The sequence below is a fragment of the Billgrantia endophytica genome (assembly GCF_002879615.1).
GTDB lineage: Bacteria > Pseudomonadota > Gammaproteobacteria > Pseudomonadales > Halomonadaceae > Halomonas > Halomonas endophytica.
The window spans coordinates 57,672-113,455 of sequence record NZ_PNRF01000043.1 but is presented as its reverse complement, the minus strand read 5'-3'; the positions used below and the strand labels follow the sequence as shown (position 1 = coordinate 113,455).

General features: G+C 63.2%; 54 protein-coding genes, 2 tRNA genes and 1 pseudogene (2 of these 57 cut by a window edge). 17 read left to right on the top strand and 40 right to left on the bottom strand.

Features of this window, described 5'->3' with window-relative positions; all coding sequences use genetic code 11:
- Together C1H69_RS20770 and C1H69_RS20765 are read right to left on the bottom strand one after the other, a co-directional pair.
- On the bottom strand, positions 1-529 hold the 5' end (the start) of the coding sequence (locus C1H69_RS20770) for an NCS2 family permease (protein WP_102655293.1). It extends 776 nt beyond the left edge of the window; the window shows 529 of its 1,305 coding nt (coding positions 1-529); the start codon lies at positions 527-529; its stop codon lies beyond the left edge, outside the window.
- Positions 530-732: 203 nt separating this feature from the next.
- Entirely contained in the window at positions 733-1,362 is a 630-nt protein-coding gene (locus C1H69_RS20765; RefSeq protein ID WP_102655292.1) for a riboflavin synthase subunit alpha, read from the bottom strand.
- 568 nt (positions 1,363-1,930) lie between these two features.
- Here C1H69_RS20765 and C1H69_RS20760 point away from each other — a divergent pair.
- Genes C1H69_RS20760 through C1H69_RS20750 form a run of 3 tightly spaced genes read left to right on the top strand, consistent with a single transcriptional unit; the run spans position 1,931 to position 4,431 of the window.
- Positions 1,931-2,953 carry a methionine ABC transporter ATP-binding protein gene (locus tag C1H69_RS20760; RefSeq protein ID WP_102655304.1) on the top strand — a complete coding sequence of 341 codons (1,023 nt, stop codon included), beginning with the start codon at positions 1,931-1,933 and terminating at the stop codon, positions 2,951-2,953.
- Positions 2,934-3,587, top strand: a complete 654-nt coding sequence (locus tag C1H69_RS20755; protein ID WP_102655291.1) for a methionine ABC transporter permease — start codon at positions 2,934-2,936, stop codon at positions 3,585-3,587. Before C1H69_RS20760 ends, C1H69_RS20755 begins: the two co-directional genes overlap by 20 nt.
- 28 nt (positions 3,588-3,615) lie before the next feature.
- Positions 3,616-4,431 (top strand): MetQ/NlpA family ABC transporter substrate-binding protein, encoded by an 816-nt coding sequence (locus C1H69_RS20750; protein ID WP_102655290.1) that lies wholly within the window; start codon positions 3,616-3,618, stop codon positions 4,429-4,431.
- A 68-nt stretch (positions 4,432-4,499) separates the two neighbouring features.
- Here C1H69_RS20750 and C1H69_RS20745 read toward each other — a convergent pair whose 3' ends face one another.
- The 4 genes from C1H69_RS20745 to glpK all read right to left on the bottom strand — a co-directional run bounded on the left by C1H69_RS20745 (position 4,500) and on the right by glpK (position 7,430).
- Entirely contained in the window at positions 4,500-4,799 is a 300-nt protein-coding gene (locus C1H69_RS20745; protein WP_102655289.1) for an MTH1187 family thiamine-binding protein, read from the bottom strand.
- An 895-nt stretch (positions 4,800-5,694) separates the two neighbouring features.
- A tRNA-Val gene (locus C1H69_RS20735) sits at positions 5,695-5,771 on the bottom strand.
- A 22-nt stretch (positions 5,772-5,793) separates the two neighbouring features.
- Positions 5,794-5,870, bottom strand: a tRNA-Val gene (locus C1H69_RS20730).
- A gap of 72 nt (positions 5,871-5,942) precedes the next feature.
- Complete coding sequence (glpK, locus tag C1H69_RS20725) at positions 5,943-7,430, bottom strand: glycerol kinase GlpK (RefSeq protein WP_102655303.1); 1,488 nt, start codon at positions 7,428-7,430, stop codon at positions 5,943-5,945.
- A 152-nt stretch (positions 7,431-7,582) separates the two neighbouring features.
- Here glpK and C1H69_RS20720 point away from each other — a divergent pair, with 152 nt between their 5' ends.
- Together C1H69_RS20720 and glpD are read left to right on the top strand one after the other, a co-directional pair.
- Positions 7,583-8,341, top strand: a complete 759-nt coding sequence (locus tag C1H69_RS20720) for a DeoR/GlpR family transcriptional regulator (protein ID WP_102655288.1) — start codon at positions 7,583-7,585, stop codon at positions 8,339-8,341.
- Between the two features lie 185 nt (positions 8,342-8,526).
- Positions 8,527-10,029: a glycerol-3-phosphate dehydrogenase gene (gene glpD / locus C1H69_RS20715; protein WP_102655287.1), complete on the top strand. Its 1,503-nt coding sequence runs from the start codon at positions 8,527-8,529 to the stop codon at positions 10,027-10,029.
- A 43-nt stretch (positions 10,030-10,072) separates the two neighbouring features.
- Here the strand turns inward: glpD and C1H69_RS20710 are convergent, their stop codons facing one another.
- On the bottom strand, positions 10,073-11,452 hold the full coding sequence (locus C1H69_RS20710; protein ID WP_102655286.1) for a class II fumarate hydratase: 1,380 nt from the start codon (positions 11,450-11,452) through the stop codon (positions 10,073-10,075).
- A gap of 256 nt (positions 11,453-11,708) precedes the next feature.
- On the opposite strand from C1H69_RS20710, the gene C1H69_RS20705 reads away from it, so the two are divergent.
- Positions 11,709-12,263: a hypothetical protein gene (locus C1H69_RS20705; RefSeq protein WP_102655285.1), complete on the top strand. Its 555-nt coding sequence runs from the start codon at positions 11,709-11,711 to the stop codon at positions 12,261-12,263.
- Positions 12,264-12,343: 80 nt separating this feature from the next.
- On the opposite strand, the gene C1H69_RS20700 is transcribed toward C1H69_RS20705, so the two are convergent.
- The gene (locus C1H69_RS20700; protein WP_102655284.1) at positions 12,344-13,099 is read right to left on the bottom strand and encodes a helix-turn-helix domain-containing protein; all 756 of its coding nucleotides are present in this window, start codon (positions 13,097-13,099) and stop codon (positions 12,344-12,346) included.
- 288 nt (positions 13,100-13,387) lie between these two features.
- On the opposite strand from C1H69_RS20700, the gene C1H69_RS20695 reads away from it, so the two are divergent.
- The 3 genes from C1H69_RS20695 (at position 13,388) to C1H69_RS20685 (ending at position 15,720) form a co-directional block, all read left to right on the top strand.
- Positions 13,388-14,437 carry a sensor domain-containing diguanylate cyclase gene (locus C1H69_RS20695; RefSeq protein WP_102655283.1) on the top strand — a complete coding sequence of 350 codons (1,050 nt, stop codon included), beginning with the start codon at positions 13,388-13,390 and terminating at the stop codon, positions 14,435-14,437.
- Between the two features lie 193 nt (positions 14,438-14,630).
- Complete coding sequence (locus C1H69_RS20690; protein ID WP_102655282.1) at positions 14,631-15,011, top strand: phasin family protein; 381 nt, start codon at positions 14,631-14,633, stop codon at positions 15,009-15,011.
- Between the two features lie 172 nt (positions 15,012-15,183).
- On the top strand, positions 15,184-15,720 hold the full coding sequence (locus tag C1H69_RS20685; protein ID WP_102655281.1) for a carboxypeptidase-like regulatory domain-containing protein: 537 nt from the start codon (positions 15,184-15,186) through the stop codon (positions 15,718-15,720).
- Positions 15,721-15,745: 25 nt separating this feature from the next.
- Here the strand turns inward: C1H69_RS20685 and hda are convergent, their stop codons facing one another.
- Both hda and C1H69_RS20675 read right to left on the bottom strand, forming a co-directional pair.
- Positions 15,746-16,447, bottom strand: coding sequence for a DnaA regulatory inactivator Hda (hda, locus tag C1H69_RS20680; RefSeq protein WP_102655280.1), 702 nt, complete (start codon positions 16,445-16,447; stop codon positions 15,746-15,748).
- Entirely contained in the window at positions 16,444-17,520 is a 1,077-nt protein-coding gene (locus tag C1H69_RS20675; RefSeq protein ID WP_102655279.1) for an AI-2E family transporter, read from the bottom strand. The genes hda and C1H69_RS20675 overlap by 4 nt, the downstream gene beginning before the upstream one ends.
- A gap of 173 nt (positions 17,521-17,693) precedes the next feature.
- On the opposite strand from C1H69_RS20675, the gene purM reads away from it, so the two are divergent.
- Together purM and purN are read left to right on the top strand one after the other, a co-directional pair.
- Positions 17,694-18,770 (top strand): phosphoribosylformylglycinamidine cyclo-ligase, encoded by a 1,077-nt coding sequence (purM, locus tag C1H69_RS20670; protein WP_102655278.1) that lies wholly within the window; start codon positions 17,694-17,696, stop codon positions 18,768-18,770.
- Positions 18,767-19,528: a phosphoribosylglycinamide formyltransferase gene (purN, locus tag C1H69_RS20665; RefSeq protein WP_102655277.1), complete on the top strand. Its 762-nt coding sequence runs from the start codon at positions 18,767-18,769 to the stop codon at positions 19,526-19,528. Before purM ends, purN begins: the two co-directional genes overlap by 4 nt.
- A 231-nt stretch (positions 19,529-19,759) precedes the next feature.
- Here purN and dcd read toward each other — a convergent pair whose 3' ends face one another.
- From dcd to C1H69_RS20630, 7 genes are all read right to left on the bottom strand, one after another.
- Positions 19,760-20,326 carry a dCTP deaminase gene (gene dcd, locus C1H69_RS20660; protein WP_102655276.1) on the bottom strand — a complete coding sequence of 189 codons (567 nt, stop codon included), beginning with the start codon at positions 20,324-20,326 and terminating at the stop codon, positions 19,760-19,762.
- A gap of 86 nt (positions 20,327-20,412) precedes the next feature.
- Entirely contained in the window at positions 20,413-21,213 is an 801-nt protein-coding gene (gene apbC / locus C1H69_RS20655; protein WP_240610034.1) for an iron-sulfur cluster carrier protein ApbC, read from the bottom strand.
- Positions 21,214-21,396: 183 nt separating this feature from the next.
- Positions 21,397-22,467 (bottom strand): coiled-coil domain-containing protein, encoded by a 1,071-nt coding sequence (locus tag C1H69_RS20650; RefSeq protein WP_102655274.1) that lies wholly within the window; start codon positions 22,465-22,467, stop codon positions 21,397-21,399.
- Between the two features lie 117 nt (positions 22,468-22,584).
- A complete protein-coding gene (locus C1H69_RS20645) occupies positions 22,585-23,349 on the bottom strand; it encodes an RNA pseudouridine synthase (protein WP_102655273.1) in 765 nt (254 codons plus the stop codon).
- Positions 23,346-23,765 (bottom strand): alternative ribosome rescue aminoacyl-tRNA hydrolase ArfB, encoded by a 420-nt coding sequence (gene arfB / locus C1H69_RS20640; RefSeq protein ID WP_102655272.1) that lies wholly within the window; start codon positions 23,763-23,765, stop codon positions 23,346-23,348. The genes C1H69_RS20645 and arfB overlap by 4 nt, the downstream gene beginning before the upstream one ends.
- Positions 23,766-23,857: 92 nt before the next feature.
- Entirely contained in the window at positions 23,858-24,454 is a 597-nt protein-coding gene (locus C1H69_RS20635; protein WP_102655271.1) for a hypothetical protein, read from the bottom strand.
- A 1-nt stretch (position 24,455) separates the two neighbouring features.
- Positions 24,456-25,130, bottom strand: coding sequence for a spermidine synthase (locus tag C1H69_RS20630; RefSeq protein ID WP_102655270.1), 675 nt, complete (start codon positions 25,128-25,130; stop codon positions 24,456-24,458).
- A gap of 84 nt (positions 25,131-25,214) precedes the next feature.
- Between C1H69_RS20630 and C1H69_RS20625 the strand changes: the two genes are divergently transcribed.
- Positions 25,215-26,273 carry a serine hydrolase domain-containing protein gene (locus C1H69_RS20625; protein WP_240610032.1) on the top strand — a complete coding sequence of 353 codons (1,059 nt, stop codon included), beginning with the start codon at positions 25,215-25,217 and terminating at the stop codon, positions 26,271-26,273.
- A 522-nt stretch (positions 26,274-26,795) separates the two neighbouring features.
- The gene (locus tag C1H69_RS20620; protein ID WP_102655269.1) at positions 26,796-27,719 is read left to right on the top strand and encodes a YihY/virulence factor BrkB family protein; all 924 of its coding nucleotides are present in this window, start codon (positions 26,796-26,798) and stop codon (positions 27,717-27,719) included.
- A gap of 8 nt (positions 27,720-27,727) precedes the next feature.
- Here the strand turns inward: C1H69_RS20620 and C1H69_RS20615 are convergent, their stop codons facing one another.
- The 22 genes and pseudogenes from C1H69_RS20615 to hppD all read right to left on the bottom strand — a co-directional run bounded on the left by C1H69_RS20615 (position 27,728) and on the right by hppD (position 49,682).
- Positions 27,728-27,955, bottom strand: coding sequence for a DUF1049 domain-containing protein (locus tag C1H69_RS20615; RefSeq protein ID WP_102655268.1), 228 nt, complete (start codon positions 27,953-27,955; stop codon positions 27,728-27,730).
- Positions 27,956-28,032: 77 nt separating this feature from the next.
- Positions 28,033-28,632, bottom strand: a complete 600-nt coding sequence (locus tag C1H69_RS20610; RefSeq protein WP_102655267.1) for a HupE/UreJ family protein — start codon at positions 28,630-28,632, stop codon at positions 28,033-28,035.
- A 41-nt stretch (positions 28,633-28,673) separates the two neighbouring features.
- Positions 28,674-29,312: an urease accessory protein UreG gene (gene ureG, locus C1H69_RS20605; RefSeq protein WP_102655266.1), complete on the bottom strand. Its 639-nt coding sequence runs from the start codon at positions 29,310-29,312 to the stop codon at positions 28,674-28,676.
- Positions 29,313-29,565: 253 nt separating this feature from the next.
- Complete coding sequence (locus C1H69_RS20600) at positions 29,566-30,261, bottom strand: urease accessory protein UreF (protein WP_102655301.1); 696 nt, start codon at positions 30,259-30,261, stop codon at positions 29,566-29,568.
- Entirely contained in the window at positions 30,251-30,721 is a 471-nt protein-coding gene (ureE, locus tag C1H69_RS20595; RefSeq protein ID WP_102655265.1) for an urease accessory protein UreE, read from the bottom strand. Before ureE ends, C1H69_RS20600 begins: the two co-directional genes overlap by 11 nt.
- Positions 30,722-30,737: 16 nt before the next feature.
- Positions 30,738-32,453, bottom strand: a complete 1,716-nt coding sequence (gene ureC, locus C1H69_RS20590; protein WP_102655264.1) for an urease subunit alpha — start codon at positions 32,451-32,453, stop codon at positions 30,738-30,740.
- An 83-nt stretch (positions 32,454-32,536) separates the two neighbouring features.
- Positions 32,537-32,842, bottom strand: a pseudogene (locus C1H69_RS20585) (urease subunit beta); the annotation flags it as partial.
- Between the two features lie 10 nt (positions 32,843-32,852).
- Positions 32,853-33,155 (bottom strand): urease subunit gamma, encoded by a 303-nt coding sequence (locus C1H69_RS20580; RefSeq protein WP_102655262.1) that lies wholly within the window; start codon positions 33,153-33,155, stop codon positions 32,853-32,855.
- A gap of 114 nt (positions 33,156-33,269) precedes the next feature.
- Positions 33,270-34,163 (bottom strand): urease accessory protein UreD, encoded by an 894-nt coding sequence (locus C1H69_RS20575; RefSeq protein ID WP_102655261.1) that lies wholly within the window; start codon positions 34,161-34,163, stop codon positions 33,270-33,272.
- 249 nt (positions 34,164-34,412) lie between these two features.
- Positions 34,413-35,111, bottom strand: a complete 699-nt coding sequence (gene urtE, locus C1H69_RS20570; RefSeq protein ID WP_102655260.1) for an urea ABC transporter ATP-binding subunit UrtE — start codon at positions 35,109-35,111, stop codon at positions 34,413-34,415.
- Entirely contained in the window at positions 35,105-35,950 is an 846-nt protein-coding gene (gene urtD / locus C1H69_RS20565; protein WP_102655259.1) for an urea ABC transporter ATP-binding protein UrtD, read from the bottom strand. The genes urtE and urtD overlap by 7 nt, the downstream gene beginning before the upstream one ends.
- Positions 35,947-37,077: an urea ABC transporter permease subunit UrtC gene (gene urtC / locus C1H69_RS20560; RefSeq protein WP_102655258.1), complete on the bottom strand. Its 1,131-nt coding sequence runs from the start codon at positions 37,075-37,077 to the stop codon at positions 35,947-35,949. Before urtC ends, urtD begins: the two co-directional genes overlap by 4 nt.
- A 3-nt stretch (positions 37,078-37,080) precedes the next feature.
- Entirely contained in the window at positions 37,081-38,622 is a 1,542-nt protein-coding gene (urtB, locus tag C1H69_RS20555) for an urea ABC transporter permease subunit UrtB (protein ID WP_102655300.1), read from the bottom strand.
- Between the two features lie 206 nt (positions 38,623-38,828).
- On the bottom strand, positions 38,829-40,127 hold the full coding sequence (urtA, locus tag C1H69_RS20550) for an urea ABC transporter substrate-binding protein (RefSeq protein ID WP_102655257.1): 1,299 nt from the start codon (positions 40,125-40,127) through the stop codon (positions 38,829-38,831).
- Positions 40,128-40,534: 407 nt separating this feature from the next.
- Positions 40,535-42,034: a tripartite tricarboxylate transporter permease gene (locus C1H69_RS20545; RefSeq protein ID WP_102655256.1), complete on the bottom strand. Its 1,500-nt coding sequence runs from the start codon at positions 42,032-42,034 to the stop codon at positions 40,535-40,537.
- A 55-nt stretch (positions 42,035-42,089) separates the two neighbouring features.
- Positions 42,090-42,572 (bottom strand): tripartite tricarboxylate transporter TctB family protein, encoded by a 483-nt coding sequence (locus C1H69_RS20540; RefSeq protein WP_102655255.1) that lies wholly within the window; start codon positions 42,570-42,572, stop codon positions 42,090-42,092.
- Positions 42,573-42,688: 116 nt separating this feature from the next.
- Positions 42,689-43,684, bottom strand: coding sequence for a tripartite tricarboxylate transporter substrate binding protein (locus C1H69_RS20535; protein WP_102655254.1), 996 nt, complete (start codon positions 43,682-43,684; stop codon positions 42,689-42,691).
- A 165-nt stretch (positions 43,685-43,849) separates the two neighbouring features.
- Complete coding sequence (locus C1H69_RS20530; protein WP_102655253.1) at positions 43,850-44,596, bottom strand: response regulator; 747 nt, start codon at positions 44,594-44,596, stop codon at positions 43,850-43,852.
- Positions 44,597-44,635: 39 nt separating this feature from the next.
- Entirely contained in the window at positions 44,636-46,327 is a 1,692-nt protein-coding gene (locus C1H69_RS20525) for an ATP-binding protein (RefSeq protein WP_102655252.1), read from the bottom strand.
- A 79-nt stretch (positions 46,328-46,406) separates the two neighbouring features.
- A complete protein-coding gene (locus C1H69_RS20520) occupies positions 46,407-46,769 on the bottom strand; it encodes a septal ring lytic transglycosylase RlpA family protein (protein WP_422666918.1) in 363 nt (120 codons plus the stop codon).
- Between the two features lie 190 nt (positions 46,770-46,959).
- The gene (locus tag C1H69_RS20515; RefSeq protein WP_102655250.1) at positions 46,960-48,420 is read right to left on the bottom strand and encodes a sodium-dependent transporter; all 1,461 of its coding nucleotides are present in this window, start codon (positions 48,418-48,420) and stop codon (positions 46,960-46,962) included.
- Between the two features lie 161 nt (positions 48,421-48,581).
- On the bottom strand, positions 48,582-49,682 hold the full coding sequence (hppD, locus tag C1H69_RS20510; protein WP_102655249.1) for a 4-hydroxyphenylpyruvate dioxygenase: 1,101 nt from the start codon (positions 49,680-49,682) through the stop codon (positions 48,582-48,584).
- 303 nt (positions 49,683-49,985) lie between these two features.
- On the opposite strand from hppD, the gene kduD reads away from it, so the two are divergent.
- The gene (gene kduD / locus C1H69_RS20505) at positions 49,986-50,738 is read left to right on the top strand and encodes a 2-dehydro-3-deoxy-D-gluconate 5-dehydrogenase KduD (protein WP_102655248.1); all 753 of its coding nucleotides are present in this window, start codon (positions 49,986-49,988) and stop codon (positions 50,736-50,738) included.
- Positions 50,739-50,777: 39 nt separating this feature from the next.
- On the opposite strand, the gene C1H69_RS20500 is transcribed toward kduD, so the two are convergent.
- Positions 50,778-52,580, bottom strand: coding sequence for an IlvD/Edd family dehydratase (locus tag C1H69_RS20500; RefSeq protein WP_102655247.1), 1,803 nt, complete (start codon positions 52,578-52,580; stop codon positions 50,778-50,780).
- 157 nt (positions 52,581-52,737) lie between these two features.
- On the opposite strand from C1H69_RS20500, the gene C1H69_RS20495 reads away from it, so the two are divergent.
- The 3 genes from C1H69_RS20495 to C1H69_RS20485 all read left to right on the top strand — a co-directional run.
- On the top strand, positions 52,738-54,315 hold the full coding sequence (locus C1H69_RS20495; protein ID WP_102655246.1) for an aldehyde dehydrogenase (NADP(+)): 1,578 nt from the start codon (positions 52,738-52,740) through the stop codon (positions 54,313-54,315).
- A 180-nt stretch (positions 54,316-54,495) separates the two neighbouring features.
- A complete protein-coding gene (locus C1H69_RS20490; RefSeq protein ID WP_102655245.1) occupies positions 54,496-55,242 on the top strand; it encodes an SDR family oxidoreductase in 747 nt (248 codons plus the stop codon).
- A 69-nt stretch (positions 55,243-55,311) separates the two neighbouring features.
- On the top strand, positions 55,312-55,784 hold the 5' portion of the coding sequence (locus C1H69_RS20485) for a fumarylacetoacetate hydrolase family protein (RefSeq protein WP_102655244.1). 379 nt of this gene lie beyond the right edge of the window; only the first 473 of its 852 coding nucleotides appear in the window; the start codon lies at positions 55,312-55,314; its stop codon lies off the right edge, out of view.

The window sequence follows — 55,784 nt, the reverse complement described above, 5'->3', positions numbered from 1 at the left end:
TGGCGGCGGGCTGGGAGAGGTCGCCCAGCGCCACGTAGGTGGCCGGGTTGGCAACCACGATACCGGCGTTCTTGAGGGCAATCATCGCCAGGAACAGGCCGATGCCGGCGGCAATCCCCAGCCGCAGCGACAGCGGGATGGAGTGGATGATCCACTCGCGTATCTTGAAGATGCTGAGCAGGAAGAAGCAGAAACCGGAGAGGAAGACCGCGCCCAGCGCCGCCTCCCAGGTGTATCCCATCCCCAGCACCACGCCATAGGTGAAGAAGGCGTTGAGGCCCATGCCGGGCGCCTGGGCAATGGGGTAGTTGGCCCAGATCCCCATGATCAGACAGCCGAAGGCGGCTGCCAGACAGGTGGCGACGAACACCGCGCCGGAGTCCATGCCCGCTTCGGAGAGGATGCTGGGATTGACGAAGATAATGTAGGCCATGGTCAGGAAGGTGGTGATCCCGGCAATGACCTCGGTCTTGACGTTGGTATTGTGTTCAGCCAGCTTGAAATGATCGTCTATCAGGCGTTTCAGCATGATGGCATCCTGCGAACTTGGGCCGTTGTTGTTGACCAGGGGGCGAGAAAAGCCGCACATGGTACCCAAAGGTTGTCCGCGATGCGAGACGCGCCCCGGGAATCGTGATGCAGCACGGTTCGCTCTGTATAAGCAAACTACAGGCCATGTGCCAGCGTTCCAGCCAACGCAAACTTGACGAAACGGTCAGTTGAACGCCCGATTCAGGGCTCGCGGGATGCCAGCACGCGCTCCACGGTTTCAACGATGGCCTGTGTCTGGGGGTCGATTTCGATGTTGACCCTGTCACCTGGCACCCGATCCACCAGGATGGTGCGTTTCAGGGTCTCGGGGATCAGATCGACGCAAAAGCGTGGGCCATGGGCACTATCGGCACGGCGCGCTTCACCGATGGTCAGGCTGATACCATCAACACCAATATAGCCCTTGTCGAACAGGAAACGGCCCAGCCCATGGGGGACTTCGAACCACAGCCGGCGATTGTTGGGCGCCTCATCCAGTTCCACCAGCTCCGCCATGGCCATGACGTGGCCGGACATGGCGTGGCCGCCGATTTCATCGCCAAACCGTGCGGCCCGCTCCACATTGACCCGATCGCCTACGCCAAGCACACCCAGGTTGCTCACCTTCAGGGTTTCACGCATCAGATCGAAGCTGACCCGATCGCCTTCGATGGCCGTCACGGTCAGGCAGACACCGTTATGGGCGACCGACGCTCCCGTCTCGAGCCCTGCCCGCAGCGCATCGGGCAATATCACCACATGGGTGCGAAAGGCTTCGGCTTCCCTGATGGCGACGACTTCCGCCGTGCCTTGAACGATGCCTGTAAACATGGTAACTCCTCATGCAGCTCCCACCGCAGCGGGATGGACAAAGTAAGGTTGGCAGTGTAGGAACTCGAGGAGCGCACGTCTATCCACAATGATTTCAAACCGACCGCCATGAATCAGAACGATCCAATGTCGATATAGGTATTTACAGGAATATTTCCCATCCCACGAGCCATCTCCCCCAAACATGTACCACTGGCATTGACAGAATTCGCCTTTGGTCTTAGCATTGGCGGCCACATTCAAGGCGCCGATTTGTACCCGGATTGCGGGCGCCCACGACGATGACTCCCATAAGGAGCCCCTCGGCGTGAAGTGCAGCTAAAAGGGTGTGTCCAGCGTTGATGGCCACCCGTCAGGGTGGCCTTTTTTATCTCCGGCGCCCGCTGCCTGTCCGCAATGGAACGGCCCGATGAGCGGAAGCCCGATGATCACTTTACGCAACGTCTCAAAGACCTACCATCTCAGGAACCGGCGCAAAGACCAGCGCAAGAGCCGTCTCGCCGAGGAGGCCACGCCCAGCCTGAAAGCCGGCTCGACGGCCAGCAGTGGCCTACCGGACGATGGCGGCATGGACCGGCCCAAGGCTGACGCCAACGTCATCGTAGCGCTGAAGAATGTCGATCTCCACGTGCCCCAGGGCAGCATCCACGGTGTGATAGGCCTATCGGGAGCTGGAAAATCCACGCTGATTCGTTGCGTGAACCTGCTCGAGCGGCCCAGCAGCGGCAGCGTGGTCGTCGATGGCCAGGAAATGACACGCCTTTCGTCTTCCGACCTGAACCAGGCCCGTCATCGCATCGGCATGATCTTCCAGCACTTCAACCTGCTGACCTCTCGCAACGTGTTCGATAACGTCGCCCTGCCCCTGGAACTGATGGGCATGAAGCGTGCCGAGATCCGTGAGCGGGTGATGCCGCTACTCGACCTCACCGGGCTGGCGGACAAGACCCGCCAGTATCCGGCGCAGCTATCGGGGGGCCAGAAACAGCGTGTGGCCATTGCCCGCGCCCTGGCGAGCAAGCCCCGGGTGCTGCTCTGCGACGAAGCGACATCGGCTCTGGACCCCCAGACGACCGGTTCGATCCTGGAACTGCTGCGCGACATCAACCAGCAGCTCGGCCTGACCATCCTGCTGATCACCCATGAAATGGAAGTGGTGAAGTCGATCTGCCATCGCGTCAGCCTGATCTCGGGGGGAGAGCTGGTAGAGGAAGCCGATGTTGGCGACTTCTTTACCGCGCCGCGCACCCGGCTGGGACGGGAGTTCCTCAACGACTTTCTTCAATTGGAGCCGCCCAAGGCACTGGTGGAACGCCTGGAAGCCAAGGCCGGCGCGAACACCCACCCGGTCGTTCGCCTGGCCTTTTCCGGCGACGCCGTTTCCACCCCGTTGATTTCCCGACTGGCCCGGGAGTGCGAAGTGGATGTCAGCATCCTGCAGGCCAAGGTGGAATCGATTCAGGAGCGAACCCTGGGGCTGATGATCGCCGAACTACTGGGGCCGGCGGAAAAGACCCGCCAGGCCATCGACTATCTCGAAGCCCATGATCTTCACGTGGAGGTGCTCGGCCATGTCCAGCGCGATGATTGACCTGATCCTTCAGGCCACCCTCGATACGCTCTACATGGTAGGTGTGTCCGGAATCCTTTCGGCACTGCTCGGCGTACCGCTCGGCGTCATGCTGTATGTCACTCGGCCACGGCAGATACTCGCCCGCCCCGCCCTCAACCAGGTATTGGGTATCGTCACCAATATCGGCCGCTCGGTTCCCTTCATCATCCTGATGGTTGCCATCATCCCGTTCACACGCATGATCGTGGGCACGTCAATCGGCACCAACGCGGCCATCGTGCCGTTGACCATTGCGGCGATCCCCTTCGTGGCACGCCTGGTGGAAGGAGCGCTCAACGAGATTCCACCAGGCCTGGTCGAAGCGGCCCAGTCCATGGGGGCCACTCCCGGGCAGATCATCGCCAAGGTACTGTTGCCGGAAGCCCGAGGCGGCATCATCACCGGATTGACCATCACTGTCGTCACCCTGGTCAGCTACTCGGCCATGGCGGGAGCCGTGGGCGGTGGCGGGTTGGGCGACCTGGGCATTCGCTATGGCTACAACCGCTTCAACCCCACCATCATGCTGATCACCGTGGCGATCCTGGTCGTCATGGTCCAGGGCTTCCAGAGCCTGGGGGACTATCTGGTACGCAAATCCGACCGCAAGTAAAAAGAAGCACACAAAGGAGAAAGACCTCATGCAAGTGACCTTGACCCGTCTACTGGGCGCCGCCGCCCTCGCCGGCACCGCCCTGCTTGCCGGCTGCGGCAATGACGATGGCACTGCCGAGACCCGCTCGATCAAGGTCGGCACCATGTCCGGCCCCGAGTCCGAGGTAATGGAAGTGGCCGTGCAGCTTGCCAAGGAGCGCTACGATCTCACCGTGGAGATCATCGAATTTACCGACTACGTTTCTCCCAATGCCGCGCTGGCCGATGGCAGTCTCGATGCCAATGCCTTCCAGCACGAACCCTACCTGCGCAGCATGGTGGAAGATCGGGGTTACGACCTGACGGTTGCCGGCTACACCTTCGTCTACCCGATCGGCGCCTACTCGGAGAAGCACACCGATATCGACGATCTGCCGGAGCGTGCCATCATCGCACTGCCCAACGATCCCACCAACGGCGGCCGCGCCATGATCCTGATGCACAACGCCGGACTGATCGAGCTGGACGACCCCGAGAACCTCGAGGCCACCCCGGTCAACGTGGTCGAGAATCCGCATGGCTTCCGCTTCCGCGAGATCGAGGCGGCGCAGCTGCCACGGGTTCTGCCTGACGTGGACCTGGCGTTCATCAACAATACCTTTGCCCAGCCCGCCGGCCTGAGCCTGGACGATGCCCTGGTGCAGGAAGGCCCGGAATCCCCCTACGTCAACCTGATCGCCGTGCGCAGCGGCGACGAGGAACGCGAAGAGATCCAGCAGCTGGTTTCCGCCTACCAGAGCGAAGAGGTCGCCGCCATGGCACAGGAGCTGTTCGAGGGCGGTGCCGTTCCCGGCTGGGAGTGACCCGCAAGAGAAAGGGCCGGCGCTTGCGTCGGCCCTTGCGTATCGGGCAGGCGGACCATCGCAATGCCTCAGCGCATCCGCTTCTCGACCTTGTTCACACGCTCTTCCAGGCTCTGGTCCTTGTCCGTCGCCGTGGCAACCCGAATCGAGCTGTCGACGCGGGGTGCGCCTCTCTCGTGCAGGACGTCATGACAGCGCTGAATCACCCTCATCACCTCCTCCCACGAGCCTTCGAGGTTGGTACCATGCGCATGCAAATGGTACTTGAGCCCCGCCTCCTCGATGATCTCCTCGCAGGCCGCGACATGGGATGACAGCGAAGCACCCGCTCCCAGCGGGGTAATGTTCACATCGGCAATCACGCGCATCGTTCAATCCTCCTGATCGACTTACCGGGTTGTCCCTACTCCGAAACCTAGTTATGCCTTCACCATTATTCAACCGCCCGAGCCAGGGGAAGCCGGCCTGCAACCCGATGCCCTTCGGCCAGGGCGTCTGTCGCGCGGCAGCCCGCACCCGCGAGACACAACGCAGGACGACGTCCACGCTGCCCTGACGCCCTCCATCGACCATCGCCGGGAGTGGGCTGCCCCAAGCCGATTCGCGAACAATACAAGAAGGAAGAAGGAGGGCGGCTGGTTCCGGTACACCCGTGGTTTCCGCGCTTACGTGGCTACCCAGGAGGAATCTGCAAAGGGTCGTGGATGAGGCACAAGCCGTGACATGGACAGCGTCCAGCTGACGGCTCCCAGCCACCACCCGGCCCCGCATTATTTCGAGACGTAATAATAAATGCGTACAAATCTCAGTTCGACACAAAGAGGGACGCAGGGCATGGTAGAGGTGGCACCACGGATGGTGCCGAGTAACGGGACAAGGGCCCAGCCGCTCGGCCGGGCCCTTTCGTGCGCGACGCATGCCATTCCTGGCAGTCCTCTCCTGTAGCGACTATAGTCCGTACCCCCGCGCTTCGATGCAATCACTTGCATAATTTCATAACCCAGGTTATGTACAATCTGTACTATAGCTGTCATTATGTATGAGTATGATAAGGAAGCCTGCCGAGCCTGAGTGGCTCGATGAGCCAAGGATGCACGAACAGGACGTTCGTGGAGAGCAAGACAGGGAAGCAATGATCAGCCCGGCCCGCAAGGGTCGGGCTTTTTGCCTTTTTGGGCTAGCCCGTGCGGCAAGCGGCAGAAATGTCGGTGGTGTCGTCTGTCTGATCGACGCCCCCGAAGGGCTGCGGGGGCATTGGAAACTTGGTAGGACCAAGCGGATTTGAACCGCTGACCTCCACGATGTCAACGTGGCGCTCTAACCAACTGAGCTATGGTCCTGAATAGATGCTTGCCGGGAAACTGGTAGGACCAGGCGGATTTGAACCGCCGACCTCCACGATGTCAACGTGGCGCTCTAACCAACTGAGCTATGGTCCTTCGTCCAGCAGGCACATAAGTGCCTCGGCAACGGATGCACATCTTACCGATATCGCTGGATTTTGCAAGCGTTCAGGGTTCGCTTTTCACCCGCTCGACCGCTTCCAGCCAGCCCTGATAGAGCCGCTCGCGCTCCGCTTCCGGCATTTCGGGTAGAAAGCTCTTCTCGCAGCGCCACAGCTCTGCGATTTCGTCGAGGTCGCGATACCAGCCAAGGTGGAGCCCTGCCATATAGGCGGCGCCCAGTGCCGTCGTCTCGAGAATGGTAGGACGGTCGACCTGGACCCCCAGCATGTCGGCAAGGAACTGCACCAGCCAGCTGTTCTTCACCATGCCTCCGTCCACTCTCAGCTTGCCCGGTGTGGCGTCCATATCGTCCCGCATGCAGGTCTGCAGGTCGCGAGTCTGGTAGCAGACCGCCTGGAGCCCGGCCGCCACGATTTCTCCTATGCCGGTATCCCGGGTCAGACCGAAGATGGCGCCCCGCGCCTTCGGGTCCCAGTGCGGGGCGCCGAGACCGGTAAAGGCCGGCACGAGATAGACGTGATGGCCATCCCGGGTCTGCCTGGCCAGCGCCTCGGTCTCGGCCGCATCGTCAAACAGCCTGAGGCCATCGCGCAGCCACTGCACGGCGGCACCGGCCACGAAGATGCTGCCCTCCATGGCATAGGTGGTCTTGCCGTGGAGCCGATAGGCCACGGTGGTCAGCAGCCGATTGCGTGAGGTGGCGGCCTTGTCGCCGGTATTGACGATCATGAAGCAGCCGGTGCCGTAGGTGCTCTTGCCCATGCCGGGCTCGAAGCAGGCCTGGCCAACCAGAGCCGCCTGCTGGTCCCCCACTACGCCGGCTATGGGGAGCTCGCCTCCCAGCCAGTGCGCCTCGGCATAGCCGAAATCGGCGCTGCAATCGCGCACCTCGGGTAACAGGCCCTCGGGAATGTCGAAGAGTTCGAGCAGGTCTGGATCCCACTGCTGGCCGTGAATATTGAACAGCATGGTACGGGAGGCATTGGTGGCGTCCGTGGCATGCACCTTCCCCCCCGTGAGACGCCAAAGCAGGAAGGTGTCGACGGTACCGAAGGCCAGCTCGCCACGCCCGGCACGCTCGCGGGCGCCCTCGACGTTATTCAGCAGCCAGGTCAGCTTGGTGGCCGAAAAATAGGGGTCGATGAGCAGCCCCGTGCGGGACTGGACCATGTCGCCACACCCTTGCTCCCGCAGCGCCTGGCAACTGTCGGCCGTGCGACGATCCTGCCAGACGATGGCGTTGTAGAGCGGCTCCCCGGTGGCCCGATCCCATAGCAGCGTGGTCTCGCGTTGATTGGTGATGCCGATGCCGCCAATGGTTTCCAGCGTCACGCCGGCCTGCGCTATCACCTCTCGGCTGGTTGCCAGAACGGTTTCCCAGATGGCCTCCGGATCGTGCTCGATCCAGCCGTCATGGGGAAATTGCTGCGGAAACTCCTGCTGCGCCACCTGGACCACACGGCCGCCGCGGTCGAAAAGAATGGCACGGGAACTGGTTGTGCCCTGGTCAATGGCAAGCAGGTAGTCGGCCATGATACGTCCTGTCATTGTATGTTCGTTTATGATCATCAAGAGTACTGCAGTGTGTTCGCAATGCTCTACGACTTTTGGCGCATGTGCAGAACCGCCACCTGCCGATGCCATGCCGGATGGCTTACAATCGTGCGATCGAAAAGGGAGCCGACATGAACCAGCAGCAACGTCAGGATGCCATCGTCGACCTGGTGCGCCGCCAGGGGTATGCCAGCATCGAGCAGCTCACGGAGCACTTCGCCGTTACCCCCCAGACAGTCCGGCGCGACCTCAATGCCCTGGCTGGCGAGGGGTTGATTCGCCGGGTTCATGGCGGTGCCGGCCTCGAATCGAGCACGGTCAATACGGCCTACAGTACCCGCAAGAACCTGAATCTCGAAGCCAAGCGCCGAATCGCGATCCTGGTAGCCAGCCACATTCCCGATCATGCCTCGCTGTTCATCAACATCGGCACCAGCAACGAGGTCGTGGCGGAAGCGCTGCTCGAGCACCAAGGGCTGGAAGTCATCACCAACAACCTGAATGTGGCGGCCATTCTCCAGCACAGGGAGAACTTCAACGTCATCATTGCCGGGGGCCAGGTACGTTCCCGCGATGGCGGCATCATTGGCGAAGCCACTATCGATTTCATCAACCAGTTCAAGGTCGATTACGGCATCATCGGCATCAGTGGTATCGACGAGGACGGTTCCCTGCTCGAGTTCGACTACCAGGAAGTGCGGGTCGCCCAGGCTATCATACGGAATTCGCGGCAGGTGTACCTGACGGCCGATCATTCGAAATTCCATCGCAACCCGGTCGTACGCCAGGGCAATATCGCCCAGTTGGATGCCCTCTTTACCGACAGGCAGCCTCCGGAAGCGATCGTGCACCTGATGCAGGCCCATGACGTGGCGCTGCACATTGCCTGACCCGGCCCTCGCCTCCCCGTTCGATCCAGCAGTCAACAACACCTGCCCGGTCATGCCGGCGCCATATTGGCCCGACGCCTGCGTTTTCAACACTTGATGTTCGGTTTCGATTCATCTATGTTCGCTTTCAAACATGATGAGATTGACTGGCGTACGACTGCGCCGGCTGACCGGAGCCCATCCCCATGACGGACACTTCTCGCGATCTCCTCGATATCTTCATCATCGGCGGAGGCATCAATGGCACCGGCATCGCCAACGATGCCGCCGGCCGCGGGCTTTCCGTCGCGCTATGCGAGCAGGCGGACCTCGCCGGTGCCACCTCTTCCGCCAGCAGCAAGCTGATTCATGGCGGCCTGCGCTACCTGGAGCACCGCGAATTTCGGCTGGTGGGGGAAGCGTTGCGGGAACGGGAAATCCTGCTGAAGAAAGCGCCTCACATCATCTGGCCGCTGCGCTTCATCCTGCCGCACCGTTCACATCTGCGCCCCGCCTGGGTGATTCGCGCCGGCCTGTTCCTTTACGATCATCTGGGGAAGCGCAAGCAGCTACCCGGTTCCAAGGGAGTGCGCTTCGATGTCGACATCCCCTTGAAATCGGAAATCGTGCGCGGTTTCGAGTATTCCGACTGCTGGGTCGATGACGCCCGGCTGGTGGTGCTCAATGCCCTCCAGGCACGAGAAGGTGGCGCCGAAGTGCTGGTACGGACGCGCTGCACGGGCGTACGCCAGGAGCAGGGGCGCTGGTGCATCGAGCTGGAGAATGTCCGTACGGGTGATCGCTTCCAGCGCTATTCCCGTACCCTGGTCAACGCGACCGGCCCATGGGTGGAAAAGGTGATTCGTGAGCAGGCCAACCGCCCCTCGCGCTATTCGATTCGCATGATCCAGGGGAGCCACCTGATCGTTCCCAGGCTCAACACCGATGACAGGGCGTATATCCTGCAGAACGGCGACCGCCGGATCGTCTTCGTGCTTCCCTACGAGGACGACTTCAGCCTGGTGGGCACCACCGACCGCCGCTATGAAGGCGACCCTGGCCAGGTCACGACCACGGGAGAGGAAATCGATTACCTGCTCGGGGTGGTCAATGACCATTTCCGCCAGCAGTTGAGCCGAGACGACGTGATTACCACCTTCTCGGGCGTGCGCCCTCTGTGCGACGACGAGTCCCCCGACCCTTCAGCGATGACGCGCGACTATACGCTGGAGATGGATGACCAGGGTGCCCCCCTGCTCTCGGTATTCGGCGGCAAGATCACCACGTATCGCAAGCTGGCCGAAGCGGCGCTGAAACTGCTGGGACCCTCGCTGCCCACCATGGGGAGCCCCTGGACGGCAGGGGCGTCCTTGCCCGGTGGGGATATCGGGGACCAGGCGGCCTTCACCCAGCGACTGCTGAATGACTATCCCTGGTTAGGCGCCGACCGTGCACGGCGCTTTACCCGTAGTTACGGCACGCTATGCCTGCGCTTCCTGAGAGATACCACCTGTGAAGCAGACCTTGGGGAAGCGTTCGGTGCCGGCCTGACCGCTGCCGAGGTCGACTATCTCATCGCTCATGAGTGGGCCGTCAACGTCGAGGACATCCTGTGGCGGCGCACCAAGCTCGGCCTGCGCCTGACGCCCCGGCAAATGGAACACCTGACGGCCCATGTCGATAGCCATCGACAGGTACTGGCCGCCTGACAGACGGCCGCGTTTGCCAGCCTTCCGACAGCCGGGCCCACCCTTAGCCAGGGATGCCGCCCTGGGTCAGGCTCATTGGATCGAGTAGACGTTCCAGCTCTTCGCGGCTCAGGTCGGTCTGCTCTTCGGCCACGTCGATGACAGGACGCCCCGCCTTGTAGGCTTGCTTCGCAATGGCTGCCGCCGCGTCGTAGCCGATCACCGCGTTGAGTGCGGTGACCAGAATGGGATTGCGCGCCAATGGCTCGGCCAGGTTGTCCCCGCGCACCGTGAACGTGGCGATGGCGCGATCAGCCAGCAAGCGTGATGTCTGGCTCATCAGCGTGATCGAGGAAAGCAGGTTGTAGGCGACCAGCGGGAGCATCACGTTCAGTTGGAAGTTGCCGCTCTGCCCCGCCACGGTCACGGCGGCATCCATTCCGATGACCTGGGCCGCCGCCTGCGCCGCCGACTCGGGAATGACGGGGTTGACCTTACCCGGCATGATCGAACTGCCAGGCTGCAGGGCTTCCAATTCGATTTCACCGAGCCCGGCCAAGGGGCCGGAATTCATCCAGCGCAGGTCATTGGCGATCTTCATCACGACGCAGGCCAGCCCCTTGAGCTGACCGGAGAGTTCCACCGCCGCATCCTGGGAAGCCAGGCTGGCGAAGAAGCTGTCATTGGGCGACAGAGCAAGCCCGGTCTGGTGGCTCAATTCCTGCGCCATTCGCCGGGCAAACTCGGGGTGGGCATTGATGCCGGTGCCGACCGCGGTACCGCCCTGGGCCAATCGGCACAAGCGCAGCATGGCGCTGTCCAGGCGCTCGATGGCCTGGCCTACCTGGCTCGACCACCCTCCCAGCTCCTGACCGAGCCGCAGCGGCATGGCATCCATCAGGTGGGTACGCCCTGTCTTCACCACCCCATCGAGCTCTTGCGCCCGCCTGTCGATGGTGTTCCGTAGATGGACCAGCGCCGGGCGCAGCGACGTCGTTGTTCCGATGGCGGCCGAGAGGTGAATGGCTGTCGGTATCACGTCATTGCTGGACTGCCCCATGTTGACATGATCATTGGGTCCCACCGCCGTCCCCTCGCGGCTCGCCAGATGGGCAATGACTTCATTGACGTTCATGTTGCTCGAGGTGCCCGACCCGGTTTGAAAGACATCGATCGGAAACTGGTCGTCATGATGACCGTCGATGATCGACTGGGCCGCCTCGACAATGGCTTCCGCGCGGTCGCCCTCCAGCAACCCGAGATCTCGGTTGACCCTCGCCGCCGCCAGTTTTATGCGCGCAATGGCGTGAATGAAGGCTGTCGGCATCGACTGGCCCGAAACGGGAAAATTATTGACCGCCCTCTGGGTCTGGGCGCCATAGAGGGCGTTGCCGGGTACCTTCAGCTCACCCATGCTGTCACGCTCGATGCGATGCTCGCTCATTGCCGTCTCCTTTGCTTGTCGAGAGCCTGTGGTCACCTTGGTTCCCTGTCGGGTTTCATGCAAGGTTCCTTTTCGGCGGACGCTGAAGGGCGAGATCCTGACAGGTATCAAGTTGAACAATGTTTTCTTTGCTTCGTTGCGCCAGAAACTGATAACTATCGTGGCAGCACGCCCTCGCACTACCTAGGATGCAGGGGCAATTGTCACCGGCCCGTCAACCGGCCTTACAAGTATCACGACAGGGGGAAGTACCATCATGGAAGATTCGTCAGCTCTCGTGCTCTTGCCGCAAGAACAACTCACCCTGGCCCATGCTCACGAGACCGGAGAGCTTCACCGCTACCGGCAGCTTGCCCTCAGCTTTCTACCAACCGCCTCTCATGTCAGCAGTCTCATGACGACGCTTGGGGAAGAGTGCGAACGTCGCCTGCAGACACTATCGGCTGCTGCCGAGCGGCTGGAGTTGGTTGACTGCCTGCCGAAACAGAGCCCCAACATGCCCCCCCGCTTCGCGAAGACACGGCAGCACTTCTTCGTGATTGACCATGCCATGGGAGAGCAGATGTTCGAGCAGGCCCTGGAGGGCGCCAGAGAATCGCGGTTGTTCCTGGAATGGCTACTGGAGACCACTCCCACCCCCGAACTGTATGAGCCCTTGCGGGCGTTCGCCATGGAAAAAGGGACGGAATACCACATTCTCCTGGAAAGCCAGGAGCAATGGCGACTCGACGCGGATTCTGGCGCGACACGACCGGAGCTCTGGACATCGAGCCCGCTGGTTTCGGGCCTGTCGCGTTGCAGTGAGAAGTGAGGAACCGAGTCATGACCCAGGCCCCGCCAGGCCCGGGTCGCTTCGCCAGGCCATTGCTTTGGCAGGCGACGTCATGACCGTCAGACTTTCCGATAGCGGCGGCCATTGGCCTCGGCCAAGCGGTTCATGCGCCCCAGATCGAGTAGCTGGAATTCCCGTCCCTGTATGGCAAGTAGGGCCTGGCGTTGATAGGCCAGCAAGGTACGGCCCACGGTTTCCGGCGTGAGGCCCAGGTAGCTACCGATGTCGGCACGGGACATTGCCAGGTGAAACGTGTGGGGGGAATAGCCGCGCAGGCGAAACCGATCGGAAATCGCCAGGAGAAAACAGGCAAGCCGTACCTCGGCGGTACGGTGCAGAAGCCTGTGTAGCTTGAACCGCTCACCGTGGATCTCCTGGCTCAGGGTCTGCTGCAGTTGACGACGCAGGCTGGGGACCCGGCCACACAGGTCATCCAGCGGGCTATAGGGCAATTCACACACGGAGGTGGATTCCAGCGCAACGATGGTGCCCTGGTATGCGCCAGCGGCAATGGCATCGAGGCCTACCAGTTCGCCCGGCAGGAAGAAGGCCGTTACCAGGCGCTCATTGCTCTCCGTCGTGGTGACCTGCTTGAGGCTCCCGGAACGGACTGCGAACAGGCTTGCGAATGGCGTGCCCTGGACAGCCAACCGCTCCTGCTTGCCGAGCGTCGGCCTGGGACACATGAGCCCGTTGAACTCGGCGACCTCATCCCGGGAGAGTTCCTTGGGCAGGCACAGCGAACCCAGGTGACATGTCCGGCAGTCGACTCCGTCCTGGCTGGCCTTGCGTAGCATCCTGCTCTTGAACGCCATGGCAACTACCTACCGCTGTCAGGAATGGCCCCTTGCAGTATAGGAGAGGGCCAGGGCGGCATGGAGCAGGTTGGCAGGCAAATGAGGACAACCATGCTTTGATGCGCGCCTGCTTCAGAAGCAAAGGCTCAATGGAATGAAGAAAACCATACTGCATGAACGGTCGTCCCGGCCTAAGGTGAGTGCTGCGACGCGCAATGGATTACGGAAAGCCGATGACAAGGCTTCGCCTCACGACATAGAAAAACGAGTGGTATCGGGCAAGTCATCGCTACAGGGGGGGGACCCATGCAAACATCACCCTGGCTTGGCTCGGACATTCTGAGCCGGTTGGTCAACAACGTTGGAAAGCTGTTCATCAGTCACTTGTGGGAGCATTTTCCCGAGCACATGTTCATCCTGCGGGCCGATGGCCCCAGGGAATTCGTCATCGAGGCGCTCAACCCCGCCCAACCGTCCATGCTGGGCGATGGCCTGTCGTGTGTCGGTCGACGAATCGATCAGTTGCTTCCGGCACAACTGGCCAAAGACGTCATCGCCCACTGTGTCCGGTGCGTCGAGGAAGGTATTCCGGTCCGCTATGAGGAAACCGGCGTGTTTCTGGACAGGGACGGTCTGTACCGACACGGGCGCTGGCAGATATTGATGGTGCCGATACCCAATTCGGACGGCGTGATGACCCACCTGTTTGGCATGGCCAAGGAGCTCGGTGAACAACATCCCGGCCACCTTGGCCAAGAAGCACCCAGCCAGGAACTCGAGCGCCGCGTGGTCGAGCGTACCGCGGAACTGTTGGCAGCCAACCGGCAACTGACCCACCTGGCGACTCATGATGATCTCACCGGCGCCTATAACCGCCGACACATGATGACGCTGGCCGATACCGAACTCAAACGGGCACAGCGCTACGGGCAACCGCTTAGCCTGATGATGCTCGATGTCGATAACTTCAAGACCATCAATGATGGGGTTGGACACATCGCGGGCGACCAGGCCTTGCGAGACGTGGCGGGCACCATCATGGCCACGGTGCGTGACTGCGACCTGGTTGGGCGCTATGGCGGAGATGAGTTCATTCTCCTGATGCCGGAGACCACCGCCACAGGGGCATGGGAGATGGCCGAACGGCTCCGCGCCACGCTCAAGCATGCCACTCCGACGACGGTGAGCATCGGCATCGCCACCCTGGCTTCAGGCAGCCAGACTCTGGAAGAGCTGATAGCATGTGCCGATAGCCTGCTTCTGCAGGCCAAGCGCAACGGCCGTAACCGAATAGAGCTTCCAGGCAACGTACCGCCTGGTTCTCTGGACTTCGCTCCTGCCGGATTGGCAAGGTAGGTCCTACTCGACATGCGCCCCGCTGGCCAGTTGGGTCCGTGCAGTACCAGCAGTATTAGTACGACTGAACCGGGGCTTACAAAAATGAGCCAAAACCATATTGCACCGCACAAATCGCTTTGCTATTGTGCGGTGCAGCAGGGCGGGATCTCCCCGTTCGTCTATCAGTTCAAGAACCCCGGAGGTTCCTATCATGACCAACACTTTCAGCTTTGACCCCAAGCAATTCGATACCAAGCAGTTCGAAGCCATGTTCTTTGGCCCGGCCCGTGCCTATGCGGCGCTGAGCGTGGATTACACCGAAAAGCTGGTCAATGCTCAACTGGACGCTACCAAGGCTTACACCGAAACCGGTCTGGCCCAGATCCGCGACCTGATGAACGTCAAGGATGCCGAAGGTCTGCGCACCTACATGGAAGGCCAGCAGCAGGTCGCCAAGGACCTGACCGAGCGCCTGAAGGGCGATGCCGAGAAAGTGGTCTCCCTGCAGCAGGACTTCGTGCAGAAGAGCCAGAAGCTGGCCGAGTCCAACGTCAAGCAGGCTCAGGAAACCACCACCAAAGCTGCCAAGTAACGCTCTGGTGGCCGGCCCCGGGCCGGCATGACGACAAGACCCGTCGATCCCCGATCGACGGGTCTTTTACGTTTCGGTCTCTCTGCCACGTTTCCCTTGCCGGGGGGTGTCTCAACCCGTCGTGCATCGTTTATTCTCGTAGCGCACGGGCAACATCACGAGGATGCAACACATGAAAGCCTGGATACCAGTGGCCGTTCTCAGCCTGACCCTGGCAGGCTGCCAGATGTGGGAACCGGCGCCCTCTCCCGAGCGTATCGAAGTCATCGATGTCGGTGAGACACGCGATCCCGACGTCGATTCCCCCGTCACGCCGGGTCGCGTGGCACGCCAGGTGGCATTCCCGGAGTCCGAGTATGCGGCTCTGGAAACGTCTGGCTCTGCCGCCATCAGCGGGCGGCTGGCATTGAATGGCGTGGCTGGAGCGGGAGAAACGGTGTCGATGGCACCCGTGACCACCTATTCTGCCGAGGCGGCCGAGCAGGCCCTGGCAGGGCGTGCCGTGGAGCCCGCCGACCCTCGGGCAAGGGAGTACACCCATACCGCCCGCACCGACGACAACGGCAACTTCACGATGCAGGGGCTGCCTGCCGGCGAGTTCTACGTCTCGGGGAGTGTGGTCAATCCTGCCAATGGAGAGCGACAGGTCATCATCCGGCAGATATCGCTACGCAGCGGTCAGAGACAGGAGGTCAACCTGAGCCAATGACCACCGTTAGCGCTCTCGGGCGGAACTACCAGCCCAGCGCCTGCTTGACGAAAGGTATGGTCAGCCTGCGCTGGGCGGAGAGAGAGGCGCTATCGAGTACAGCCAACGCCTCGCAGAGCTCGCCAAGCCCGCGCGGTCCACGGTGCAGAATGTAGCGTGCCACGTCACCGGGCAACTGCATTCCCCGTATCCGGGCACGTAGCTGCAGCGCCTGGAGACGTTCTTCATCGTCGAGACCCTGCAAGTGAAAGGTGACCCCCCAGGTGAGGCGGGAGGCCAGGTCCGGCAACTTGGTCGGCAGCTGACGCGGCGAAACGCCAGCCGCCATGATCAAGTGCCTGCCGGCATCCCTCAGCCGGTTGAACGCGTGGAACAGTCCCTCCTCCCAGCGCTTCCGCCCCACTACCGCATCGACATCATCAATGGCCACCAGGTCCAACCGTTCGACCTCCTCGAGCATCAGAGGCGGAAAATGACCCAGTTCTTCCAATGGCAGGTACAAGGCCCGCATGTCCCTGTCGGAAGCGGCATGACAGGCCGCCTGCAGCAGATGGGTGCGTCCGGTGCCGGGCGCCCCCCACAGGTAGAGAAAAGGCTCTCCCCCCTCGTCCAGCTGATGAGACAAGCGATCCATGAGCGTGGCGTTACTGCCCGGCAAAAAGCTGGCGAACGTGGCATCGTCACGCAGCCCCACTCCCAGCGGTAGCTGGGCCGGTGCTCGGCTCATGGAGAATCCTCATCGTGTCTCTTGCGTAGACTGGTATCGTACAAGCTACTGCGCTTGTAACGATCCTTCAGTTCACGCAAGAGTACCATGATCACCGCCGCTGCCGGCAGCGCCAGCAAGACCCCGGTGAAACCGAAGAGCGTCCCCCCTGCCAGCACGGAAAAAATCACGGCAACGGGATGCAGACCGATCTTGTCTCCCAGCAACTTCGGCTGCAGCACCGTGCTTTCAATGATCTGCCCGAACGTGAACACGGCCACGACGCCGAGCAGTGCCAGCCAGGTCCCGAATTGGAAGAAGGCCACGATCAGCGCCACACCGATACCGACGATGAACCCCAGGAAGGGTACGATGCTGGCCAGCCCCGCCACCATGCCGATCAATAGTCCGAAGCGAATGCCCATCAACGTCAGCCCGATGGAGTAAATGGCCCCGAGGGTCAGCATGACCAGCAGTTGACCGCGCAGGAAGGCCGACAGGACATCGTCACAGCGGGAAACCAGGCGCACCGCCTCGGGCTCCCACTGGCGTGGCACCAGGTTGCGCAGGTTCTCCAGCAGCCGCCCCCAGTCCAGAAGCAGGTAAAAGGTCACCACGGGAATCAATGCCACATAGGTTGCCCAGGTAACGAACGCCATGCCCGAGCGTCCTATCTGGCCCAGGAACTGGGCCAGATAGCCACCGGCATCCTGCCAGTGCTCCACTAGTGTTTCCTGCACGTCGCCGAGGTCCGCCGCGACATCCAGCCCGGTCCAGCCCCGAACCTGGGGCGCCAACACCGTTTCCACCCACTCGAAGATGCCGGGCACCACCTGCCCGAACTGCCTTACCTGCTGGACCGCCAGGGGAATCAGCACCAGCAGTGCCAGCCCCAGACCCAGCGACAGCAGCAGGAAGACGACACAGACCGCCAGCGTCCGCGACAGGCCCCAGTGCTGGACTCGATTGGCCAGCGGATCGGCCAGGTACGCCAGGATCATGCCGGCGATAAACGGCATCAGCATCGTTTCCAGCTGGAACAGCAGCCATATCACGACAACCGCCGCTATCGGAATCCCCCACTCTCTGCGCATCGCACACTCCCTGAGTTTGGCCGACCACGGCGATGCGAGCCGTGCGCCGTAATGCTACAATTCGGGCCCGATCTTGCCCACTGTTCGTCGGCCCGTTCCCGGGTATCGACGCGCCAAGTCGATGGTATCTCGACAGCGATTCATTAACAGCGACTTTTTATACAGGACAGGCCATGACCGATTCCACTTCCGACCAGCCGTCCCAGGCACCGCTCAGCTACAAGGACGCAGGGGTCGATATCGACGCCGGCAACAGCCTGGTCGAACGCATCAAGGGCGTCGCGAAGCGCACCACTCGGCCGGAGGTCATGGGCGGTCTCGGCGGCTTCGGGGCTCTCTGCCAGCTGCCCACCGGTTACCGCGAGCCAGTGCTGGTGTCCGGTACCGACGGTGTCGGTACCAAGCTTCGCCTGGCCATGGATCTCGGCAAGCATGACACCATCGGCATCGATCTGGTGGCCATGTGCGTCAACGACCTCGTTGTCGCCGGCGCCGAGCCGCTGTTCTTCCTCGACTACTATGCCACGGGCAAGCTGGATGTCGACATCGCCGCGGATGTGGTCACCGGCATTGGCGAGGGATGCGAGCGCTCCGGCTGCGCCCTGGTGGGTGGCGAGACCGCGGAAATGCCCGGCATGTACGAAGGCAGCGACTACGACCTTGCCGGGTTCTGCGTCGGCGTGGTGGAGAAGGACGAGATTCTCGATGGCAGCAAGGTTGCCGAAGGTGATGTGCTGCTGGGCATCGCCTCTTCGGGGCCTCACTCCAACGGCTACTCGTTGATCCGCAAGATCCTCGAGGTGAGCGGTGCATCGCTGGATACCGCCATCGACGGGCAGCTTCTCGGCGATGCCCTGCTGGTGCCGACCCGCATCTACGTCAAGCCGCTGTTGTCTCTGATCAAGGAGAGCGACGTTCCCGTACATGCCCTGTCGCACATCACGGGAGGTGGCCTGCTGGAAAACGTTCCCCGCGTGCTGCCCGAATCGCTAGGCGCCCGCATCGATGTGGCCAGTTGGACCCGCCCTGCCATCTTCGACTGGCTGCAGGAACAGGGCAACGTCGACGAGCATGAGATGCACAGGGTGCTCAACTGCGGCATCGGCATGGTGATCGTCGTACCGGCCAACCAGGCCGACAAGGCCCGCGCGCACCTGCAGGCCCTGGGCGAAACCGTCTATCGCATCGGTGAGATCGAGGTACGCCGGAACAAGGAAGAGCCGGTCCGTCTGGAGAACCTCAAGGCATGAGTGATCCGAACTTCACGCACGATTCACCACAGAGCGATACGCTGAACGACTTCACCCCCGAACCCAGCGAGGTTCGGCGGGTGGTCGTGCTGATTTCCGGTAGCGGCAGCAACCTGCAGGCCCTGATCGATGCCCAGCATCACGGCGAGTTGGGGGGCGACATCGTTGCGGTGATATCCAACGTAGCGAATGCCCATGGGCTAGTGAGAGCCCGCGACGCCGGCATCGACGCCGTGGTGCTGCCCCACGGCGAATACGACAGCCGAGATGCCTATGATGGCGCCCTGATCAAGGTGATCGAGCGTCACCAGCCGGACCTGATCGTGCTGGCCGGCTTCATGCGCATCCTGACGCCACGCTTCGTGCAGCGCTACCTGGGACGCATGCTCAACGTCCACCCCTCCCTGCTACCCGCCTACCGGGGGTTGAACACCCATGCCCTGGCGCTGGCCGATGGCGTCACCGAGCACGGCTGTAGCGTCCACTTCGTCACGGAAGAGCTGGATGGCGGACCGGTGATCGTCCAGGCCGCCGTCGCCGTCACCGAAGGCGAGACCGAAGAGAGCCTCAGGGAGAAGGTGCATACCCGGGAGCACTTGATCTACCCCATTGCCGTGAAGTGGTTCCTGGAGGGTCGGCTACGGTTCGATGGCGAAGGCGCCACCCTGGATGGCACTCCCCTGCCACCCCAGGGGCTGCGGCTGTCGCATGCCGATGCCGCCGAGGAACTGGATGAAGAGGAACGGGACGAAGACTGACAGATCGGTACCTGCGCGGGGTTACCGGCGTTGGAAGCTCCGCCGGGGCGCCTGACGGCGCCAGTCGCGACGCAAAGCGGCGCTCCAACAGGGTGGAAAAAGCAGGGCGCCAGTCGCGATGCGGAGTCGAGGCGTCGAACCGAGCGCTCCAACAGCGATATTCTCCACCCCAGAAGAGACAAACAGCTGTCGGCGCAGCTTCAACTCACGACCGCGGGGTTGCTTCGCGCCTCAGGTCCTCGGCAGCGTTACGCCCCGCTGGCCCATGTACTTGCCACCTCGGTCCTTGTAGGACACTTCACACACCTCGTCGGATTCGAGGAACAGCATCTGCGCCACGCCTTCGTTGGCGTAGATCTTGGCCGGCAGGTTGGTGGTATTGGAAAATTCCAGGGTGACGTGCCCTTCCCATTCCGGCTCCAGCGGCGTCACGTTGACGATGATGCCACAACGGGCGTAGGTGGACTTGCCCAGGCAAATCGTCAGTACGCTACGCGGAATGCGGAAATACTCCACGGTGCGTGCCAGGGCGAACGAGTTGGGCGGAATGACGCAGACATCCCCCTTGATATCGACGAAGCTCTTCTCATCGAAGGCCTTGGGGTCGACGATCGCCGAGTGGATATTGGTGAACACCTTGAACTCGTCAGCACAACGTACATCGTAGCCATAGCTGGACGTCCCGTACGAGATCACCCGTTGGTCGTTCACATAGCGAACCTGATCAGCCTCGAAGGGTTCGATCATGCCTTCCCGCTCGGACATGCGGCGGATCCAACTGTCGGATTTGATACTCATGGGTCGTCCTGATGGTGTATCGAAACATGAAACCGGGCCGCCATCATAGCGGCCCATGCGGCAGGCGTCACGAATGCCCGTCGCACTCAGTCACTGAAGGAGATGCTCGGTCCTTCGGTTTGTTGCCCCTGGACCTGTTCCGCTATCTGTCGAGCCATGGAGCGGAAGGTGGCCGTGACGTCTCCATCCGGCTCGGCCACCACGGTCGGTCGGCCACTGTCGACCTGTTCGCGAATCGCCATCGTCAGCGGCAGGCGCCCCAGGACACGGGTCTCATACTCCTCGGCGATGCGCTCGCCGCCCCCTTCGCCGAAGATCGGCTCTCCATGGCCGCAGTTGGAGCAGATATGGAGGCTCATGTTCTCCACCACCCCGAGCACCGGCACATTCACCTTGCGAAACATCTCGATCCCCTTGCGGGCATCGAGCAGGGCGATGTCCTGTGGCGTGGTGACGATGACCGCACCGTTCACCGGGACCTTCTGCGCCAGGGTCAGTTGAATGTCACCGGTGCCCGGCGGCATGTCGATGAACAGCACGTCCAGGTCGTCCCAGGCAGTCTGGGTGAGCAGTTGCTGGAACGCCCCGGCCACCATGGGGCCACGCCAGACCATGGGTTCGCGGGTATCCACCATGAAGGCCATCGACATGGCCTGCAGGCCGTGCGCTTCCAAGGGCTTGAAGCGGTTCTCACCAGCGGCCTGGGGGCGCGTACCCTCCGCGACACCCAGCATCTGGGCCTGGCTGGGGCCGTAGATATCGGCATCCAGGATACCGACACGATACCCCTCGGCTGCCATGGCCAGTGCCAGGTTGACGGTCACGGTGGACTTGCCTACCCCACCCTTGCCGGATGCAACGGCAACTATATGCTTGACCCCTTCGATCACGATTGACTCCTTGTACTGATGCGTATCGTACCGATGCGTAGACGTAACCCGTTAACCGGATTTCTGCCAGTATAACGTGCCGGCAGTGGCGTCCCACCCTACAGGAGGACACACGGCGAGCCAGGCCCGCCGTGTGTCATGTCCTGCCGGGTCGACGGCTGTCACCGGTGCCCTTCAGCGTCAGCTTTCCTCGGCTTCGGCTTCCTCTTCCGATTCGGCCCCGCTCTGGTCGTCAGCCTCGGGGGCTGCCTGGCCGCCGGTCGTGCGGCTTTCGAGATCGGAGAGCTCGTCACGCCAGTTGGCCAACTGGGCCTCCAGCCGCGTCAGTTGCTCTTCACGCCGTTCGATGGCGGCTTCGATATCCTCCACTTCCTCACGCCCGATCTCGATCGCCACCACCAGGTCATCACGCTCCGAGCGGGCGTCATCGAGTTCCGCCACCGCCTCTTCGCGCGCCTCGCGGATCTCGCCTACTTCACGCTCGACCTCGCTGCGCCATGCCTCCAATGCCTCGATATCGTTCTCTAGCGCTTCGAGGGTGGCTTCTCGCTCGCTGATCCCCTCATTGAGCGTGTCCAGGCGCTCCTCGGCGGCGGCGGACTCCTCACGCAGCTCAGTCAGGTCGGATTCGGCCTGCTCCCGCGCGGCCTCGGCCTGCTGGCGAGCCTCCTCGGCTTCCTGACGCTCCTGCTCGGCTTCCTGGCGAGCTGCCTCGGCCTGCTGGCGAGCCTGCTCGGCTTCCTGACGCGCGCCCTCGGCATCGGTGCGGGCCTGGTCGATGGCCTCGTAGTCCTCCCGCAGGGCCGCTGCCGCCTCCTCCATCTCACCCTGTTCGGTCCGAGACGCCTCGATATCGGATTCCAGCGAGGAACGCGCTTCCTGAAGCTCGCCAAGGCGGGCTTCCGTTTCGGCCACCTCGGCTTCCAGGCGCTCGATGTCGCCACGCGCCGCCGCCTGTTCGTCGGCCAGGGCCGCTTCACTGGACTGGCGTTCCTCTTCGAGCTCGGCCAGTCGTGCCTGCAGAGCGTCGATATCCTCGCCGGCCTGGTCACGCTCACTGAGCTGGCCGACCAGATCCTGATGCTCTCCCTCAAGCGCCGTCAGCTGCTCTTCGAGGGCTTCACTCCGTTCCTTGTGGGAGCTGGCGTTGTTATGAGCGAAAATGGCCCAGATCACGCCAAGAATCGCCACGGCCACCAGGGCCTTGACGCGATTGTCCTTAATCAATGATTGTTGTGAGGTCTCCGACATGTGACGTTTCCTCTCTGTCTCAGGCTGCGAATCGGTCGGCACGGGCCGTGCGGCTTGGTTACATCAACTTCAGCATACAGAGCCATCACGAGAGTGCAATGTGAGCGGCGAATTGGCTCAGAATCGCTCACGGTTTCCGAGATAACGCCACAGGCCCACCGGCACACGCCCCAGGGAGACCCCACCGATCCGCAACCGCTTCACCGACACCACCTCCAGCCCCACCGCCCGGCACATGGCCTCCAGTTGACCCGGTATCATGCCCTTCACGGCGAAGCGAAGGCGATTCTCGCTCTGCCAGCTGACCTTGCAGGGTGCCAGCCGCCGCCCGGGAACGGCAGCGCCATGGCGCAGCGTATCCAGTTGCTCGTCATCGAGCGTGCCGCGCACGTCGATCAGCACTTCTTGTTCGAGCCGCGAGAGGTTCTCGCTCAACCGTCGCTCCACACGGCGATCCTGGGTGAAGACCAGCAGGCCTCCCGCCCCCCGCCCCAGGGGCATCATCGGCGTCAGGCCGCGAAAGTGCGCCTTGAGCGGGCTCGATCCGGACGGATCCTCGTCCCAGTGGGCCTCCACGTTGATCAAGGCCCGCGCCAGACCCGACGCGTCAGCGACACCATGGTCCGGAGGGCAATTGAGCAACAGGGTGGCCGGGGGGATCTCCTCGGCCCTGGCGTTGGGCGCCAGTTCAACACGCTGTCGGCCGACCTTGAACTGCGGCTCCTCGATCACTTGACCATCGACGGACACCCAGCCGCCGGCAATGTACAGCTCGGCTTCACGGCGCGAACACGGATGCTGGCGTGCCAGGCGCTTGGAAAGGCGCTCCGCCGGGTCATCGGAGCCACCGGCGCTGTCGGAAACCGTATCCCGGATGGTCATGTGCGATCCTCGACCTTGCCGCGCAATGCCTTGTGCTGGCCCCGCTTTTTCTTGCTGTCGATGCGGCGCTGCTTGGCGCCCTTGCTCGGCCGGGTGGCGATACGTTTCTTCGGTGCATACATCGCGCTCTTGATCAGCGCCTTGAGGCGAGCCAGTGCCTCGTTACGGTTGCGCTCCTGGGTGCGATGGGATTGTGCCTTGATGATCACGACGCCATCGCGGGTAATGCGCTGGTCATTGAGCGCCAGCAGCTTTTCCTTGAGCTCCCCGGGCAGACTGGAGGCACGGATGTCAAAGCGCAGGTGGATGGCCGTGGAGACCTTGTTGACGTTCTGGCCGCCGGCTCCCTGGGCACGGACCGCCTGCATGTCGATGTCATGGTCGGGGATGACGACCTGGCGAGAGAGTTCCAGCATTTGCCTGCCTTGTGCCGACCTGTGATACGAATCATGGGTCAATGTAAGAATAGGGGTGACGCCTGCTACCAGCCAGGCACCGTTCACGGCGCTTACCGCGACGACTCGATACGCCAGTTGGAAAGCCAGGCGGAGCCTTCCACCTCGAACCCGAGCTGCCTGAGCCATCTGGCCACGGCCAGGTTGGACTGGTGGGCCAGCCAGTATGCGCGTGGATGGGGAACGAACTCGAGGCCGAACTCCTCGACATATACCGGGTCACCTTCCTCCCGGTCGAAATAGGCATCCAGCTTTCGCTGCAGCGCTTCCACCCGCTCGCTCTCGGCCTCGAGGGTATAGACGTGCATCAGACCCTCGGGGGCCAGGCGGGAGAATTCACGGGGCGAGGAGACGTCGTCGTGTACACCACGCCCAAGGCCGCTCCTGGTTGGCCACAGCAACGCCATCATACCAGCCAGAAGATGTCGCCGGCCTTCCACGTACCAGCTCCACTCACCATAGCTGTAACGGACCATGCCGCCTTGGTGATGCGGCAGCACCAGGCTGGCATGTCGGCCATGGTCGATCAGATGGATCTCGACCGGCTCCGACAGGCTTGTCGGCGGCACCACCCGACCGACGCAACCCGTCAGCAGCAGTACCGAGAGGATCACGATCAGGCCACGTCGTCTTGTCAGGGTGAAACGCATGTCAGAATGCCAGCCATATTCTGTGCTTGGCCCCCTTGCCCGGACGATGGGCACGCACCGTGACCTCCTCGACCAGAAAGCCGACTCGCCGCAGACGCTCGCTGAAGGCCGGGTCCTGACCCGCCGACCAGATCGCCAGCACACCATCGGGGCGAAGCGCTTCCTGGGCGGCAGACAGCCCTTCCGGCGAATAGAGCCAGTCATTCTCGCGACGCGTCAGCCCCTCGGGGCCGTTATCCACATCGAGCATGATAGCATCGAAGCCGCCCGGCTCACGACGCAGAAGCTCACCGACATCTCCCAGGCGAACTCGCGTGCGTGGGTCGTCGAGCGGGTTGCCCGCGGCCGCACCCAGCGGCCCCCGGTTCCACTCCACTACGCCGGGAACCAGCTCGGCCACCACCACCTCGGCGTGACCGCCCAGCGAGCGAAGCGCCGCCGCCAGCGTGAACCCCATGCCAAGGCCACCAATCAGCACGCGTACCTCGGCACGGCCGGCAACACGCTCACAGGCCAACTCGGCCAGGGCATCCTCGGAACCATGCAGCCGGGTGTTCATCAGCTCACCGGGGCTTCCGGCAATACGGATGGAGAACTCGTCATTGCGCCGCAGTAGCCGCAGCTCGCTTCCCTTGCCGGGAATACCGGCAGTGCCGATCACTTCGAATTTGGCCATGATGACTCTGTATGGAGAGTAGGACGCGCCTTGCGCATTGGGACTTCAAGCGTACGACCGAGCTGACCACACGGAGGACAGCGAATGCAAAACCTGCCAACACGCCGGCGCCCCTGCAACCGATACGTTGCTCTGCTGCTCATTATGCTGGCCTGGCTGATGAGTTGCCATGTTCTGGCCGAGGATGGCGCTGCCAGCACAGGCTTGCAACCAGGCGATCTCGATCGGCTGGAGGCCGAAGCCGGCGAGATCTCTCGCCTGCATGCCCTGGTGGTAGCCGAGGATGGGGACATCATCTTCGAACGCGCCTTCGGCGGTCCCGGGCTGGACCAGCCGGCCAACATAAAGTCGCTCTCCAAGACGGTGCTGGCCGCTCTGGTTGGCGCGGCGATCGAGCAAGGCATCGTGGCCGATGTCGAGCAGTCGATAAGGGAACTGCTGGGCCCACGAGTGCCAGAGGGTGTCGACCCCCGGGTGAGCGACATTACCGTGGGTCATCTCCTGTCGCAGCAGGCCGGGCTCGAGCGCACGTCAGGGCAGAACTATGGGGCCTGGGTGGCAAGCCCGAACTGGGTCGAAGATGCCCTCCACAGGCCTTTCGTCGATCTGCCCGGCGGGCAAATGCTCTATTCCACCGGGTCGAGCCATCTTCTTTCCGCCGCCCTGACGGAGGCCAGCGGTGAAAGCACCCTCGACCTGGCCAGGCGGCTGCTCGGCGAGCCGCTCGACATCACCATCCCCGCCTGGCCTCGCGACCCACAGGGGATCTACTTCGGCGGCAACGACATGCAGCTCTCGCCACGGGCACTGGTGCAGATCGGAGAGCTCTACCGCAACGATGGCACCAGCAACGGGGCTCGCATCTTGCCGGAGGGATGGGTCGAGACATCCTGGGAACCCAGAGGGATTTCCCGCTGGACCAACGACGGCTACGGATATGGCTGGTTCATTACCACGCTAGCCGGAGAGCAGGCCTATTATGGCCGCGGCTTCGGTGGTCAGGCGCTGTACGTGATTCCCGGCAGGAAGCTGACCATCGTCATCACCGCCGATCCCATGCCTCCCTCCCCCGGCGGCCACTTCCAACACAGGCTCAACCGCATGGTGGATACCCTGCTGAGCGGCGAGACAGGTGATGAATAACGGTGGACGATCGGCAGTCGAGCGCGTTTCCTGGCCCGGAAACACGCCGCGGCCGGATGCAGTCAACAGCATCCGGCCGCTCGGGGGCTCCCTCTGAATTGCCGGGTCAGGAATGTTCAGCGCAAACCGAGCATGGACAGGATAAACAGGACCACCACGATCAGACCGATGATATAGATGATGTTTCGCACTCAGCTCTCCTTGCCAGCCGGTTTCAGGATGAGGACATGACCCTCACGATCATGCCGCCGTTAGCATCCAGTGTAGCGAACCTGCCGGATCAAGCCAGCGAAGCGTGCCGCGCCTCCCGCCTCTTTCGACAACCAGGACACGACGGTTGTTGACTTTTGCGTGGTCAAATCCCCTCATTGCAACAGGAGTGACGCTGCAGCGGCGTTCGCGGCAACACGCAAGGCCCGGCTTCAAGACCCATCTCCAAGGCCACCTGTCGCGACACCTTGATGCCAGGCAGGCCACCAACCGTACATCACGATACAATGGGCACAAGGATGGCAAAGCGCCATGTCTCGAGTACGCACTACACGGAACGTCGCCTTCGTCCTGCTCCCTCGTGTAGGGGGCTTCCTGTGGCGCGTGCTAGCCGCCTTTCTGCGCAACCGAGGCATCCTGCTGGCCGGCGGGGTAGGCTACAATATCCTGCTCTCCATCGTTCCCCTGTTCGCTCTCTTCACGGTACTGCTGACCCGGGTGGTGGATGAGCAGATCCTGCTCGAGGTGCTCGGGGTGCAGGTCATTCACCTGGCCCCTGCCCATGCCGAAGTGCTGATGGATGCGGTACGCGCCCTGCTCGACTCACGTGACGTGATCGGCGTCTTCGGCATTCTGGTTCTGCTGGTATTCAGCTCGTTCGCCTTCCGCATGCTCGAGGATGCCCTGGCGATCATCTTTCACGCCCCGGACGCCCACAAGGGTCGCAGCGTCTGGGTGTCGGTACTGCTGCCGTACGCCTTCATGGTGGTGCTGGGCACCGGCCTGCTGGCCCTGACCCTGATAGCCACGCTGGCGGAAGCGGTCAATACCCTATGGCTGGCCATTCTCGGCCGTAGCATGCCCTTCGCCGGCCTCTCCGAACCACTGCTCAACCTGTTCAGTTTTATCGGTGTCTTCCTGCTGTTCAGCGCTATCTACAAGGTGCTGCCGGTGGTCACCATCGCACTGAGGCGTGCGGTGGTCGGAGGTTTCGTGGCGGCGCTGCTGTGGGAAGGAGTGCGGTTACTGCTGGTGTTCTATTTTCTCAATCTTTCTTTCGTGAATGTCGTCTACGGGTCACTGGCCACGCTCATCGTAGTACTGCTTACCCTGGAAGTGGGGGCCATTATCCTGCTGCTGGGCGCACAGGTCATCGCCGAGCTGGAGTACAACGCCCGGCGCGGCCTGCCGTGGTACGTGGACCCGCGACACCAGGCCATCACCCATGTGGATTGACGGAACAACTAGCGCCCCCTGCGAGAGGTGCGCGAATCGCGCAGGCGCCAGAGCAACGCCAGCAAGCTCTTGCCGGTGACCATACCCAGGAGATAGATCACCAGCAGGAGCAGTGCCATGGGTAGCCTGACACTCCAGATCAGGAAGCGGGCTTCCACCATCACGATGTTCTGCAAGACCAGAATGAGTACCAGTACCGCAATCCCGATCTTGACGGCCAACAACAGCTTGTCCATCCCTCTCTCCCTGTGCCAGGAACTCTTCCAAGCTGATCCTTGCACCCGATCGTGTCAAGCCGCGGCCCGGGGCTCGGTCAGCCCATGGCGAAGAAGGCTCCGGCCGCCGCGATGGCTACGCCCAGGCCGCGAAGCAACCGGCTCTCGCGGGCCATCAGCCAGGCGCCCGCCAGGCGACCCGCCAAGGTGATCGTCAGGGTAGCCAGGGTGAAACCGGCCAGGTAAGCGAGCATGGAGGCGCCATGTGGCATCTCGTTGCCGTGGGCATGACCATGGAAGAGCATGAACAGCACCACGACGCCGGCTCCCACGGCGGCAGGCACCTTGACCAGAGCGGCGATCAGCACACCGGCCAGCAGCACTGACATGGCGATCCCGAACTCGACGCCAGGCAGCGCCAGCCCTCCCCAGGCGAGGCCCGCGCCCAGCAGCATCCCCCCGGCGGCCAGCAACGGCGTGCCCATGCTCAAGCTCCGTGGCTGCCGCAAGCTCCAGATACCGATGGCCAGCATGGCCAGCAGGTGGTCTATCCCCAGCAACGGGTGCGTCACACCCGCCGCGAAGCCGTTCTCGGGATGATGATGGCCCGGGTGAGCCATGGCCACTCCGGCCATCAGCAGCAGCAGTGGCGCCGCGGCCAAGGCCGCCCGGGAAGCGATGGAAAATGCAGATTTCATGGTGGCGATCTCCTTGCCGACAAGAGGGGTGAATCAAGGGGTCAACTCGCAATGGCCCCGGCCTGGGGCCGACGTTCCGGCAGCATGCCGCGGTCGAGGATGAAACGAATGATCGTTTCGACACCGACGCCATCGTAGAGATTGGTGAAGACGAAGGGACGTTCACCGCGCATCTTCTTCGAATCACGCGCCATCACCTCGAGCGAGGCATGGACCTGCTCGGCAATGTCGATCTTGTTGATGATCAGCAGATCCGACTTGGTGATACCGGGTCCACCCTTCCGGGGGATCTTGTCACCGGCGGAAACGTCGATGACGTAGAGCGTCAGGTCGGAGAGCTCCGGGCTGAACGTAGCCGAGAGATTGTCTCCACCGGACTCCACCAGGACGAGTTCGAGGTTCGGATGGCGTGCCTGAAGATCGTCGATGGCAGCCAGATTCATGGAGGCGTCCTCGCGGATCGCGGTATGGGGGCAGCCACCGGTCTCTACGCCGAGAATCCGGTCCGCCGCCAGCGCCTCGTGCTTGAGCAGGAAGTCGGCATCCTCACGGGTATAGATGTCATTGGTGACCACAGCGATATCGTAGTGGTCCCGCAGTGCCAGGCAGAGCTGCTTGAGCAGCGCCGTCTTGCCGGAGCCCACCGGGCCGCCGACGCCAACGCGCAGGCAATGTGTCATGTTCATCTCCTTGGCCGCCTGGGCGGCACTGTCTGTTCAAACGGCGCCAGATCAGTTGCTGCCGAAGCCACCTCACGCGATCGCTGGCGCGATGGCCGAGACGACGCGGGCGATCTTCAGGAATGAAGATCGAGGAAAGTCGGCACAGGGATGTGCCGTCTTTCCGACCGCGGGAGTCCGGCCGAAGAGCCAGGTTTCGAGCGCGTGGCGTGGTGAGCGCAGCAGGCTGGCTGGCACCAAGCAGTCATCACCATCAGCTCCGGAACAGGCGCGAATATTGTGTTTCGTGCAGCGCACTGGCCAATGCCAGGCCGGGCAGCGCCGGGCCAAGCTCATCGTCATTCAGTTCGAGCGCTTCATCCACCGCGGCCACCAACGCCGGGCGCAGCCGTTCGATCAGCCGCTGGGCGGCGGTATGCCCGAGGGGTAACGCCTTGCAGGCGGCCGCCAGCTGGTTCTCGAGCCAGGCCCAGGCGAAGCCGATCAGGGTCTGTCGCACCGGCACTCCGCGGGCATGGGCCGCCCAGGCAAAGAGCGTCACATAGCCTGCGCTCCGGGGCAGAACCGCCTCGTCCGGCAGCAGTTCCAGGCTGCCCAGCAGCCGCGCCAGGGAAGCGCCGAGCCGGGAATCCTCGGCGGCGAGTTCGTCGGTTTCGCGGTTAGCGGCCAGCCAGCCATTCCACTCGTCCAGGGCCTCGCTGTCGCCGCTCGCCCAGGCCGCCTGAAGACGTGCCAGCACCGGCAGCTCGCAGCGGGTCAAACCATCGTCGAGCACGCCCTGGAGCCAGTCGCCGAGGCTCTCCTCATCCCCCACCCAGCCCAGCTCGAAGGCACTTTCGAGACCCTGGGAAAACGCGAAGGCGCCGATGGGCAGCGCCGGACTGACCAGTTGCAGCAGTCCCAGCAATGCCAGGTCGCCCTGCCCGGCGTCACCTGTTTCAGTGCGCATGGTCATGACCATGCCCGCCCAGCTGCTGATAGGCGCCGGGTTCCGGGTCGAAGAGGGCCTCATGGTGTTCCAGGGACGCGCCCAGAAGCTCGGCCAACTCCTCCAGCACATGATCCGGAGGGAAACGCACGAAACCACCCCGGTCATCCTCGCCCAGAGCCAGCTGCACATGGCGATTGCCCAGGTGATAGGCGAGTCGGGCCAGCGGCAGGCCCGCCGCGATCCGTGCGGTGACCACCGGCTCCACTGCCGCCAGGACACGCACCACCTCTCCGCCTTCGGCACGCAGGCCCTCTCCGTTGCGCAGTACCGGGCCTCGATCCAGGAAGAGTCCCAGTGCCCGCCCGCTATCGCTTTCGGCCTTCAACCGTCCGCGGATTCGCAGCTCATAGGGCAGCGTCACGGTATCGGCTGCCTGGCCAGCCGCGATGGGCCCCAGACGTTCGGTCAATTTCAACATGGCAATCTCCCATCCATCAGAACAGGTGGTAGCGCTGTGCCAGCGGCAGTTCGGTCGCCGGCTCACAGGTCAGCAGCACCCCGTCGGCACGCACCTCGTAGGTCTGAGGATCGACGGTGAGCTCGGGACAGGCGTCGTTGAGCTTCATGTCACCCTTGCGTATGCCACGCACGTTCCTGCAAGCGGCGAGTGGACTGGCAAGCCCGAGCCGCTCCTTGATACCGCTCTCGATGGCCGCCTGGCTGACGAAGCTCAGTCGAGTCGCGCTGGCCGCCTTGCCCAGGGCACCGAACATGAGACGGTAGTGCACCGGCTGTGGCGTCGGGATCGAGGCATTGGGGTCGCCCATGGGCGCAGCGGCAATCATGCCCCCCTTGATGATGAGCGCCGGCTTGACGCCGAAGCAGGCCGGATTCCATAGCACCAGGTCGGCCAGCTTGCCCAGTTCGATGGAGCCCACCTCATGGGCGATCCCATGGGTAATGGCCGGGTTGATGGTGTACTTGGCGATATAGCGTTTGACACGGAAGTTGTCGGCACCCAGCGCCTCGTCCTCGGGCAGCAGGCCGCGCTGGACCTTCATCTTGTGGGCGGTCTGCCAGGTTCGGCATACCACCTCGCCCACTCTCCCCATGGCCTGGGAATCCGAGGAGATCATGGAGATCACGCCCATGTCATGAAGGATGTCCTCGGCGGCGATGGTCTCGCGACGGATGCGCGAGTCGGCGAAAGCCACGTCCTCCGGTATGTTCGGGTCCAGGTGGTGGCACACCATCAGCATGTCGAGGTGTTCGTCGATGGTGTTGACCGTGTAGGGCCGCGTCGGATTGGTCGACGACGGCAGCACATAGGATCGGGAGCAGGCGGTGAGGATATCGGGCGCGTGGCCGCCCCCCGCCCCCTCGGTGTGGTAGGTGTGGATACCACGTTCCTTGAAAGCCGCCAGGGTATCCTCGACAAAACCCGACTCGTTGAGCGTATCGGTATGGATGGCCACCTGGACGTCATAGTGATCGGCAACGTTCAGGCAGTTGTCGATGGAGGCCGGGGTCGTGCCCCAGTCCTCATGCAGCTTGAGCCCCATGGCACCGGCAACGAGCTGGGCTTCCAGCGCCCCGGGCAGGCTGGCGTTGCCCTTGCCGAGGAGCCCGATGTTCATGGGCATTTCATCCACCGCCTGAAGCATCTTGCCGATGTGCCAGGGCCCGGGCGTGCAGGTCGTGGCCTTGGAACCGGTGGCAGGCCCCGTGCCGCCCCCCAGCATGGTGGTGATGCCGCTCATGAGCGCCTCCTCCACCTGCTGGGGACAGATGAAGTGAATATGGGCATCGATGCCGCCGGCGGTGAGGATCATGCCTTCGCCGGCGATGATCTCGGTGCCAGGACCGATGACGATCTCGACGTCAGGCTGGGTATCGGGGTTGCCTGCCTTGCCGATGGCGGCAATGCGACCGCCCTTCAGCCCCACATCGGCCTTGACGATACCCCACCAGTCGAGGATCAGGGCGTTGGTGATGACGGTATCCATGACCGAGTCGTCATGGCGCTGGCTCTGCCCCATGCCATCGCGGATCACCTTGCCGCCACCGAACTTGACCTCGTCACCGTAGTGGGTCGCATCGTCCTCGACCTCGATCCAAAGCTCGGTATCGCCAAGACGCACCCGGTCGCCCACCGTCGGACCGTACATGTCGGCATAGGCCTGCCGGCTGATCGTGTTGATCGGCTTCATCACTCGCCTCCATCCGTAGTCCGCTCATCGGTTCGCGTGGTTCGCGCGGCTTCGGGCGCGGTAGAGAGCGGCGCCTTGGAGAGTTCCAGCGAGCCCATCACCTCGCCGCGAAAGCCATAGATCTCACGGGTCCCGGCAAAGGGAATCAGCGTCACCTCGCGTTTCTGCCCCGGCTCGAATCGGATCGCCGTGCCGGCAGCCACATCGAGACGGAAGCCCCGCGTCCTGTCGCGATCGAAGGTCAGCGCCGGATTGGCCTCGGCGAAGTGGTAGTGCGAGCCGATCTGGATCGGCCGGTCACCGGTATTGGCGACCTCGACGGTGATCCGCTCGCGGCCTTCGCAGAGCTCGATCTCGCCACTCTTGAGCTGGTATTCGCCAGGAATCATCATGGCCTCCTCAAACAATGGGGCTATGTACCGTGACTAACTTGGTGCCGTCGGGGAAGGTGGCCTCCACCTGCACCTCATCGACCATCTCAGCCACCCCTTCCATGACATCGTCACGCCTCAGTATCTCGCGCCCGTCACTCATCAGCTCGGCCACCGTACGACCGTCACGCGCGCCCTCCATGATCTCGAAACTGATCAACGCGACCGCTTCGGGATAGTTGAGCTTGAGCCCGCGAGCGCGGCGGCGCTCGGCCAGCTGTGCCGCAGAGAACAACAGCAGCTTGTCCTTGTCTCTTGGGGTCAGTTCCATAAGAATTCCCTCTTCGGTTATCGGTCACTGGCATCGTTATTTCGGGCCTGAAGGTGCTCCTTACGCACACTTTTCACCGCCCCCGTAGGAGCGGCTTCAGCCGCGATGGATCGTTCACGTCAACCATATCCTCGGCACATGTGCCTTGCGTCCGACCAGCAAGGGGCGCAGGCATTCCCAGGCACCCTGGCAGAGAGACCAGGCCTCGTTCCGTGAGGCGCCCAGGTAACGCAGCAGCAGGACGCCGTGGCGAACCGTTACCGCCCAGCGCGGGCTCGCCTCGAGAGCGTCACGCAGTGCATCGACCGCCGCGCGCTCATCGGATAGCCCTATGGCCCATAGCGTGGCCTGCACCGTGGCACCGCCCTGGCCCCAGCGCCCGGCAAAGCGCGGGTGAAGCGGATCCAAGGGTTGCCGCTCCAGCCACAGCGGCTTGCCGTCCCGAACCAGGGAAAAGCGCTGCTCGATACGTCCCGAGACATAAGGCAGCTCGCTGGCGGGCCGTCCCAGGGCCATGACCTCCCAACCGAGGCAGCGCGCGGAACCGGCCAGGTCGATACGCATCGCCTGCGTGCCCCGCGAACCATCGAAGGCGATGGTCTCCTGGGGCAACCATTCGAGAACGGCGTCATCTGCAACATCGAGACGGGTCTGCTGTGACCAGGCCACGCCGTGACTGTCGGCCTTGTAGAGCTTGTTGGCCGCCGGAGTGGTCAACAGGGCGTGAGCGCGCTCCCCCACCTGGGCGGAAATGGTGAGTGCGTCGCCGCTGACCAGGCCACCCGGCGGATGCAACAGATAGAGATGGCAGACACCCTGTCTGCCCTCCGGATAGAAGGGCCGCTGGACACGTAACGGTCCCTGATGTCGCGCCCTGCTCAAGCGCGTGACACCCGCGTGGTCATCGAAGCCCAGCTCCAGTGACGCCGCCCAATGCCGATCCGCATCGAAACGATGTCCGGAGCCTTGGCCTCGTTCGGTATCCATGGCGGTCAGGTAAGCCGTCATCGTCCAGCCTTGTGCTTGGGGTCACCAATGACAGAGCAATGCCTGTACCAGAATGGTGAGCGACAAGACTATGTCTTTAATTACCGAGACTTGAGTCGGGAACGGGGTTTCCTGCGCATACCACTAGCACACCATTTTGGTGCGCATAAAACCACCCTTGCACCATATATGCACCGCAAGAAACGTACAGGAACCATATTGGTGCACACATGCCCAGCACGGGACATGCGCTATCTTCCATGGCGAACGTCACACTGTCAGGTGTTCCCTTATCAGCGCATCCGACAGCTCGTCGATAACCCCCTTGGCCACCGGCCGGCCGCGGTCCATTATCGCGAACCGGTCGGCGTACTTGCGGGCGAAGGGCAGTTTCTGCTCCACCAGCAGTACCGTCAGGCCATCGTCAGCGATCAATTTACGAATCACGCCACCTATCAGCGACACGATATTGGGCTGGATACCCTCCCCGGGTTCATCGAGGATCAACAGTCTGGGCTCGATCACCAGGGCCCGGCCGATGGCCAGTTGCTGCTGCTGGCCACCCGACAGGTCTCCGCCACGACGGTGCCTCATCTCGGCGAGCACCGGGAACAGCTCGAACACTCGTTCCGGGATGCTGCGCTTCCCATCGCGACGGGCCGCGAGCCCTGTGCGCAGGTTCTCCTCCACGCTCAGCAGCGGAAAGATCTGACGCCCCTGGGGTACGTATCCGATGCCCAGCCGGGGGCGTTCCTCTATCCGCTTTCGAGTCAGTTCCACCCCGTCGGCATAACGGATACTCCCACTGACAACCGGCTCTTCCCCCATGATGGCCTTCATCAGGGTGGTCTTGCCGACCCCGTTGCGGCCTATCACGCAGGTACACTGCCCCACCGGCACTTCCAGGTCGAGATCCCATAGGGTATGGCTTTCGCCGTAGTAGTGATTGAGCTTGTCGATGGTCAGCATCGGACCACCTCCTCGTCGACATCGGCTCCCAGGTAGACCTCGACCACCTTCGGGTCGCTGGATATCTGATCCATGCTGCCTTCGGCCAGTACGCTGCCCTGGTGCAGCACCGTCACCTTGCGGGCAATGGAGCGCACGAATCCCATGTCGTGCTCCACCACCACCACCGACTGCTTCCCGGCGAGGCTGGTCAGGAGTTCGGCGGTCCGCTCCATCTCCTGTTCGGTCATGCCGGCCACCGGCTCATCCACGAGCAGCAGGCGCGGACGCTGCATCAGCAGCATGCCGATCTCCAACCACTGCTTCTGCCCATGGGACAGAATGCCAGCCGGGCGGTGGATCAACCCGGTGAGGCCCGTGGTTTCCAGTACCTCCCCGATGCGCTCCCGAATCGCGGGCGTCATTCCCGCGGTCAGGGTCGGCAGGATGCGCTTGTCCGCCGACATGGCCAGCTCCAGATTTTCGAAGACCGTCAGCGCCTCGAAGACGGTCGGCTTCTGGAATTTTCTCCCGATGCCGAGGCTGGCAATTTCCGGCTCGTTCATGGTCAGCAGGTTGTGCCTGGCGCCGAACCATACCTTGCCGCTATCCGGCCGGGTCTTGCCGGTGATGATGTCCATCATGGTGGTCTTGCCGGCCCCGTTGGGGCCGATGATGCAACGCAACTCGCCATCGTCGATGGTCAGGTTCAGGGCATCGATCGCCCGGAAACCGTCGAAGCTGACGCTGACGTCTTCCAGATAGAGGATCGGCCCGTGCCGGACGTCCACCGGCGACTCCGCCGGAACCAGGAAATCGAAGACCTTGTCGCGCCGGGAAAAGGATTTCAAGAGGCTCATGCCATAGCCTCCTTGCCGCCAGAGAGGTCGCCGTCCCGTCGACGACGCCTGATGCGATAGGCCAACACTCCGGCGACCCCCTTGGGCAGGAACACGGTCACCAGCACGAACAACCCGCCCAGTGCGAACAGCCAGGCATCGGGCATCACCCCGGTGAATACCGTCTTGGCGTAATTGACCAGCAACGCGCCGATCACCGCACCATAGAGCGTGGCGCGTCCGCCGAGGGCGACCCACAGCACGATCTCGATGGAAAACAGCGGCGCGAACTCGCTGGGGTTGATGATGCCGACCTGGGGCACGTAAAGCGCACCGGCAAGCCCGGCCAGCATTGCCGAGACCACGAACACGAACAGCTGGAAACGCTCGACCCGATAACCGAGAAAGCGCGTACGCGCCTCGGCGTCGCGGGTCGCCACACACACCCGTCCCAGCTTGCTGGTGACGATCGCCCGGCATAGCACGTAACCCAATGCCAATGCCACGCCGGTGGCGATGAATAGCCCCAGGCGGGTATCGCTGCTACGTAGATCGAAGCCGAGCATGTCACGGAAGTCGGTCAAGCCGGTGTTGCCGCCGAAGCCCATCTCGTTACGGAAGAAAGCCAGCATCAGCGCGAAGGTCAGCGCCTGGGTGATGATCGACAGATAGACCCCGGTGACCCGCGAACGAAATGCCAGGAAGCCGAACACCAGCGCCAGCAGGCCAGGCGCCAGCAGCACCATCAGGAAGGCGAACCAGGCCATGTCGAACCCCTGCCAGTACCACGGTAGCGAGTCCCAGTTGAGGAACACCATGAAGTCCGGCAGCACCGGGTGCCCGTAGACCCCACGGTCGCCGATCTGCCGCATCAGGTACATGCCCATGGCATAGCCGCCCAGGGCGAAGAACGCGCCATGCCCGAGACTGAGGATGCCCAGATAGCCCCATACCAGGTCCACCGCCACGGCGAGCAGCGCATAGGCCAGATACTTGCCCAGCAGGTTCACGGTGTAGGCCGAGACGTACAGCGGATGCCCCTGGGGTACCGCCACGTGCAGCACGGTGACCAGCACCAGGGCGCTGAACAGCACGCCCAGGAAGATCAGTGTCGAACGCTCGGTGAAAGGTCGTCCAAGCCATTGCATGCGTTAGCCCTCCGCCGCCCGGCCCTTCTGCGGAAAGAGTCCGCGGGGGCGCTTCTGGATGAACAGAATGATGAAGACGAGCACGATGATCTTGGCCAGCACGGCCCCGGCCCAGGGTTCCAGCACCTGGTTGATCACCCCCAGGGACAGGCCCGCCACCAGGGTGCCCCACAGATTGCCCACTCCGCCGAACACCACGACCATGAACGAGTCGATGATGTAGTTCTGCCCCAGGTTGGGGCCGACGTTGGTGAGCTGGGACAGCGCCACGCCGGCAAGCCCCGCCACCCCGGAACCCAGCGCAAACGTGAGGATGTCGACACGGGTGGCACGAATGCCCATCGAACGCGCCATCGCGCGGTTCTGGGTCACCGCACGCACTTCCAGTCCGAGCCGCGTGCGGCGCATGATCAGCAGCAGGCCGGCGAACACCAGCAGCGAGAAGCCGAGCACGTACATACGATTCAGGGTCAGCGACAAGGCATCGTTGATCACCAGCGAACCGCTCATCCATTCCGGAGTGACCACGGTACGATTCAGCGGTGAAATGGCGGTGCGCACCAGTTGCTGCAGGATCAGGCTGACACCGAAGGTGGCCAGCAGCGTTTCCAGCGGCCGCCCCTTGAGAAACTGGATGACGCTACGCTCGATGGCGATGCCGGCCAGCGCCGCGACCAGGAAACCGACCGGGATCGACAGCAGCAGCGCCAGCCCCGGCTGTCCGGGAAACAGTTGCTGCATCATCCAGGTGCTGTAGGCACCGAGCATGATCAATTCGCCATGTGCCATGTTGATCACGCCCATCACACCGAAGGTGATCGCCAGACCGATGGCCGCCAGCATCAGCACCGACCCCATGGAGAGCCCGAAGTACAGGGTTTCGGCGGCGCGATTGAGGCGCAGTGTCTGTTCGATGTTGTTGAGCGCCGTCTGGGCCGCGTCGGCCAGTTCGGTGTTGTCACTGTCCGCCGTCGCGCGAGCCAGCGCCACCCGCACGCGGGGGTGCAGGCTGCCGTCGAGGTGTTCGATGGCGAGAATGTCGCCCTGCTCCAGGCGATGGATGGCCAGGGCCTGGGTCAAGCGCTGCCTGACGCGGGCATCTTCCTCCTGTTCGATCAGGCCGGCCAGCGGCTCGGCCAGGTCGGCGTCCACCTCACCCAGCAGGCGCTCGGCGGACGCGCGGCGCAAGCCCACGTCAGACGCATAGAGATCGACCACCGCGATGACGCTGCGCAGCTGGTTGCGCAGGGCGTTGTTGATCCCGATGCGGTCGAGATCTCGACGCGACATCGTGCCCAGCGCCTCGCCACTCAGGGCGTCGGCGACCGGCCAGTCACGCCCGCTGTTGTCGAGCACGATGACGAATCGCCCCTCGTCGGTGCGTTGCAGGCGACCCTCGAGCAGTGCCGACAGCCAATCGCGGGCACGCTCGTCCTCGCTTTCGGCGATCGCCGTGATCGCCTCGCCCTTGGCGGGATAGGACGACACGTCCAGCGCTTCGAGCAGTTCGATGGCGACGGCATCCTGCGCCTGTACCGTGGGCATGGTGATCAAGGTGCCCAGCAGGACAAACAGGCCGGCGAGCAGCGTCAGGGGCCGACGCCATGCCCGGCGGTGGGCGTCGCCGAGGCCTGCCTCGGCCGACGCTGGCCGGGGCAACGGAAAATTCCTCATCGGGCTTTTCCTCTGGTAGGGACGAGATGGCGTGCCTGAATCCCGCCGCTTGGGCGCGGCGGGACAATCAGGAGAGCTTATTCAGCCAGCGCGGCTTCGGCCTCCTCGGCCGCCGTGCTGCCACCGCAGCGCCCGGTAGAGACGTTGAAGTTGCCGCAGCGCATCGGCGCCTGCCAGTCGGCCATCAGGTCGCGCGAGCCGGGCAGGAAGTCGGACCAGGCATCGCCAGCCACGGTGGACGGCGTCTCCCACACGATGTCGAACTGGCCGTTGTCCTGGACCTCGCCGATCAGCACCGGCTTGGTGATGTGGTGGTTGGGCATCATCGCAGCAAAGCCACCGGTGAGGTTGGGGACGGTCACGCCGATGATCGCGTCCTTGATCGCGTCGGGGTCGGTGGTACCGGCCTTGCGTACCGCCTCGGCCCACATGTTGAAACCGATGAAATGGGCTTCCATGGGGTCGTTGGTCACCGCTTCCTCATCGCCGGTGTAGTCGATCCAGGCGTCGATGAAGTCATAGTTGATGTCGGTATCGACGCTCATGAAGTAGTTCCACGCGGCCAGGTGGCCGACCAGCGGACCGGTATCGATGCCGGAAAGCTCCTGCTCACCCACCGAGAAGGCGATGACCGGAATGTCGGCGGCATCGACGCCCTGGTTGGCCAGCTCGCGATAGAACGGCACGTTGGCGTCGCCGTTGACGGTCGAGACCACCGCGGTCGGCTTGCCTTCGCTGCCGAAGCGGCGGATGTCGGACACGATGTTCTGCCAGTCGGAATGTCCGAACGGCGTGTAGTTGATCATGATGTCCTCGTCGGCGATGCCATGCTCTTCCTTGAGGAAGGTCTCGAGGATGCGGTTGGTGGTGCGCGGGTAGACGTAGTCGGTGCCAGCCAGCACGAAGCGCTCGATGCCCACCTCGTTGATCAGATATTCCACGGCGGGAATCGCTTGCTGATTGGGCGCGGCGCCGGTGTAGAAGACGTTTTCGGACGACTCCTCCCCCTCGTACTGCACCGGATAGAACAGCAGGCCGTTGAGCTCCTCGAACACCGGCAGAACCGCCTTGCGCGACACCGAGGTCCAGGTACCGAAGACCACGTCGACTTCGTGTTGCGACAGCAGTTCACGGGCACGCTCGGCGAACAGCGGCCAGTTGGAAGCGGGGTCTACCACCACGGCTTCGAGCTGGCGACCGAGCAGACCACCCTGCTCGTTCTGCTGCTCTATCAGCATTTCCACGGTGTCCTTGAGCGTCGATTCGCTGATCGCCATGGTTCCCGACAGCGAGTGCAGGATACCGACCTTGATCGGGTCGTCGGCCAGCGCCTGGGCACTGATGCCGAAAGCGGTGGCAGACAGCAGTGCAGCCATCAGCCGGCGTGAAGAGGGGGACCTGGAAGCGTGAGGCCGTGAAAGGAAACGGGACGGGACCTTGCGTCGGGAAGCGTTCACATGCAACTCCTTGCACCTTCTTTTTCGTGGAAGGTTTCATTGTGATGGCAGTGGTATCGCCGGCCGGGGCGACCAGCTCGATACGCGTCTCAGCCATCAGCATTTGCAAGGGATGCGCCACACGGGCCAAAAAGCCTCTTTCCCATTATTTTTCGGTGAGTTGAGCGCTTGTATCACTCGACTCAGCCTTCCGTGACCGCACCGCCCCGGTGCAATCCGATGCGCCGGAACCGCTGGCCTCATGCACAATCAAGGTGCGCCAGGAACAAAAAGGGGCGCGGGTGTGCACCAGCGCCCCTGCGGCAGGCAACCTGCCGATAACGCGGTCAGCCGCGCGTCTGGCGGGCCTGCAAGATGACCTTCTTGACCAGCGGCAGACAGAGCGACAGCACGGCAATGATCAGCAAGGCCAGCGAGATCGGCTTGTCGATGAAGATCGACCAATCACCACCGGATATCTGCAGCGCCCGTCGCATGGATTCTTCCATGATGTTGCCGAGGATCAACGCGAGGATCAGCGGGGCCGCCGGGAAACCGAACAGCCGCATGCCGAGCCCCAGCAGGCCGAAACCCAGCAGCAGCAGCAGGTCGAACACGCTGAAGCTCGTGCCGTACACCCCGATCATGCAGAAGATCAGGATCAACGACAGCAGCAGCGGACGCGGCATGTCGAGGATCTTGGCAATCAGCGGAATCAGCGGCAGATTGAGCACCAGCAGCATGATGTTACCGATGTACATGCTGGCGATGACTCCCCAGAAGACGTCCGGGCGCTGCTCCAGCATCATCGGGCCCGGGGAGACGCCCATCACCAGCAGTGCGCCAAGCAATACGGCAGTGGTGCCCGACCCGGGTACCCCCAGGATCAAGAGCGGCACGAAGGAGCCGGTACAGGCCGCATTATTGGCCGTTTCGGGCGCTGCCAGGCCCTTGATATTGCCCTTGCCGAAGGTGTCTCCATCCTTGGCGATGCGTTTTTCCATACTGTAGCCAAGGAACGATGCCACGGTGGCACCCGCCCCCGGCAGTACGCCGACGAAGAACCCCAGGACCGAGCTGCGGCCGACAGGACCAGCGATCTCCTTGATCTCACTCCTGGAAAGCCTGAGCGAGCCGATAGCGTTGCGCGGCTGCTCCTTGCCTCCCCCCCCGCGCAACAGCATGTAGAAGACCTCGGCAAGGGCGAAAACCCCCAAGGCCACCACCAGGAAGTCGATGCCATCGAGCAGGTGGGTGGTACCGAAGGTATAACGTTCGGTGCCGGTCTGCAGGTCGATTCCCATGATCGAGATCATCACGCCGACCACCGCGGCAATCAGGCCCTTGACCAGCGACTTGTCGGAGAGCGTGACCACGGCGGTCAAGCCCAGCACCATCAATGCAAAATACTCTGCCGGGCCGAAACTCACCGCGACCCTGCCCAGCACCGGTGCTACCAGCATCAGGAAAACGACGGAAATGGTGCCACCGATGAAGGAGGCATAGGCCGCTATGGCCAACGCCTTGCCCGCCAACCCCTTGCGAGCCATGGGATAACCATCGAAGGCAGTGGCCACCGTTCCGGCCACGCCCGGTGCATTGAGCAGGATCGACGAGGTCGAGCCGCCGAAGATGGCACCATAATAAACACCCGCCATCAGAATCAGTCCCGAAGAGGGTTCCATGGCGAAGGTCACGGGTATCATCAGTGCCAAGGCGCTGATCGGGCCCAGTCCCGGCAGCATGCCGATGATGGTTCCTGCAAAGACCCCGATAAAGACGTAGGCGATATTGGTCGGCTCGAGCGCTATGCCGAAGCCGTACATCAGGTTATTGAAGGCATCCATAGTATCTCTCTCGCTGGCGATCGAAGATGAACGCGCCAGACACGGTCGCGGCAGGTCAGAACGGCAAGATGCCCTGTGGCAGATAAACGTCCATACCACGGGTCATGGCCAGATAAAGCAACAGCACGACCCCCAGCGAGGTCGCCAGGTTGACGCCATGGCGGCGATAACCGAAGTACCAGGCCAGGCCGAAGGAGAGCGCCAGCGAGGTCAACACGAAGCCAACCGGCACGAGCAGCAGGGCATAGGCCACGATAGCCAGCGAGGTGATGACGACCCGGGACCAGGGACGCAGCAATAATGGCTTGGCCCGCTCCTCTGGACCGATCTCGTCGGGTATGTCCCGGTCCTTGGGCTTTTCCAGGAACAGCATCACTGCCAGACCGAACAGAGTGAAGCCCAGCACCTTGGGGAACAGGTCCGAGTCGATCGGCCGAGGCAGGGGGAAGTCGGGTATCTGGAAGGCCATCGCGAGATAGCCTACCGCCAGCAGGGCAATGATCAGCCCCAGTATCTGGTTGCTATTGAGTCGTGTCATCAGGATTCGCCCGAAGCCGTGGAACGAATGTTCCAGAGCTCAAGTGTCGCATTCAGGGGAGCATGGGCCCCGCAATGCGAAGCCCATGCCTGTCGTACAGCGCCGATGTATTGGCGTTATTCCCCCCGCAATCCCAGCTCGCTGAGTACTTCGCTGAACTGTTCCTTCTGTTCGTCGAGGAAGGCGCCGAACTCTTCACTGCCCTGGTAAGCGTCGATCCAGCCCAACTGGTCGCGAGCGGACGCCCAGCCATCGGTCTCGAGCATCTGCGCGAACAGGTCTTCATAGTAGGCGACCGCCTCGGCGGGCATGTCGGGGGCACCCATCACGCCACGCCAGATGTCGAAGGTGTAGTCGATGCCCTGCTCCTGATAGGTCGGCACGTCGGCCAACACACCGCCCATGCGCTCGGGGGCGGAGACTCCGATAGCGCGGATATCGCTGCCTTCTTCAAGCTGGCCCGAAGCCTCGCCGGCACCGGTGATCACCGCCTCGACATGGCCCCCCATCAGGTTGGTCATCGCTTCGCCACCGCCCGAAAACGGCACGTAGTTGATATCGGAAGCGTTGAGACCTGCCGCCGAGGCCATTCCAGCCATGGCGATATGATCCATCGACCCCGGGGCACTACCGCCGCCAACGCTGAGGCCGGGGTTGTCGCGAATGGCTTCGACCAGGTCGGTGAGCGACTCGTAGTCGGAATCCGCCGACACCAGCACGATGGAGTAGTCGGTGATCAGGCGCGCGATAGGCGTGAAGTCGCTATGGTCGTAGCGCGAGGTGCCGGCCAGTGGCACCAGAATGATGGGCGGGCTGGCGGCGAACAGCTTGTGCGGATTGCCACTGTCGCGAGCGATTTGTGCCCAGGCCACTGCGCCACCACCACCCGGGACGTTGATGGCAGCGAAGTTCCGCTCGGCCAGCCCCTCTTCCTGAATGACGCGGGCGGTCGTGCGGACCAGCGTATCCCAGCCGCCTCCGGGGTTGGCCGGAGCAATGTATTCGATGGAGCGGGTCGGCGCCCATTCATCGGCATGGGCGGTGGAGGCGGCAACGGCAGCCAGCGGCAGGGCCAGCAGCGTCAGGCGCTTGAGGGAGTTCTTGGCAGTCATGGCGTTCTCCGATATTCGGGTGTTATTGTGATGACACGCGCCGAACCTTAAAAGAGCCCTGCTCGTATCGACAAGCTTCTGAACATAAAAGACAAATTGTCCGTTATGGGCATTTTGTCCATTCTGTCCACGCCCTGGACACTTCGCCAAGTGTCCATCAGGGAGTCAGCTCTCCTCGCACCAGAGAGAGGCATCTCCCAACAGCCGGTAGCGTCGTTCGGGCCTACCCACATCACCATAGCCCAGCTCAGCGCCTACCACCTGCACAGAAACCAGAAACTCCAGATAACGCCTCGCCGTTGAACGGCTTGCCCCCATGGCCCTCGCCACCTGCATGGCAGCCAGCGGGGCGTCGGCATTTTCCAGGGCCCCCACCACGGCCCGCAGCGTCAGCCGGTCGATCCCTTTGGGCAGTGTGCGTATGCCGCCGCTCGACACGCCCTCCGGACGCAGCCTTGCCAGTGCATGGTCCAGTTCCTCCTGGCTCATCTCGCTACGTGCCGCCAGGGCGGCACGTTCGCGCCGAAAACGTGTCAGCATCTGGGCCATGCGCGAGGCCTCGGCGGGCTTGATCAGGTAATCGAACACTCCACCACGCAGCGCTTCGGCGATGGTTTCCACCTCCCGGGCGGCGGTCACCATGACGATATCCACGTGAAGGAAGTCTCGGCGCAGCCTCCAGAGCAGTTCGAGGCCTTCGACATCGGGCAGGTAGGCATCCAGCAACACGAGCTGGATCGCGTCGGCATGGCGCGTCATCAGTTCCCATGCCTCGGCACCGCTTCTGGCCATGCCCATCACGCGAAAGCCTTCACTCCGCTCGATGAAGGCGCGGTGTATCTCGGCAATGCGAAAATCATCCTCGACGATCAGGATTCCGTAATCCAAAGGCAGACAGCCCGGGTCTTGCATCTCCCCTCCCCCCGCGATGCATGCGGTATCGTCTTGTGGCTATTGTGGTTCTTCAAGGGCCCGACACAGCGAGCGGCCCAGTGCCACGGTGAAACAGGCGCCACCCAGCTCGCTCTCTTCGAGGGTAATGGTCCCCCCATGCTCGCGGCAGAGCCGACCGACCAACGCCAGGCCGATACCTCGATGCTTGCCCGGCTTGGTGGAGAAGCCCTCTTCAAAAATCGCTTCCACGTGCTCGGGCGGCACCCCGGGCCCATTGTCTTCTGCCTCGACCAGCAGTTGTTCGCCCAGGTCGGTGAAGAAGAGCCTCACCCGCGGTTCCGCCTCGTTGCGCCGGTCGCTTTGCAGCGCCGCGTGGCAGGCATTGTCGAGCAGGTTGCCGATGACCGTCATCAGCACTTCCTGGCCCGTCGTGGTCAGGGGCGCCGCCAGTGAGCTCTGGTCATCGATCTCCAGGCTGACGCCCAGCTCGCGGGCCCGGGTCAACTTGCCGAGCAGCGTACCGCTGATCACCGGATCGCCGACGTGCTTCATCAGGAACGTCATCTGGGCCTGTTGCCGCTCGCTCTCCTGATGGATCAACGCCAGGGCTTCGTCGATACGACCGAGCTGAAGCAGGCCCGAGATGGTGTAGAGCTTGTTGGAGAACTCGTGGGCCTGGGCACGCAACATGTCCACGTCCCGGCTTGCCGCGTTCAGGGCATTGGAAAGCTCGACGATCTCGCGGCGACTGCGAAACGTCGCCACCGCTCCCTCGATCTCCCCTTCGTGATTGACCGGCACCCGGTTGACCACGACCGGGTGGTCGCCCAGCCACATGTCCTGGTCGAACTGCTGCTCGCCACGTTCCAGCACCTCCAGCAGGCGGGAGTTGGGCACGATGTCCTGGATCGGCTGGCCCAGCACTTCATGGGCCGGCGGCAGCCCCAGGAAACGCCGCGCCTGCTGGTTGACCAGCGTGATCTGGCCGTCTCGATTCACCGCCAGTATCCCCTCATGGATCGACTGCAGGATGGCCTCCTTCTCCATCGCCAGCCGCGCGATCTCATAGGGCTCGAGCCCCAGGATGACCTTCTTGAGGTGCCGCGAGAGACCGTAGGCCCCGGCGAAGCCAAGCAGGATCATCAGCCCCACCAGCCACCACCCCAGGCTGGTGTGCTCTCCGACGTCCAGGGCGACCCGATCGAGCATGAAGCCCACCGACACGATGCCGACGATGTTGCCGTCACCATCGAACACCGGCGTCTTGCCGCGCACGGCATCGCCCAGCGAGCCTGTCGCCTCGGAAACATAGGATTCGCCGTGCAGCAATGCCCGGTCGTTGTCGCCGCCCACCATCGGCTTGCCGAGACGCTCGGGCAACGGGTGGGAATAGCGCAGGCTGTCGGTGTTGCCCACGACGACGTAGCGAGCGCCGGTCTCCCGGCGGATGCGTTCGGCAATGGGCTGAATGGTAGCCATGGGGTCGGGCGCATCGAACGCCGCGATCAGTTCCGGGATACTGGCCACGCTCAGCGCTACCGCCAGGGCACGCTGGCCCATCTGGTCACTGATGATCTCGGCCTTGCGATGGTTGAGGTAGGCCCCCTGGGCCAGCAGCATGGCAGCCAGGAGCACGCCCACCAGCAGCATCACCTGCAGGCGGAAACTGCCTTTCAGCCATCCACGACGATGTCGAGGCGGCTTCAGGCGCTGTATTTCAGCGGCAGAACGGGAATGGCGGGATGCCATGGCATGTCTCACTGGCGACGGTCATGGCATTGTCGCATGGCTGCCAGACAAGGGGCACCGCCCCGCCCGATCCTGCCGATCAGCGCACTGGGGTCAGCCGCACCGGTGCCGTGCCGCTGCGCACCATATCGAGCTCTTCGGCGGCACGCCGGGAAAGATCGATGATCCGACCGCGAACGAAAGGTCCACGATCATTCACGCGCACCACGGCCTCCCGCCCGTTGTCCAGACGCGTGACCCGGACTTCCGTGCCGAAAGGCAGTGTACGGTGCGCGGCGGTAAGCGCCTGCTGGTCGAAACGCTCACCGCTGGCAGTGCGCCTTCCCTGGTAGCGGTCGGCATAGAAGGACGCCTGGCCCTCTTCCCCCTCCCACCCCGCCGGAGCGGTGGCCCGGGCAGTCTGCTGTGTATCCCTGCCGGCGCAACCGGCCAGCAGGCCCACAACGGTCAACAGCAATAATCCACGCAGCAGTACCGCGCCCGAAGGACGCGTGCACAGCCCGGCGGCATGACGAATGCCCATCGATAGTGACTCCCTGATCACGCCCATGCCCTGATCCGATTCGACACTAGCGATAACGCCGGCTACGGGCAAGCCCATCGGAGTCGAGCAATGGGCTTGCGCCACGGGTTCAGCCTGCCAGGGCCTGCCGAAGCCGCGGGCTGGCCAGTTCGCCGATCAGGGTCATGGCGACCAGTACCGCCAGCAGCCACGGCCAGTGAGCGCCGAATTCGACGTGGGCGATACCCAACGCATCGACGAAGATCACCAGGATGCCCAGCGGGCTGACATAGCGAACCATGAACAACCACAACGCATGCCAGCGCGGCGCGAGCCCCAGCTCGCTACGGAAGGTCTCGCTTTTCAGCACGAAGCCGGCCAGCAGCACCATGCCCAGGCCACCCAGGGGCATCATCCAGCGGGAGGTCAGGTAGTCGAGCCAGTCGAAGACGTGTCGACCGGCCAGCGTCCAGTCGGCTCCCAGGTTGAACGACAGCATCGCCAGGGTGCTGATCGACCACAGCACGATCCCCGTGCCCCAGGCAGCCGCACGGCGCGAGAGCCCCTTGTTGTCGCACAGCCAGGAAACCGTTGCCTCCACCATGGAGATGGAAGACGTCAGCGCCGCCATGGAGAGCATCACGAAGAACAGGATGCCGAACAGCGTCCCCATCGGCATGGCCTGGAAGGCCAGCGGCAGACTCATGAAGATCAGCCCCGGCCCTTCGCCCGGATCCATGCCGTTGGCAAAGATGATCGGGAAAATCGCCAGGCCCGCCATCAGCGCCACCAGGGTATCGGCAATCGCCACGCTGAAGGTGGTGCGGGCGATGGAGGTACGCGCCGGCAGGTAGCTGCCATAGGTCAGGATGGCACCGGAAGCCAGCGACAGGGTGAAGAAGGCGTGTCCCAGCGCGACCAGCATACCGTCGCTGGAAAGACTGCCGGCATTGAACGAGAACAGGAAATGCCAGGCCTCCCCGAAGCCACCGGAGAAGACCCCGTAGCCGATCAGCATCAGCAGCATCAGCACCATGCCGGGCATCATCCAGCTGACGCTGCGCTCGATTCCCGCCTGCACCCCCTTGCCCACGATCAGCATGGTCGCAAGGGTCACCAGGGTGCTCCAGAAGCCCAGGTTGAGCGGGTTCTCGTTGTTGGCGACGAAGATGGCCACCATGTCGTCGACACCGGATCCGGCCAGGCTTCCGGTCAGCAACTTCCACAGATAGGAAACCGACCAGCCGGCCACCACCACGTAGAACGAGAGGATCATGAAGCCGCACAGCATGGCCATCCAACCCAGCAATGACCAGGCCGACGAGCGGCCGGATTCCATTACCACCCGGCGCACCGCGTCGACGGGGCTGCCACGTCCACGCCGGCCGAGGGCGATCTCGGTCATCATCACCGGGACGCCGACCGCCAGAATGCAGGCAAGGTAGACCAGCACGAAAGCGCCGCCGCCGTGTTCACCCGTGATGTAGGGGAATTTCCAGATGTTGCCCAGGCCGACCGCCGAACCGGTAGCCGCCAGCACGAAGCCCCAGCGGCCCAGCCACTGAACGCGAGGTTGTTGATCAGTTGTCATGTATCACCAGGGAGAGCGACTTTATCCATCGCACGGTAATATGCCCGGTCTACTCTGGCCACTGCAACGATATTTCTTGTTTGGTTTCGAACAACCAGTCTGAAAGCCTGGCCTTGACGCCGAACGACAGCCCCCGCCTCGAGCGGGGGGCTTCTGGCCGATCAATCGTCCTTGAGTACGCCACGACGGATCTGGTCCTCCTCGATGGATTCGAACAGGGCCTTGAAGTTGCCCTCGCCGAAGCCGTCGTTGCCCTTGCGCTGGATGATCTCGAAGAAGATCGGGCCAATGACCGTTTCGGTGAAGATCTGCAGCAGCACGCCCTGCTCGGGGCCGCCATCGATCAGCAGGCTCAGCTCGCGCAGATCCTCGACGTTTTCCTCATGGTTCGGCACCCGGTCGTCGATCCTCTCGTAATAGGTATCCGGTGTGCTCAGGAAGGTGACGCCATTGGCCTTCAGTGCCTGCACGGTGGCGTAGATATCGTCGGTCGCCATGGCCAGGTGCTGGATGCCCTCGCCGTTGTATTCCCGCAGGAATTCGGCGATCTGGGAGTCGTCGTCGGCCGACTCGTTGATCGGGATGTGCATCTTGCCACAGGGCGCGGTCATCGCCCGGGAGAAGAGACCGGTCTTCTTGCCGGCGATGTCGAAGTAGCGAACCTCGCGGAAGTTGGCAATGCTGGTGTAAAAGTCGGCCCAAACGTCCATCTGCCCACGGTCGACATTGTGCGTCAGGTGGTCGAGCACATCGAGGCCCACGCTGTTGTCCCTGGGCGAACGGCCGGGAATGGATTCGAAGTCGATGTCATAGAGGGTACGGCCTTCGCCATCGACCTTGTGGTCGACGAAGTAGAGCAGCGAGCCACCGATCCCCTTCACTGCGGGAATCCCCGCTTCACCCGGACCGACCGGGTTCTCCATGGGCTCGGCACCATTGGCCACGGCGTAGTCGAAGGCCTGCCTGGCATCGGCTACCTTCCATGCCATGGCACAGGCACAGGGGCCATGCACACGGGCGAATTCGGCGGCGTGGCTTCCCGGCTCGGCGTTGAGCACGAAGTTGACGTTCTCCTGCTGAAACAGGAAAACCTCCTTGGAGCGGTGCTTGCGGGTCTCGGTGAAGCCCATCCGCTTGAACAGCGCACGCAGTTCCTCGATGCCCTGGGCGGTGGGGGCACTGTATTCGACGAACTCGAAGCCATTGGTGCCGACAGGGTTGGATTGGCTGATGGGAGCAACGGTCTTGGCGGGTGCGTTCATGGAGTTCTCCAGGGATGTGTTGCCGTTCTTGTCGTGGGCACTGGCTGGTGTGGGCACGCAAATGGCGCCCCCAGTGCCTTGTGCCCTCAGACTAGTGCCCGCCGAGCATCACGGGAACGCCCTCATGGCTACCCCCGTCTCCCCCCGCTACTCTCAAATGGTCCCCCCGCGTAAAGCCGGCCTTACACGTCGGATAGACCAGAGACGGGCGGCCTCGATGTGGAGAGATTCCCTGACAACGCGTAACGCATGCTTTACACACCATGGACAACCGGCCGCTCACCCGATCGAGAGGAGCCTTGCATGACACGTTTTTCCCTGGAAGGTCAGGTAGCCATGGTCACTGGCTGCAACAAGGGGCTCGGGCATGCCATGGCAGTGGCGCTGGCCGAAGCGGGCGCTGACGTGGTCGGGGTCAACCGTACCCCCGCCACCGAGACACGCGACAGGATCGAGGCCTTGGGCAGGCGATTCTTCGACGTGGATGCGGAACTCGGTCGTGACAGCGCCACGACGATCGTCGAGCGGGCGCTGGCCCGGACCGGCAAACTGGACATCCTGGTCAACAATGCCGGAATGATACGCCGTGCCCCAGCTCTGACGTTCACCGAGGAGGATTGGGATTCGGTGGTCGACGTCAACCTGAAGGCAGCCTTCTTTCTGGCCCGGCAGGTGGCGCGGCATCTGATCGAACGCAAGGCTCCGGGCAGGATCGTCAACATCGCTTCGGTGCTCTCGTTCCAGGGCGGAATCCGCGTGCCCTCTTATACCGCCAGCAAGAGCGGCCTGCTCGGCCTGACCCGGCTGCTTGCCAACGAGTGGGCGGCACATGGCATTACCGTCAATGCCATCGCGCCCGGCTATATGGTGACCGACAACACCCGGGCCCTGCGTGACGACGAAGTCCGCAGCGCCGAGATACTCGCACGCATTCCCGCCGGGCGCTGGGGCAAACCGGAGGATCTCGCCGGTGCCGTGATCTTTCTCTGCTCACCGGCTGCCGGCTACGTCAATGGCCATGCACTGGCAGTCGATGGCGGCTGGTTGGCCCGCTGAGCCCGTCTCGCCGATCGAGCAGGATGAACCCGCAGGCGCTCAATGGTTGTCCCGTGGCTGGCTCCGCCGGGCCACGTCGCGATACCTGGTCGCCGGCGCCAGCGTCATGCCCCGGTCGAGCGGTTCGACCAGGTTCCTCTGGATCTCCTGCCAGGGCGTCTGATGCGCCGGGTAGCGATAGCCACCCGCCGCCTCCAGGCGCTCACGCCGGGCATCGAGTTCGCTGTCGTCGATCAACAGTCGCACTTCGCCACGCTTGAGGTCGATGCGCAGCCGGTCTCCGGTCTCCAGCAGGGCCAGACCGCCGCCGGTGGCGGCTTCCGGCGAGGCGTTGAGGATCGATGGCGAGCCCGACGTGCCCGACTGGCGACCGTCGCCCAGACACGGTAGCGCCTCGATGCCGCGTCGGATCAAGGCTTCGGGGGGTTGCATATTGACCACTTCGGCTCCTCCGGGATGGCCCACGGGCCCGGCACCGCGCATCACCAGTATGGTGCGCTCGTCGATGGCCAGATCAGGGTCGTCGATCCTGGCGTGATAGTCTTCGGAACCGTCGAATACCACCACCCGACCCTGGAAGGCGTCGAGGTCTGCCGGGTCGGCCAGAAAACGCTGGCGAAACTCGCGCGAGATCACGCTGGTCTTCATCAGTGCCGACTCGAAGAGATTCCCCTTGAGGTTGATAAACCCCGCATGCTCCACCAGCGGCTTGGCATAGCGGCGGATCACGTCGGTATCCAGGGTCTCCTGCCCCGCGATGCTCTTGGCCATGGTGCGGCCATTGACCGTCAGGGCGTCGCCATGGAACCGCCCTGCCCCCAGAAGTTCATGAACCACCGCCGGCACTCCGCCAGCCCGGTAGAACTCCTCGCACAGGTAGGCGCCTGCCGGCATGACATTGGCCAATAGCGGAATCTCGTGGCCCAGGCGCTGCCAGTCGTCATTGGTCAGTTCGACACCGGCATGACGGGCGATGGCGTTGACGTGAATCGGAGCATTGGAGGAACCGCCCAGTGCCGAGCATACCGTGACCGCATTTTCGAACGCTTCACGGGTCAGTATCTCCAGCGGACGCAGGTCTTCCCATACCATCCCGACGATACGCTCACCGGTCTGATAGGCGACGAGCGAGCGCTCCTTGTAAGGCGCTGGAATCAGCGACGAACCCGGCAGACTCATGCCCAGCACCTCGGCCATGGCGTTCATGGTCGAAGCGGTACCCATGGTATTGCAGTGGCCTATCGATGGCGCCGAGTCGGTGGTCCGTGCAAGGAACTCGGCATAGTCGATGTCCCCCGCGGCCAAGCGCTTGCGCAGCTCCCAGATGATGGTGCCCGAGCCGACGCGCTCATGACCCCGCCAGCCGTTCAACATCGGCCCACCCGACAGCACGATGGCCGGGATATTCACCGTGGCCGCCGCCATCAGTGCCGCCGGTGTGGTCTTGTCGCAGCCCGTGGTCAACACCACCCCATCCAGCGGATAGCCGTGTAGTACCTCCACCAGGCCCAGATAGGCCAGGTTGCGGTCCAGGGCCGCGGTGGGGCGACGGGCGTTCTCATGGATTGGGTGCATGGGAAACTCGAAGGGCACGCCGCCCATGGCGCGAATGCCATCCTTGACCCGCTTGATCAGTTCGATGTGATGCCGGTTGCAGGGGGTCAGGTCGGAGCCCGACTGGCAGACCCCGATGATCGGCCTTCCGTCGGCCAGTTCTTCCAGCGTGATGCCGTAATTCATGTAGCGCTCCAGGCACAGCGCCGTGGTGCCCGGGTGTTCGGGATTGTCGAACCACCAGCGCGAACGCAGCTGATCGGGAGTCATCCGTTGTCGTTGTTTCATGGGGCAAGTCCTGACGGCTCGAGGCAGCCGTGGAGAGGCGGCGAGAAATGGCGCGGGGTTGTATGATGACATGATAGGTAGCACGCTTATGCCGCTACATCAACTTTCACGCCCCGGCCAGACTCCCTGGCCTCCCCGGAAGAACAGGAGCCCCCTCATGACTCTGGAAGGCAAATCATTGATCGGACAACAGACTGTTTCCGGTAAGGCAGGCAAGATTCGTGGTATCGATCCCGCCACCGGCGAGCCGCTGGAACCGGCATACGCCGGAGCCGGCCAGGCCGAGGTCGAGCTGGCCTGCGAGCTGGCATGGGCCGCTTTCGATAGCTACCGGGAAACAGCGCTGGAGGCGCGGGCGGCCTTCCTCGAAACCATCGCCAGCGAGATCGAAGCCACTGGCGAGTCGCTGATTCAGCGCGCCATGGCGGAGACTGGCCTGCCCCAGGCCCGCATCGAGGGTGAGCGCGGCCGTACCTGCGGCCAGCTGCGCCTTTTCGCCAGCGTGGTGCGGGCCGGTGAGTGGCTGGACGTCCGCATCGACCCGGCCCTTCCAGAGCGTCAGCCGATGCCCCGAGTCGACCTGCGCCAGCGTCATATCGCCCTGGGTCCGGTCGCCGTTTTCGGCGCCAGCAATTTCCCGCTGGCCTTCTCGGTGGCCGGCGGCGACACCGCTTCCGCCCTGGCCGCCGGCTGCCCGGTGGTGGTCAAGGCCCACTCGGCACACCCCGGCACCTCCGAACAGGTGGGACGCGCGGTGCAGGCCGCCGTCGCCAAGTGTCAGCTGCCCGAGGGTGTCTTCTCGCTGTTGTTCGGTGCGGGTAACGAGATCGGACAGGCACTGGTCTCCGATGCGCGCATCAAGGCGGTGGGCTTCACCGGCTCGCGGCGCGGCGGCACGGCGCTGATGACGACCGCCCGGATGCGCCCCGAACCGATCCCGGTCTACGCCGAAATGAGTAGCATCAATCCGGTGTTCCTGCTGCCCCGGGCCCTGGAGGCCCGAGGCCAGGCCCTCGCGGAAGGCTTCGTCGGCTCGCTCAACATGGGCGCGGGTCAATTCTGCACCAACCCGGGCCTGGTGGTCGGAGTGAAGGGACCGCACCTGGACACCTTCGTCGAGGCCGCGGGCAAGGCCGTGGCAGCCAGCGCCGCCCAGGTCATGCTGACCCCCGGTATCCACAGCGCCTACGAGAATGGCATCGGTGCGCTATCGGCACACGCCAGGGTACGTGAAGTGGCTCGTGGTCAGGTGGGAGAGACGCCCAACCGGTGCCAGTCGGGCCTGTTCGTCACGAGTGCCACCGACTTCCTCGCCGAACCCGTGCTGCAGGAGGAGGTCTTCGGCTCCACCTCGCTGGTGATCGAATGTACCGATAGCGATGAGATGCACCGGGTCGCTGAACGGCTGGAAGGACAGCTCACCGTCACCTTGCAGCTTGACGATGGCGACATCGAGGCGGCCAGAGCCCTGCTTCCCACGCTGGAGCGCCGTGCAGGACGGGTGCTCGTCAACGGCTGGCCCACCGGGGTCGAGGTGTGCCACGCCATGGTCCACGGCGGGCCCTTTCCGGCGACATCGGATTCTCGCACCACATCGGTGGGAAGCGCCGCCATCCAGCGCTTCCTGCGCCCGGTGTGCTACCAGAACCTGCCCCAAGGCCTTTTGCCCGAGGCGCTGCGAGATGACAATCCGCTGGGTATCAGCCGGCTCATGGATGGAAAGCGCGACGCCTGAACGGCAGTCGCGAACGACATGAGGGCGGCCTGTGTTGGCAACTGCGATGAACTCCGCCATACTTGAATGGCTATCAGGCTAGTATCCTATCATACCAGCAAGCCGGGCCATCCGTGTCGAATCGGACGTGACGAACAAGGTCTTGCTTGCCAGCGACCGGCGGCCGGTCATGGAAACGCCATGCGATTACACAACAAGAAGGCGCTGATTACCGCCGCCGGCCAGGGCATCGGCCGTGCGACCGCCCTGCGTTTCGCCGCGGAAGGGGCGTCGGTGATCGCCACCGATATCGATGCCGACAAACTGTTCGAACTGGATGGCGTGAAAGGCATCGAGATACGACGGCTCGACGTGCTCGATGCCGATGCCGTGAGCGCGCTGGCAGATGCCTTGCCTCCACTGGACGTCCTGTTCAACTGCGCCGGCCATGTGGCCAGTGGGGCGCTGCTGGCGTGCGACGAGGCTGACTGGGAGTTCTCGCTCGCCATGAATGTCACCGCCATGTACCGGGTGATCCGTGCCGTATTGCCCGGCATGCTCCCCAATGGCGGCAGCATCATCAACATGGCCTCGGTGGCCTCCAGTCTAAAGGGCGTGCCCAACCGCTTTGCCTACGGCACCTCCAAGGCCGCGGTGATCGGCCTGACCAAGTCGGTCGCGGCCGATTACATCGGCCAGGGTATCCGCTGCAACGCCATCTGCCCCGGCACCGTCGAATCCCCTTCGTTGCGCCAGCGCATCCAGGACCAGGCAAGATTGCAGCAGCGCGAGGAGCGAGACGTCTACGCCGAGTTCATCGCCCGCCAGCCGCTGGGTCGACTGGGCACCCCGGAGGAGATCGCCGCGCTGGCCACCTATCTGGCCGCCGACGAATCCGGCTATACCACCGGTACGGTACAGATCATCGACGGAGGCTGGCTCAACTGATGACGTCCTGCGCTGGAGCCGACCCCCACCCTTCGCGCACGACCGACAAGACCAAGGAGTCCTTACGACATGAAATTGCTGCGCTTCGGCCCCCAGGGCCAAGAGAAACCCGGCCTGCTGGACGATGAGGGAGTGATTCGCGACCTGTCGGCTCACGTGACCGATATCGACGGCCGGCACCTCGGCCTCGACACGCTCATTACCCTGGCGAACCTCGACGTTTCACGTCTGCCCGCCGTTCCCTCCGAGACACGCCTCGGCCCCTGCGTCGGCCGTGTCGGCAAGTTCATCTGTATCGGGCTCAACTACTCCGACCATGCTGCCGAAACCGGTGCCCAGGTGCCCCCGGAGCCGGTGGTCTTCAGCAAGTGGACCAGCGCCATCTGCGGCCCCGACGATGATGTGATCCTCCCCCGGGATTCGCAGAAGACCGACTGGGAAGTGGAACTGGGCGTGGTGATCGGCAAGGGCGGCCGTTATATCGACGAGGCCGAGGCCATGGAGCATGTCGCCGGCTACTGCGTGATCAACGATGTCTCCGA

What these genes read in the sequence shown, in the direction of transcription:
- C1H69_RS20765 (WP_102655292.1), bottom strand. Translation starts at nt 1,362, where the DNA reads ATGTTTACAGGCATCGTTCAAGGCACGGCGGAAGTCGTCGCCATCAGG.
- C1H69_RS20760 (WP_102655304.1), top strand. Translation starts at nt 1,931, where the DNA reads ATGGACCGGCCCAAGGCTGACGCCAACGTCATCGTAGCGCTGAAGAAT.
- C1H69_RS20755 (WP_102655291.1), top strand. Translation starts at nt 2,934, where the DNA reads ATGTCCAGCGCGATGATTGACCTGATCCTTCAGGCCACCCTCGATACG.
- C1H69_RS20750 (WP_102655290.1), top strand. Translation starts at nt 3,616, where the DNA reads ATGCAAGTGACCTTGACCCGTCTACTGGGCGCCGCCGCCCTCGCCGGC.
- C1H69_RS20745 (WP_102655289.1), bottom strand. Translation starts at nt 4,799, where the DNA reads ATGCGCGTGATTGCCGATGTGAACATTACCCCGCTGGGAGCGGGTGCT.
- glpK (WP_102655303.1), bottom strand. Translation starts at nt 7,430, where the DNA reads ATGGCCGACTACCTGCTTGCCATTGACCAGGGCACAACCAGTTCCCGT.
- C1H69_RS20720 (WP_102655288.1), top strand. Translation starts at nt 7,583, where the DNA reads ATGAACCAGCAGCAACGTCAGGATGCCATCGTCGACCTGGTGCGCCGC.
- glpD (WP_102655287.1), top strand. Translation starts at nt 8,527, where the DNA reads ATGACGGACACTTCTCGCGATCTCCTCGATATCTTCATCATCGGCGGA.
- C1H69_RS20710 (WP_102655286.1), bottom strand. Translation starts at nt 11,452, where the DNA reads ATGAGCGAGCATCGCATCGAGCGTGACAGCATGGGTGAGCTGAAGGTA.
- C1H69_RS20705 (WP_102655285.1), top strand. Translation starts at nt 11,709, where the DNA reads ATGGAAGATTCGTCAGCTCTCGTGCTCTTGCCGCAAGAACAACTCACC.
- C1H69_RS20700 (WP_102655284.1), bottom strand. Translation starts at nt 13,099, where the DNA reads ATGGCGTTCAAGAGCAGGATGCTACGCAAGGCCAGCCAGGACGGAGTC.
- C1H69_RS20695 (WP_102655283.1), top strand. Translation starts at nt 13,388, where the DNA reads ATGCAAACATCACCCTGGCTTGGCTCGGACATTCTGAGCCGGTTGGTC.
- C1H69_RS20690 (WP_102655282.1), top strand. Translation starts at nt 14,631, where the DNA reads ATGACCAACACTTTCAGCTTTGACCCCAAGCAATTCGATACCAAGCAG.
- C1H69_RS20685 (WP_102655281.1), top strand. Translation starts at nt 15,184, where the DNA reads ATGAAAGCCTGGATACCAGTGGCCGTTCTCAGCCTGACCCTGGCAGGC.
- hda (WP_102655280.1), bottom strand. Translation starts at nt 16,447, where the DNA reads ATGAGCCGAGCACCGGCCCAGCTACCGCTGGGAGTGGGGCTGCGTGAC.
- C1H69_RS20675 (WP_102655279.1), bottom strand. Translation starts at nt 17,520, where the DNA reads ATGCGCAGAGAGTGGGGGATTCCGATAGCGGCGGTTGTCGTGATATGG.
- purM (WP_102655278.1), top strand. Translation starts at nt 17,694, where the DNA reads ATGACCGATTCCACTTCCGACCAGCCGTCCCAGGCACCGCTCAGCTAC.
- purN (WP_102655277.1), top strand. Translation starts at nt 18,767, where the DNA reads ATGAGTGATCCGAACTTCACGCACGATTCACCACAGAGCGATACGCTG.
- dcd (WP_102655276.1), bottom strand. Translation starts at nt 20,326, where the DNA reads ATGAGTATCAAATCCGACAGTTGGATCCGCCGCATGTCCGAGCGGGAA.
- C1H69_RS20650 (WP_102655274.1), bottom strand. Translation starts at nt 22,467, where the DNA reads ATGTCGGAGACCTCACAACAATCATTGATTAAGGACAATCGCGTCAAG.
- C1H69_RS20645 (WP_102655273.1), bottom strand. Translation starts at nt 23,349, where the DNA reads ATGACCATCCGGGATACGGTTTCCGACAGCGCCGGTGGCTCCGATGAC.
- arfB (WP_102655272.1), bottom strand. Translation starts at nt 23,765, where the DNA reads ATGCTGGAACTCTCTCGCCAGGTCGTCATCCCCGACCATGACATCGAC.
- C1H69_RS20635 (WP_102655271.1), bottom strand. Translation starts at nt 24,454, where the DNA reads ATGCGTTTCACCCTGACAAGACGACGTGGCCTGATCGTGATCCTCTCG.
- C1H69_RS20630 (WP_102655270.1), bottom strand. Translation starts at nt 25,130, where the DNA reads ATGGCCAAATTCGAAGTGATCGGCACTGCCGGTATTCCCGGCAAGGGA.
- C1H69_RS20625 (WP_240610032.1), top strand. Translation starts at nt 25,215, where the DNA reads ATGCAAAACCTGCCAACACGCCGGCGCCCCTGCAACCGATACGTTGCT.
- C1H69_RS20620 (WP_102655269.1), top strand. Translation starts at nt 26,796, where the DNA reads ATGTCTCGAGTACGCACTACACGGAACGTCGCCTTCGTCCTGCTCCCT.
- C1H69_RS20615 (WP_102655268.1), bottom strand. Translation starts at nt 27,955, where the DNA reads ATGGACAAGCTGTTGTTGGCCGTCAAGATCGGGATTGCGGTACTGGTA.
- C1H69_RS20610 (WP_102655267.1), bottom strand. Translation starts at nt 28,632, where the DNA reads ATGAAATCTGCATTTTCCATCGCTTCCCGGGCGGCCTTGGCCGCGGCG.
- ureG (WP_102655266.1), bottom strand. Translation starts at nt 29,312, where the DNA reads ATGACACATTGCCTGCGCGTTGGCGTCGGCGGCCCGGTGGGCTCCGGC.
- C1H69_RS20600 (WP_102655301.1), bottom strand. Translation starts at nt 30,261, where the DNA reads ATGCGCACTGAAACAGGTGACGCCGGGCAGGGCGACCTGGCATTGCTG.
- ureE (WP_102655265.1), bottom strand. Translation starts at nt 30,721, where the DNA reads ATGTTGAAATTGACCGAACGTCTGGGGCCCATCGCGGCTGGCCAGGCA.
- ureC (WP_102655264.1), bottom strand. Translation starts at nt 32,453, where the DNA reads ATGAAGCCGATCAACACGATCAGCCGGCAGGCCTATGCCGACATGTAC.
- C1H69_RS20580 (WP_102655262.1), bottom strand. Translation starts at nt 33,155, where the DNA reads ATGGAACTGACCCCAAGAGACAAGGACAAGCTGCTGTTGTTCTCTGCG.
- C1H69_RS20575 (WP_102655261.1), bottom strand. Translation starts at nt 34,163, where the DNA reads ATGACGGCTTACCTGACCGCCATGGATACCGAACGAGGCCAAGGCTCC.
- urtE (WP_102655260.1), bottom strand. Translation starts at nt 35,111, where the DNA reads ATGCTGACCATCGACAAGCTCAATCACTACTACGGCGAAAGCCATACC.
- urtD (WP_102655259.1), bottom strand. Translation starts at nt 35,950, where the DNA reads ATGAGCCTCTTGAAATCCTTTTCCCGGCGCGACAAGGTCTTCGATTTC.
- urtC (WP_102655258.1), bottom strand. Translation starts at nt 37,077, where the DNA reads ATGCAATGGCTTGGACGACCTTTCACCGAGCGTTCGACACTGATCTTC.
- urtB (WP_102655300.1), bottom strand. Translation starts at nt 38,622, where the DNA reads ATGCCCACGGTACAGGCGCAGGATGCCGTCGCCATCGAACTGCTCGAA.
- urtA (WP_102655257.1), bottom strand. Translation starts at nt 40,127, where the DNA reads ATGGCTGCACTGCTGTCTGCCACCGCTTTCGGCATCAGTGCCCAGGCG.
- C1H69_RS20545 (WP_102655256.1), bottom strand. Translation starts at nt 42,034, where the DNA reads ATGGATGCCTTCAATAACCTGATGTACGGCTTCGGCATAGCGCTCGAG.
- C1H69_RS20540 (WP_102655255.1), bottom strand. Translation starts at nt 42,572, where the DNA reads ATGACACGACTCAATAGCAACCAGATACTGGGGCTGATCATTGCCCTG.
- C1H69_RS20535 (WP_102655254.1), bottom strand. Translation starts at nt 43,684, where the DNA reads ATGACTGCCAAGAACTCCCTCAAGCGCCTGACGCTGCTGGCCCTGCCG.
- C1H69_RS20530 (WP_102655253.1), bottom strand. Translation starts at nt 44,596, where the DNA reads ATGCAAGACCCGGGCTGTCTGCCTTTGGATTACGGAATCCTGATCGTC.
- C1H69_RS20525 (WP_102655252.1), bottom strand. Translation starts at nt 46,327, where the DNA reads ATGGCATCCCGCCATTCCCGTTCTGCCGCTGAAATACAGCGCCTGAAG.
- C1H69_RS20515 (WP_102655250.1), bottom strand. Translation starts at nt 48,420, where the DNA reads ATGACAACTGATCAACAACCTCGCGTTCAGTGGCTGGGCCGCTGGGGC.
- hppD (WP_102655249.1), bottom strand. Translation starts at nt 49,682, where the DNA reads ATGAACGCACCCGCCAAGACCGTTGCTCCCATCAGCCAATCCAACCCT.
- kduD (WP_102655248.1), top strand. Translation starts at nt 49,986, where the DNA reads ATGACACGTTTTTCCCTGGAAGGTCAGGTAGCCATGGTCACTGGCTGC.
- C1H69_RS20500 (WP_102655247.1), bottom strand. Translation starts at nt 52,580, where the DNA reads ATGAAACAACGACAACGGATGACTCCCGATCAGCTGCGTTCGCGCTGG.
- C1H69_RS20495 (WP_102655246.1), top strand. Translation starts at nt 52,738, where the DNA reads ATGACTCTGGAAGGCAAATCATTGATCGGACAACAGACTGTTTCCGGT.
- C1H69_RS20490 (WP_102655245.1), top strand. Translation starts at nt 54,496, where the DNA reads ATGCGATTACACAACAAGAAGGCGCTGATTACCGCCGCCGGCCAGGGC.